Consider the following 57,671-nt stretch of genomic DNA (forward strand, 5'->3'; position numbering starts at 1 on the left):
TAGCAACTTGGTTTGTAAATCCAAGTCCATCTCACAAAGCTCATCTAGAAAAAGTGTGCCGCCATCCGCTAACTCAGCTGCCCCTTGACGATCATTCGCAGCGCCAGTAAAGGCCCCTTTTACGTGACCAAACAGTTCACTCTCAATCAAATCTTTTGGAATTGCAGCACAGTTAATTGCAATAAAAGGTTTGTCACCACGTTTACTTGCTGCGTGAATAGCCTCGGCACATACCTCTTTACCAGTTCCACTTTCACCTGTGATAAAAATACTCGCTTTACTGCTCGCCGCTGAATCTATCGTACGGTAAACCTGCTGCATGGTTTGGCTACTGCCGATAAACCCCTGATAGCTCTGATTACCTGGATTATCGGCTTCATTTTTTAGCTTGGTCGCTTTACGAATGGCATTGTTAACCGTGACACGTAAACGGTCTGCTTCACACGGTTTGATTAAAAAGTCTTGTGAGCCATGACGCATGGCCTCGACAGCGGTATCGATAGAACCGTGAGCGGTCATAAAGATTATAGGTACGTCGGGATGACTCTTTTTAACGGCATGTAAAACGTCCATCCCCGTCATATCTGGCAGACGGAGATCGAGTAAAATAAGATCTGGAATTCGATGATTTAGGCTCTCAATGGCATCCCTACCTGTGCCGACAATATTGATATCTATGCCAAGCGGTGTCAGGTATGAGCGGTACAGAGCCGCAACAGATGCGGTGTCCTCGACCATTAAAAGGTAACGAGACTTTGGGCCTTCGGGTTTTTGTTGCATAACCTAGCTATTATTTTGTTGTGTTTTAAACAATAATCGCATTACGCTTTGCATTTTGCAAATAACATTAACTAAATTATGGGCAAAGGAAAAAATTCAAAAATAATATCAATTATTTAAAAAATGGCACAAACCATGCTGTAACGATAATGACCCCTCGGGTCACCTAGCCAACTGACGTTGTTAGTGAACGATATGTTCACAAAACAAGCCAATAGACCCGACTGCCTATTGGCTTCTTTTTTTTACAAGCGACCTAAAATGCTTGGATAGCTAAATCGGTAAGTTTGTTCAACTATTTGCGATGAACTGCGCTCGTAGTTTTTCAATCTCGTCACGCTTTTGTGCCGCTAACTCAAATTCTAAATCTTGCGCATGCTGATACATAGCAGCCTCCAGTCGACTGATTTCTTTTTCTAGCTGCTGAGGGGACAGTGCCTCGTAAGTTTGCGAAGGCTCCGCCACTTTCGATAATGGTACCTGTTTAGTGTTACGCTGGCGTTTAGACTTAGTGATATCGCCAAGTTCCATGATGTCTTTGATATTTCGTTTGAGCGCTTGTGGCGAAATACCCATTTCTTCGTTGTACGCTTCCTGCTTCTCGCGACGACGGTTAGTTTCATCCATCGCCTTTTTCATTGAGTTGGTGATTCGGTCAGCGTATAAAATCGCCTTACCTTCGATGTTTCGTGCAGCACGACCAATGGTCTGAATGAGTGAGCGTTCAGACCGCAAGAAGCCCTCTTTATCCGCATCCAAAATTGCAACTAACGAGACCTCTGGCATATCCAGGCCCTCTCTCAATAAGTTGATTCCCACCAGCACGTCAAATTCTCCAAGGCGAAGGTCACGGATAATTTCCACACGCTCAACAGTATCAATGTCTGAGTGTAAATAACGTACCTTAACATCATGTTCGTGAAGGTATTCGGTGAGATCTTCAGCCATTCGTTTGGTCAGTGTTGTAACCAGAACTCGCTCATCTTTAGCAGCGCGAATACGGATCTCAGACAATAGGTCGTCGACTTGGGTCGCTACTGGGCGAACTTCCAACTCAGGGTCAAGCAAGCCTGTAGGACGAACGACTTGATCCGCTACATCACCCGCCGATTTTTCTAGTTCGTAATTTCCAGGCGTAGCAGAGACGAAAATCGTTTGTGGCGCTAGTGCTTCAAACTCCTCAAACTTCAGTGGACGATTATCCAAAGCTGAAGGTAACCGGAAACCAAACTCCACCAGCGTTTCTTTACGCGAACGGTCGCCTTTATACATGGCACCTATCTGCGGTACTGTCACGTGAGATTCATCGATGATCAACAAGCCATCATGAGGTAAGTAGTCAAACAGGGTTGGTGGCGGCTCACCTTCCGAGCGTCCACTGAGATAACGAGAATAGTTTTCGATACCGGAGCAAAAGCCCAACTCATTCATCATTTCGATATCGAATTGAGTGCGCTGGCTAATTCGCTGCTCTTCCAGTAGCTTGTTGTTATCTAGAAGCTGCTTTTTGCGCACTTCTAGTTCGACTTTAATATTTTCAATCGCTTCAAGAATGCGATCTCTTGGCGTCACATAGTGCGTCTTGGGATAGATGGTATAGCGCGGCAAGTCTCGTTGTTTGACCACGCCTGTCAATGGGTCGAACACACTGATGCAATCCACCTCATCGTCAAACATCTCAACGCGTACAGCGTCTTGGTCTGATTCAGCAGGGAATATATCAATCACCTCGCCACGGACACGGAACTGCCCTCGCTCAAAAGCAACATCATTGCGCGAGTATTGGAGCTCCGCTAGGCGACGAAGCATATCACGCTGATCAATCACATCTCCACGTCGCAAATGAAGCATCATTTGTAAGTAGGATTCCGGATCACCCAAACCATAGATAGCTGAAACCGAAGCAACGATAATAGCGTCTTTCCGTTCCAATAAAGCTTTAGTGGCAGACAGTCGCATTTGCTCAATGTGGGCGTTAACCGAAGCGTCCTTTTCAATGAAAGTATCTGTTGTGGGAACGTATGCTTCAGGTTGGTAGTAATCATAGTAAGAAACAAAATACTCAACCGCATTATTAGGAAAGAATGACTTCATCTCACCATATAACTGAGCAGCAAGCGTTTTGTTTGGCGCAAGTAATATTGCAGGTCGTTGGGCTTGAGCAATCACATTCGCTAGTGTGAAGGTTTTACCTGAGCCTGTGACCCCCAACAATGTTTGATGTGCTAGCCCAGCATCGAGCCCCTCAAGCAACTGATTGATCGCTCCTGGTTGATCGCCCGACGGCTGATAATCGGAGACCAATTCATAGACTTTACTCATACCCTTCCTCAATTTTACTGCGCTAAGGCTGTATATATATACACCTTAGCTAATGAAATCTACGTCTATCGAGAATTTAACCATCATTGTTAATAAATTTTCTTGTTTGTCTAGAATGCTATAGCCATACAAAAGTGACTCTGATATAGTACTTCGCCCTAGTTGAAGAGCCACACACATTCTTCACATTATAGTTTCCACAACTTTTCCCCAAAAATTAGCTTAAAACTTTCTTATCCCCAAAAGATTGATTTTTATCCACTTTGAATACCTTTTGATTAACATCGATAAATCTCTGTTTTATTTGCTTATTTTACGCATAACTCCGACTAAAAATTCATTAAATAAAAACTTAGTTGCATATCAATTTTCTTTACCCAGATCTCATCAACATACTTATCCACAAATTTAGTGGATAACTAACCTCGAGCCTTTACTAGCAAGCCATACAGAAAAGTAAAGCCCTTAAATCAATATTTTTTGCTAAAAATGTATTTTTTTACTGTTGACAGTAGTTTGAGTGCTCGGTAAGATTCTTCCCGCTTTCAAGCAAAGCAATTCCTCCTTAGCTCAGTTGGTAGAGCGACGGACTGTTAATCCGCAGGTCGCTGGTTCGAGCCCAGCAGGAGGAGCCAGATTATAGAAAAGCCGTGTCGCAAGACACGGCTTTTTTGTATCTTAATCACCATGAAATCTAAGCCAATCTAGGCGCCATAAAATCACACCGAAATAAGTTCAAATTACAGAACTCATAACATTGTCATAGATAGTGTTCTCACAGCACCACACATTTAATTCTGTCTCTTTTCTAGCAAAACACAATCGTAAATATTTGAATCTATTATTAATGCAATTTAATCATTAAAAAAATGAAAAGCATTCATTTTACTCATAATAAATAAATCCATACGATTAAAAGGGTTAAGAATGGTTCCGTCCTACTCGTCGCCTCCATTCTAATTATCAATAACTTAGGGATTTACTTATGACTATTCCGACAACTGACATGCTAGATGCATGGGCTGGATTTACTGCTGGTGAATGGCAAAACTCTGTCAACACTCGTGACTTCATCCAAAAAAACTATACACCCTATGAGGGAGACGAGACTTTCTTAGCTGAAGTTAGCGAATCCACTTCAGCATTATGGAACCAAGTGCTTGAAGGCATAAAACAAGAAAGCCGCACACACGCCCCTATTGATTTTGACACAGACTTGCCCTCAACAATCACTTCCCACGATGCAGGCTACATCAACAAAGATCTGGAAAAGATCGTTGGCTTACAAACTGATCAACCGCTAAAACGTGCAATCATCGCCAATGGCGGGATTCGCATGGTCAAAAACTCTTGCGAAATTTATGGCCGCGAGCTGGATCCAACGGTTGAAAAAATCTTCACTGAATACCGTAAAACTCACAACAAAGCGTGTTTCGACCTTTACACCAAAGAAATCCTAGCGTGTCGTAAATCCGGCATCATTACGGGTCTTCCTGATGCCTATGGCCGTGGTCGTATTATTGGTGACTATCGCCGTCTCGCCCTATACGGTATCGACTTCTTAAAAGCAGACAAAAAAGAACAATACAATTCAACACAAACGTTCTTAGAACAAGGCAACGATCTTGAGAAAACACTTCGTCTTCGCGAAGAAATAGCCGATCAAGTTCAAGCACTTGAAGACATTCGTCAAATGGGTCTGAAATACGGTATTGATATGTCGCTACCTGCAAAAACAGCACAAGAAGCGATCCAATTTACCTACTTTGGCTACCTAGCGGCGGTTAAATCGCAAAACGGCGCAGCAATGTCACTGGGCCGTACTTCGACTTTCCTAGACGTCTATCTAGAACGCGATATCGCAAACGGTTTGATTGATGAATCACAAGCGCAAGAAATGATTGACCACTTCATCATGAAGCTACGCATGGTTCGCTTCCTACGCACACCAGAATACGATTCATTGTTCTCTGGCGACCCAATCTGGGCAACCGAAGCCATGGCTGGTATGGGCGTTGATGGCCGTACGCTAGTATCTAAAACGACATTCCGGTACTTACATACACTACATACTATGGGCCCTGCTCCTGAGCCAAACATGACGATTCTTTGGTCAGAGCAATTACCTGAAGCGTTCAAACAATATGCTGCAAAAGTGTCGATTGATACCTCTTCGGTTCAATACGAAAACGACGATCTAATGCGTCCTGATTTCGACAATGACGACTACGCGATTGCCTGTTGTGTGAGCCCGCAGGTTGTTGGTCAGCACATGCAATTCTTTGGTGCACGTGCCAACCTTGCAAAAGCACTGCTTTACACCATCAATGGTGGTATCGATGAAAAATCGAAAGCGCAAGTGGGTCCGGTAGTGGACAAAGTTCAAGATGAAATTCTCGACTTTGACGCTTTGATGCCTCGTTTCGACAATATGTTGGAGTGGCTAGCAACGCAATACGTCACAGCGTTGAACATCATCCATTACTCACATGACCGTTACAGCTACGAAGCATCACTGATGGCATTGATGGATCGCGACGTGCACCGCACCATGGCGTGTGGTATTGCAGGTCTGTCTGTTGTCGCTGACTCTTTGGCGGCAATTAAATACGCGACCGTGAAGCCTGTTCGTGATGAAGATGGCATCGCCGTTGATTTTGAAATCGAAGGTGATTATCCAAAATTTGGTAACAACGATGCCCGTGTTGATGACATCGCTTGTGATCTAGTTGAGCGCTTCATGAAGAAAATTCAGAAGATGCACACCTACCGCGAAGCAGTGCCAACTCAATCGATTTTAACAATCACATCTAACGTGGTTTACGGTAAAAAAACGGGTAATACACCTGATGGCCGTCGCGCAGGTATGCCTTTTGGACCGGGTGCAAACCCAATGCACGGTCGTGATGAAAAAGGGGCGGTTGCGTCTCTGGCATCGGTTTCTAAATTACCGTTTGCTTACGCTAAAGATGGTATTTCTTACACTTTCTCAATTGTGCCGAGCGCATTGGGTAAAGATGACTTGAGTCAGAAGAAGAACCTAGCTGCGCTAATGGATGGTTACTTCCATCACGAAGCAAGCAACGAGGGCATTGCGATTGAAGGTGGTCAACACCTTAACGTCAACGTTCTGGACCGAGAGATGTTATTGGATGCGGTTGAACATCCAGAGAAATACCCTCAGTTGACGATTCGAGTGTCTGGTTATGCGGTACGTTTTAACTCTCTAACGACAGAGCAACAGCAAGACGTCATCACTCGTACCTTCACAAGTAAGATATAAACACAGTCCATCAAGCACTCAGAAAGTTTAAATAATTAGCTTGTAAATATGCGTTGCCCGCCTCTCTTTTCTACCTGGGAGAGGCGGGCTTTTTTTAAAATCACACATTAGATGAAAATTAATAGGTAGTATCCTCTCGCTAACAATACATTCAGCAAACGATTCAATTTCTTATTGATTCATCAAAATACATCAATTAGACGACTATTTTTCTATCGTGTATGTAAAACCACATCGTTCACTGGTTGTTATTGGTGTCACAAAACACGATAATATCAAGATCGGATTTTAAGAACGTAATAACTATGACCGAATATGTTTTGTTGTTGGTCGGCACTGTGCTGGTGAACAACTTTGTACTGGTGAAGTTTTTGGGCCTATGTCCTTTCATGGGCGTGTCCAAAAAACTGGAAACAGCAATAGGTATGGGCTTAGCGACAACTTTTGTGCTAACGCTCGCGTCAGTGTGTGCGTATTTAGTGGAAAGCTACATCCTTCGTCCACTGGGTATTGAGTACCTTCGAACCATGAGTTTTATTTTGGTGATAGCCGTTGTGGTGCAGTTCACCGAAATGGTTGTGCACAAAACCAGCCCGACGCTTTATCGCTTGCTTGGCATTTTCTTACCGCTGATCACAACAAACTGCGCAGTATTGGGCGTGGCACTTCTTAACATTAATGAAAACCATAACTTTATTGAATCGATCATCTACGGCTTCGGCGCCGCTGTTGGTTTCTCATTGGTGTTGATACTTTTTGCATCCATGCGAGAGCGCATAGCCGCCGCCGACGTTCCTGTACCTTTTAAAGGTGCATCAATAGCAATGATTACAGCAGGTTTAATGTCACTCGCCTTTATGGGCTTTACAGGTTTGGTGAAGTAAGCGATGAGTACGATTTTAATTGCGATTATCGCGTTAGCGGTTCTGGCTGCGATTTTCGGCGCGATACTTGGTTTTGCTTCTATTCGCTTTAAAGTTGAAGCGGACCCTATTGTGGATCAAATCGACGCCATTTTACCGCAAACTCAATGCGGTCAATGTGGCTACCCTGGTTGCCGCCCTTATGCTGAAGCAATTGCAAATGGCGACCACATCAACAAATGTCCACCTGGTGGTCAGGCAACAATCGAAAAGCTCGCCGACTTAATGGGTGTTGAGCCAGAAGAATCTGCGCACGATCTCGACAGCAAAATTCCAACCGTTGCGTTTATTCATGAAGACATGTGTATTGGCTGCACTAAGTGTATTCAGGCGTGTCCGGTGGATGCAATTGTAGGCGGAACAAAGGCGGTCCATACCGTAATCAAAGACGAATGTACGGGCTGTGACTTGTGTGTTGCCCCATGTCCGACTGATTGTATTGAAATGATTCCTGTGGCAACGACCACAGAAAGCTGGAAGTGGCAACTTCACTCCATTCCGGTACTTAACATTACGGATGCTGCCGACAATGCAGCGAACGTGAAAGATTCAATTAAGTAAGGTTTCACATGTTGTCTTTGATTGAACAAATTCGTACAGGCGCGCTTTGGGATTTCCCAGGTGGTGTGCATCCGGCAGAAAATAAAAAGCAGTCCAACAAAACTGAACTCGCTCATGCGGCTATCCCGTCAGAAATTGTATTGCCGCTAAAACAGCACATTGGTAAAGCGGGTAACCTACTGGTTGCCGAAGGTGACTACGTATTAAAAGGTCAGCCATTAACGCAATCGGAGACCGGCTTTACGGTTCCAGTGCATGCTCCAACATCAGGTACGCTCACCGCGATTGAGCCACGAACTGTCGCGCACCCTTCTGGGTTAAGTGAGTTGTGCGCAGTCATCACGCCTGATGGGAAAGATGCATGGTGTGAAAGAAACCCCGTCGCAGATTACCAACAAGAAACCCCTGACGCACTGATTGATATTATTCGTCTCGCTGGTATTTCTGGTATGGGTGGCGCAGGCTTCCCTACTGCAAAAAAAATCCAATCAGGTTTTGCTCGTACCGAGATTCTTATCGTTAATGCAGCAGAGTGCGAGCCATACATCACGTCTGATGACAAGCTCATGCAAGAACATGCCGAAGAGCTTATTCAAGGTATCGAAATTGTCGAACATATCCTGACACCAAAGCTCACGATTATTGGCATTGAAGACAACAAACCAGAAGCAATCAAAGCGCTAGAAGCTGCGGCTATAAACAAAGATATCGTTATTCGCGTTATCCCAACTAAATACCCTTCTGGCGGTGAAAAACAGCTGATCAAAATTTTAACCAATAAAGAGGTGCCAAGTGGCGCGATTCCAGCCGATATTGGTATTTTGGTTCAGAATGTTGGTTCTCTTTACGCTATAAAACGCGCAGTCATCGACGGTGAACCGATGATAAAGCGCATCGTGACTCTCACTGGTAAAACCTTCAAACAACCACGCAACGTTTGGGCATTGTTAGGGACACCAGTACAAGCACTGTTGGATGAGTTTGGCTATAAAGCAGATAAGAAGTTACAGCGTTTAATTATGGGTGGGCCAATGATGGGCTTTACCCTTCCTCACTCCCAAGTGCCGATTACCAAGACAGCAAACTGTATCCTTGCTCCGACTCGTCGTGAGATCTCTCCGCACCAGTATGAGATGGAATGTATTCGCTGTAGCCAATGTGCAGAAGCGTGCCCTGCTTCGCTGCTGCCTCAACAACTGCAATGGCATGCAAAAGCTGAAGAGTATGACAAACTCGAAGAATTAAACTTAAAGGATTGTATCGAGTGCGGCGCTTGTGCGTTTGTATGTCCAAGTGAAATTCCGCTCGTACAGTATTACCGCCAAGCAAAAGCGGAAATTCGCACCAGAACACAAGAAGCGGAAGCTGCTGAGCGAGCGAAGCTGCGTTTTGAAGAGAAGAAAGCGCGTATGGAACGCGAAAAAGCAGAACGTGAAAATCGCTTTAAGAAAGCAGCCGATCAGCGCCGTAAAGACATGAAATCTTCTGGTGGTGATGATGCGATTGCAGCAGCGATCGCACGAGTGAAAGCTCAGAAGACAGAAACAACAGAAAAAGCAGAGCCAGCCGTTAAACCTGCCGTAGCGGCAGCCATTGCCAAAGCGAAGGCAAAACAGGCCGCAGCCGCTAAAGCAGGCTCTAGTGAACCTGATAACTCAGAAATGGCAAAACTGCGCGAAGAACGCAAACGTCTAGCCCGCGAACGTAAAGCACAAAAAGAGCAAGGCGAAACGCCAGACAATAACGCTGATGATAAAAAATCGGCAGTTTCGGCCGCCATCGCCCGAGCTAAAGCGAAAAAAGCACAACAAGAAGATTCAACTGAATCCGTAGAATCGGAAACGTCTGCACAGCAAGACGGCGATCCGAAGAAAGCCGCGGTTGCTGCTGCCATTGCACGTGCCAAAGCACGCAAAGCGAAGCAAGCAGACTCAACTGAAGCGGAAGAAGCTGAAGCACCTGCTGAGCAAACCGACGATCCGAAAAAAGCCGCCGTGGCTGCTGCGATTGCACGTGCCAAAGCACGTAAAGCGAAGCAAGCAGACTCAATTGAAGCGGAAGAAGCTGAAGCACCTGCCGAGCAAACCGACGATCCGAAAAAAGCCGCAGTTGCCGCTGCAATTGCTCGAGCCAAAGCGCGCAAAGCTAAGCAAGCAGACTCAACCGAAGCGGAAGAAGCTAAAGCACCTGCCGAGCAAACCGAAGATCCGAAAAAAGCCGCAGTTGCCGCTGCAATTGCTCGAGCCAAAGCGCGCAAAGCGAAGCAAGCAGACTCAACCGAAGCGGAAGAAGCTAAAGCACCTGCCGAGCAAACCGAAGATCCGAAAAAAGCCGCCGTGGCTGCCGCGATTGCACGTGCCAAAGCACGTAAAGCGAAACAAGCAGACTCAACTGAAGCGGAAGAAGCTAAAGCACCTGCTGAGCAAACCGATGATCCGAAAAAAGCCGCCGTGGCTGCTGCGATTGTACGTGCTAAAGCGCGAAAAGCGAAGCAAGCAGACTCAACTGAAGCGGAAGAAGCTGACGCACCTGCCGAGCAAACCGACGATCCGAAAAAAGCCGCCGTGGCTGCTGCCATCGCTCGAGCCAAAGCGCGCAAAGCGAAGCAAGAAACGCAAACAGAGCCTGTTGAAGAAGCAACCTCCGAAGAACCAGAAGTGGATCCGAAGAAAGCCGCGGTTGCCGCAGCAATTGCGCGCGCGAAGGCACGCAAAGCGCAACAAGAAGCTAATAAAAATAATACTGAGGAGAACGAGTAGTGTCGTTTTTTATTGCCAGTTCACCGCATACCCACAGTCGTCGTAGTACGCCAGATTTAATGAAATGGGTGGCACTTTGCGCACTTCCAGGTTTAGTAGCTCAAACCTACTTCTTTGGCTGGGGTACGCTTATTCAGCTGATTTTTGCCATTGCAGTCGCTGTATCCCTTGAAGCCTTAGTCATGATCTGTCGTAAACGCTCACCAATGAGAGCGCTACGTGATAACAGTGCAATAGTTACCGCTTGGTTGTTAGCCGTTGCTATACCACCATGGTCTCCGTGGTGGATTATGGTGATCGGGCTTATTTTTGCGATAGTAATCGCTAAACACCTCTATGGTGGCCTTGGACAAAACTTATTCAACCCTGCAATGGTCGCTTATGTGGTCTTGTTGATCTCTTTCCCAGTACAAATGACGAGTTGGAGTGCACCGACATCACTCATACCTGATCATGTAAATTTTGCAGATACACTCTCTTTAATTTTTACGGGCTATGATTACGACGGCTTATCACTTCAGCAAGTTCGCTCAGGTGTTGACGGCGTGACAATGGCGACACCACTTGATGCATTTAAGACTGGCATTCTTACAGGTGCCACTCCAAGCGAAGTAATGTCGCAGCCAATATTTGATGGCTTAGGTGGTATTGGTTGGCAATGGGTAAACCTTGCTTACCTTCTTGGCGGCATAGTCATGATCAAAAAGCGTATCATCCAATGGTATATTCCAGCAGGTTTCCTTGCGAGTCTGACTCTGTTTAGCCTAGTGTTCACGTTGCTGACGCCAGGGGAAACTGCGTCGCCAGTTTTACACTTGTTATCTGGTGCAACCATGCTTGGCGCATTCTTTATTGCAACCGATCCCGTTTCGGCGTCTACCACCGTCAAAGGACGTTTAATCTTCGGTGCGCTTATTGGTGCTTTGGTTTTTATCATTCGCAGTTGGGGCGGTTTCCCAGATGGTGTTGCATTTGCAGTGTTGCTTGCAAATATGTGTGTGCCACTGATCGATTACTACACCAAACCTAGAACTTACGGTCACTGAGGTAAACATGTTAACCGCTATTAGAAAAAATGGTCTGACACTCGCGATATTTGCATGTGCAACAACCGGATTAGTCGCCCTTACTCAGTACCTAACAAAAGACCAAATCAAGGTACAAGAGCAAAAACAATTACTTTCTGTTTTGAATCAAGTCATTCCAGAAAACATGCATGACAACGCACTCGCGCAAGCTTGTACAATGGTCACGTCTCCAGATCTGGGGACATTACGTGCGATGCCAGCCTACCTCGCCACGAAGAATGGTGAACCAACAGCAATCGCAATAGAATCTATCGCGCCAGATGGCTACAATGGTGAGATAAAAGTAATTACTGGGATTGATAATCAGGGCAATATTTTGGGGACACGCGTCCTAAACCACCAAGAAACCCCTGGTCTGGGCGATAAAATCGATCTTCGTGTCACAGACTGGATCCTGAGCTTTACAGGAAAACAAGTCACGGAAAACAATTGGAATTCGTGGAAAGTTCGTAAAGATGGCGGAGATTTCGATCAATTTACTGGTGCAACGATCACGCCAAGAGCCGTCGTAAAAGTCGTGCGAAATACCGTTAACTACGTAAACCAATCTCGTGAAGACATTCTTAGCCAGCCGTTAGGCTGTGAAGGAGAGCAGTAATGAATGAGAATAAATTACTGATGAAAAACGGTATGTGGAGTAATAACCCCGCTCTCGTACAACTGCTGGGCTTATGTCCACTGCTAGCGGTTTCTTCCACGATAACCAATGCATTAGGTCTTGGTATTGCAACCTTACTCGTGCTAGTTGGATCCAACGTCACGGTTTCTCTTATTCGTAACTATGTGCCAAAAGAGATCCGTATACCTGTATTCGTGATGATCATTGCCTCACTCGTTACCTGCGTTCAGTTGTTAATGAATGCCTATGCGTACGGTTTGTACCTGTCTCTAGGTATCTTTATTCCTCTGATTGTAACGAACTGTATTATTATTGGCCGAGCAGAAGCTTACGCGTCAAAAAATGATGTTGCACCCGCTGCGCTAGATGGTTTGTGGATGGGCCTTGGTATGACGAGCGTCTTGGTTGTTTTAGGTGCCATGCGCGAATTAATTGGTAATGGCACACTATTCGACGGAGCAGACCTTCTCCTAGGAGACTGGGTTTCAGCTCTACGGATTCAAGTTTTCCAATTTGACAATAGCTTCCTGTTAGCGCTTCTCCCACCTGGTGCATTTATCGGTGTTGGGCTGTTGATAGCGCTCAAAAATGTCATAGATAATTCAATTCAGGCACGTCAACCAAAAGAAGAAAAACCAACCATAGAACGTGCTCGCGTCACTAACGCATAACAAGATAAGGCTCTGTCATAGGAGCCTTTTTCATAAACCGCAGAGACGGTATTGGAAGTCAGCAATGAACAAAATAAAAAGAATCGAAATTCTTGAGCGATTACGAGAAAACAATCCGAATCCTCAAACTGAGCTTAACTGGAGCTCCCCTTTTGAGCTGCTAATCGCTGTATTACTATCAGCTCAAGCAACCGATGTAAGCGTCAATAAAGCCACCGACAAGCTTTTCCCTGTAGCGAATACACCTCAAAGCATTCTTGATTTGGGAGTCGATGGCTTAAAAGAATACATAAAGACCATCGGTTTGTTTAACTCAAAGGCAGAAAACACAATCAAGACTTGTAAGATCTTGTTGGAAAAACACAATGGTGAAGTTCCTGAAGATCGTGCAGCGTTAGAAGCGCTGCCAGGCGTAGGTCGCAAGACCGCAAACGTCGTGCTCAACACCGCTTTTGGTTGGCCAACTATTGCCGTCGATACGCACATTTATCGCGTGTCGAATCGCACTAAATTTGCGATGGGAAAAACGGTTGATGATGTCGAGCAGAAGCTATTAAAAGTTGTGCCAAAAGAGTTCAAACTCGATGTGCACCACTGGCTCATTCTTCATGGTCGTTATACGTGCGTAGCAAGAAAGCCTCGCTGCGGTAGCTGCATTATCGAAGATTTGTGCGAATATAAAGAGAAAGTATACCCAGATAGCTAACGCTATTTGTAAATCAAAGCTAGGAGCAAAAAATGTCAAACGGTCGAATTCTCCACACTATGCTTCGCGTAGGTGATCTAGACAAATCCATCAAGTTTTACACTGAAGTTATGGGCATGCAGCTGCTTCGTACTAACGAAAATAAAGAGTACGAATACACGCTAGCGTTTCTTGGTTATGGTGACGAATCCCAAGGTGCAGTGATCGAACTGACTTACAACTGGGGTAAAACTGAGTATGACTTAGGTACCGCTTTTGGTCATATCGCCATTGGTGTTGATGATATCTACACAACTTGCGACGCTATCAAAGCGGCGGGCGGTAATGTGACGCGTGAGCCAGGTCCAGTAAAAGGCGGAAGCACGCACATTGCATTCGTAAAAGACCCAGATGGTTATATGATTGAGCTTATTCAAAACAAGCAAGCTTCAGCAGGTCTTGAAGGCTAAGCGGCACTTCTAATAATCACTTGTACTGCAAGTTGAACTCCGATTACAGGCAGGTCTGCGATCTGCCTGTCCTTTTATAAACAAAACTCTTTACTTGATAATAGTTATCGTTTAGATTTATCCGCAACTTCGATATGCGGGATTACGATAATGATCAGTGAATGGGAAAAACACACACTTCTAGCCGATACGGCACTTCAACTAGATGACCCTGTTCGCAGCATTCTTCATTACCAGCAAGCCCTAAGCCTGAGTGAAGATATCAGCGAATGTGTGGAAATTGAGGCGGACGAGCGATTATTAATTTCTGTGATTTCTTGTCATAACTTAGCTCAGTTCTGGCGTTGGGCCGGAGATACTGACTATGAACTCAAATACCTTCAACTGGCCTCTGAGAAAGTCTTAACACTTATCCCACAATGCCCAAATAAAGAGTGTGCAAGCTTTATCGACTCGATAGGATGCTGTACTAAGGCGTTGATAGACTTTATGAAGCGTCACCCTAATCCAGCTATTGCCAAACAGGTTGAAAAAATAGATACCGCAACCAATTGCGAAGTCATTGCCAAATTCCGCTTAAACTAACATTCAAATTATACAGCAGGAATCACCGAAAGGTGCTTGGCAAAATACCACTAAAATATTATTAACAACGTCAGTAAATCAAAAACGCCGAAGCTTTCAGCATCGGCGTTTTTATAAGCATCACACTTGGGTTCGCCCTAGAGATATCACGACTCGGCGGTTTTTGTCTTTTCCTATTGGCGAACCGTTATCTGCAATAGGACGACGCTTGCCGTACCCTTGCACTTGAATTCGATCTTCCGGTAGCCCTAGAGACTGAAAATAGTCACGAAGTGACTCTGCACGTCGCTCTGATAAACTTTGACTCGCACTTTTACCATCGGTTGAATCTGTGTACGTCGCCACCAGCACGAGATCGATATCTTGATTATGTCGGATATAATCTGCAATTTGTGATAAACGCTTTTTAGAAGCCTTGGTTAACTGATCACCTTGTCTTTCGTAGTGCAAAATCGTAAAAGCAATGTCCTCAAAACTATATTTCAATAAGTTGGAAATACAGTCGCTAAACGCGTTGTACTTGTTTTGAAATAGTACTGATGACAATGCGACTTCAATTCTCTGATCTCGGCTCTGCCAATCTTGGTAACTAAAAGTCGGATAACGGCCTTTTTCCAGCTCAGACAAAATGCCCCATGCTGTTTGCCCTCCGACATAACCATCAAACTGTTTAAAAAACTTTAGGTTTGTAATTCGATCGGCGTGTTCACCTGGTCGCCAAGGTGGCGGCATAGAAATGAGACTGACGTTACGTGTTTCTCCCATCGGACGACGCATTTTTAACTCAAAGTCTAAATTGATTTTTTTATTCGCACGAGATGAAAATACCGCATCTCCAAAGCTTGGAATGGGGTGTACAAGCTGACATTCTAATGGTGTATTGACCACCATTTCCCATTGAGATTGCTGTGGAGTTGCAGCATAACGTTTGCCCATCAAAGCGAAGCTGCTTGTGCTAAACAACGAAAATACAACACCACTGGTAATCAGCCATTTCTTCATCTAATACTGTCTCTTAAACGGCAGTCTGTTGCCGTCAAATTGCATCAATAAAACCACTTCAACGGGCATGCAAAAATCTCGCCAATATCGGAATATCTGTCACTCTGCCATTAATGTGAGCCATAGTGTTCCAATCACCTTAACCGCCACTTAGCGTTTTACTTCCTCATGTTTTATCGATTTACATGATGCAAAGTATGGCGAATAAACGTCTACATAATATGCAATACAAACTTATTGATTGGATGCAAAATAGAATTCCGGTTTTCTCTTAAATTGCGGTTTTTCTCATCGGTATAATCTGCAATAATGCAGCCTTCGTCACACAAAAATAAGCCAACATGACACTAGAAAATGAAGCTCTAACCTTGAAAAAACGCTTTCGTGGTTATTTCCCTGTGGTAGTAGACGTTGAGACCGCTGGTTTCAATGCTCAAACTGATGCACTTTTAGAAATCTGTGCCGTTACGTTGAAAATGGACGAACATGGCGTGTTGCATCCGGCCTCCACCATTCATTTTCATGTGGAACCATTTGAAGGCGCTAACTTAGAAAAAGAAGCGCTTGAATTCAATGGTATTCGTGACCCTTTCAGCCCTCTTCGAGGTGCTGTTTCTGAGCAAGAGGCGCTAAAGGAAATTTATAAGCTTATTCGCAAAGAACAAAAAGCCGCAGATTGCTCACGTGCAATTATGGTTGCTCATAACGCAGCATTCGACTTGGGTTTTGTAAATGCAGCAAATGAACGCTGTAAACTAAAAAGAGTCCCTTTTCATCCCTTTGCTACTTTTGATACGGCTACATTAAGTGGCCTTGCTTATGGCCAAACAGTTCTCGCTAAAGCATGCAAAACAGCCGGGATGGAATTTGATAACCGTGAAGCACACTCTGCGCTTTACGATACACAAAAAACAGCAGAATTATTCTGCGGTATTGTCAACAAATGGAAGGCCCTCGGCGGTTGGCCGCTTGTCGACGAAGAATAATAAGTAAACACAACATATTAGGAAAAGTATGAATCCTGTCGTTATATCAGTGTGCGTCATGCTCGTGTTAGCATTGATGCGCGTAAACGTGGTGGTTGCCCTCACGTTTAGTGCCATCGTAGGCGGCCTAGTCGCAGGCATGAGCCTTGGGGATACGGTTGCCGCATTTGAAAGTGGTCTAGGTGGCGGTGCAACTATCGCGCTAAGCTACGCCATGTTAGGTACTTTCGCTGTTGCCATCTCGAAATCAGGCATCACGGATCTACTGGCCAAAAGTGTTATCAAGCGCTTAAATGGCAAAGAAAACTCCGCTTCCACTACTGGCTTAAAGTACGCCGTGTTGGTGGCATTAGTGCTTGTTACGATGTCATCTCAGAACGTAATTCCGGTCCATATCGCCTTTATTCCAATTTTGATTCCACCTCTTTTGGGCGTATTTGCGAAACTTAAACTCGACCGACGTTTGGTCGCGTGTGTTCTTACCTTCGGTTTGATCACACCTTACATGATCTTACCTGTTGGTTTCGGCGGTATTTTCTTAAACAACATTCTATTAAAGAACCTACATGACAACGGTTTGGAAAACGTGGTTGCAAGCCAAGTCCCAACCGCCATGTTACTGCCAGGTGCAGGGATGCTGTTTGGTCTATTACTGGCTATCTTTGTTAGCTATCGTAAACCGCGTGTCTACAAAGAAACTGAGTTGACTGTCGTTGACGAAACCGATCATGTCATCAATAAAAAGCACATCTTAGTTGCGGCACTTGGTATTGTCGCTGCATTGGGTGTTCAGCTTTACACGGGTTCAATGATTATCGGTGCTCTAGCTGGCTTTATGGTGTTTACTTTCGGCGGCGTTATTGCATGGAAAGAGACGCACGACGTGTTCACTAAAGGTGTACACATGATGGCAATGATTGGCTTCATCATGATTGCAGCGGCAGGTTTTGCAGCAGTAATGAAGCAAACTGGCGGTGTTGAAACACTAGTACAATCGCTATCAACCAGCATCGGTGACAATAAGCCTCTAGCTGCACTACTGATGCTGATCGTTGGTCTATTAGTAACAATGGGCATTGGTTCATCGTTCTCTACGATTCCAATCCTTGCAACTATCTATGTGCCTCTTGCGCTAGCATTCGGCTTCTCGCCGATGGCAACGATTGCACTGGTAGGTACTGCAGCGGCGTTAGGTGATGCAGGCTCTCCAGCTTCTGACTCTACATTAGGCCCTACATCTGGTCTAAATGCCGACGGTCAACATGAGCACATTTGGGAAACAGTCGTTCCAACCTTTATCCATTATAATATCCCTCTAATCATCTTTGGTTGGATTGCAGCAATGGTGCTTTAATACTATTGTTTGGATGGATATACATTAGTTACGAAAAAGCCGCTCAATGAGCGGCTTTTTGTTATTCATAACTGTGGTTATTGCGCTGGCATATTGTCAATAATACGCTCACGAATCAGCTTCAAGGTTGGTTCTGTCGACAGGTAATCGATGGCAATCGGAAAATAAGCGTCGTTAATTTTAAGAACCAAGCTAGGGTAAGAGCTCACACCTAGGCTCTTTGCAAGGCTCAATTGATCTTCGAACACACCTTCTAAGAAAGAGCCATCCATGTCATTCTTGAATTGCTGAACATTCAAGCCAATTTCTCTCGCTAGTTGCAAGTGAGTGGCTTCTTCATGAGGAGGCAGCGCACGTAAGTAGTACGCATGCTGAATCGCTTCTAGCATCTGCTCATAAGAGTCTTGAAAGCCCGCTGCAATAACCGCACGACAAGATTGGTAAGTGCTTCTAACTGGCGTACAAAGCTTCCAGAAATCGTAGTTAAACTTAGTGCCTAACTGGCGCTCAATCTGCTTCCAAATACCTTCGAGTTTTTGTTGCATCTCGGGCGGCATCGGTAAATTAGTATCTGGCGCAAGACCACCAACCACATACTCAAACTGAATCACACCTGGCAGTTGCTGTTTTAGTTTATCCAGCGTTGGTTTGTAACCCCAACACCAACTGCACATTGGGTCATGCACGTAGTAAAGCTTTATGTTCATTCCACTAACCTAAAAAGAAAAAGGAGCCAGTACGGCTCCTTCGTATTCTATCGCTAAATGTGAGTATTTACGAATTACTCAGCTTGATCTTCAGCGCGCGCTGCTGCTTCTTTGATTAGAGGCTGCAGTTCACCTTTTTGGAACATTTCTAGAATAATGTCACAACCGCCGATAAGCTCACCTTCAACCCATAGTTGAGGGAAAGTTGGCCATTGCGCGTACTTTGGTAACTCAGCACGGATATCTGGGTTTTGCAGAATGTCTACGTAAGCGAACTTCTCACCACATGCCATTAGTGCCTGTGACGCTTGAGAAGAGAAACCACAGCTAGGTAGTTTCGGTGATCCTTTCATGTACAGCAGGATTGAGTTTTCAGAGATCTGCTGTTTGATTTTGTCGATAGTTTCCATCGCTTCCTCATTCATGGGTTTGAACTTTATTTATTTGCCACATTCTACTCAATAACGACAGAATAAAAACCATATAATTAATAAGGCTTAATTTTAGGTTGCTCATTGGCGAGCAATGCAGCACTTCACCACTGCTAACCTCTTAAAATATTTTCATATCGGGGTTTTAATAAAGTAAAAACTTGCTAAAATACTTAGCAAGTCAGCCTTAAAGGCGACATAGCTATAAAAAAATACTGGAAGCAATCGAAAGGTCATCCTTTCAAATCAATGGAGAATCGAGTAATGGCATTTGAACTACCAGCTCTTCCTTACGCGAAAGACGCACTAGAACCACACATCTCAGCAGAGACTCTAGACTACCACCACGGTAAGCACCACAACACTTACGTTGTTAAGCTTAACGGTCTTATCCCTGGTACTGAGTTCGAAGGCAAAACTCTAGAAGAGATCATCAAGACTTCTACTGGTGGCGTATTCAACAACGCAGCGCAAATCTGGAACCACACGTTCTACTGGCACTGTCTTGCTCCAAATGCGGGCGGCGAGCCAACTGGCGCAGTTGCAGACGCAATCAACGCAGCATTCGGTTCTTTTGAAGAATTCAAAGCGAAGTTTACTGATTCAGCAATCAACAACTTCGGTTCTTCATGGACTTGGCTTGTTAAGAAAGCTGATGGCTCTCTAGAGATCGTTAACACTTCTAACGCTGCTACTCCTCTAACAGAAGAAGGTACAACACCACTTCTAACTGTTGACCTATGGGAACACGCGTACTACATCGATTACCGTAACGTACGTCCTGATTACATGAACGGCTTCTGGGCTCTAGTAAACTGGGACTTCGTAGCTGAGAACCTAGCGAAGTAATATACTTCCCCCTAAGTTCAATTTAGTCTTATTCAAAAGCTCGCTATTTAGCGGGCTTTTTTGTTTCGCCTTCCCTAGCACCTTTAAATAATTCCCTCTTTTACTAAAGTTCTTCTTATCCACGCCGTTAAAAGAGCATCGAGCGAGGAACATCATGCAAATTCATACTTTAGACAAAGCTGCAATTATCAACGAACTTCAGTTCGGTAATGGTATTAACCATGCCGTACACGACGGTCGTCGTGCGGATTTCTCGCTGATTCTGTCTATGTTCTCTAATGATGTTCGCGATGTAGTCCCGGTTGAAGAGGTCCAGGAAGTCATCACCAGTGACAGTATTCTTCGCCAACAATTGGGTTTATCGCAACCTCAAGCTCTTCGTTCTGATAGCAGCAGCTATGAACTCGCAGCTGAACAAGCGAAACAGTTTCACGATGCAGGATTGCCTTCCGCAAAGCTGAGCCATTACCTAAAACCAGATGCGCTGACTTACCTGCCTGAAGACACATTCAACCTACCAGAGGAGGTTTATCACAACCTATCTGGTCATGAGCGACGCAGATTGGGCGAACGCAACAAACAACTGATCCCAGATGCTGGGCTATATAATCAGCTAGTGACGGCTCAACGTCAGCATCAAATTCAAGCTAAAGCATAGAGATCCGCTTTTTATCCAATAGCTTGCAATACCTACACGTCAGAAATGTGACATCTTACAAATTACCGCACAATAGTCCTCACTCGAAAGCGTTAGTTTGAAGCCTTTCACACTGAACCCAACGAATTTCAACCATGCTATTAGCACAAACCACTGGTGTATTGTTTTTCACATATGGATACAGTGAAGGTGCTATGGATATCAAAGAATCAATTATTCTCGTCACGTCTGCAGGTTCGGTTATAGGAAGAACCTGTGCAAATCACTTTGCTCACCTTGGAGCAACGTTGATTCTTTGTGACCAAAATTCTAGCGCTTTGAGAGCGAGCTATGAGCAAATCAGCGCTTTCACTGACAAAGTGTATGCGATGAATGTGTGTAGTGATAACACAACGTCCATTAACTTATTGTTTGACCAGATAGAATCACAGCTACGTGCGACACCAGATGTGATTGTTAATTGCTGGACCTGCTCCCCTATGCCTGGCTTAATGGCGCCAGAACCAATGAGTACTTACATTGATCACTTGTCGTCTGCGGCACGCTTCCTTTATACCTACGGCCAAGTAGGAGCAGAGCGCTTTCGAGCCAGAAACAAGAAAGGCGTCATTGTTAACGTCATTTCTCATGACAACCATGAAGACTTTACGGGAGTTGAAAGCATGGCGGCGTTGGTGTCAGGTTTTACTCACAGCTGGGCAAAAGAACTCACACCATTCAACATTCGAGTGGGCGGCGTTATTCCCTCGGTAAATCATACAAAAGAAGAGCTCAACGAGAGGCACTGGGCTGAGATCCAAGACGAACTAGTCCGCAACACAGCATACATCGTCGCGAATGAATACTTCAGTGGCCGAGTAGTTGCGACCGAAGTGTAAGCATACACAGCAACTCTGTTTTCCCAAGCCAGATGTAACTCCTGCACCAAAATAAAAAAAGCCCCAGTCATTTGACTGGGGCTTTAACCTTTTCCCGATTAAGGTTTCGTGCTAGCGAAAACCTTGCTCACTCGATTTTTTAATTACGCGTCAGCTTTTTCTTTCTTTGCTTTAGGTGCTGCTTTTGCTGCTTCTTGGTCTGCTTTCTTCTTGATAACAGTTGTACCTTCGAAAGTTTCGCCTTCAACAAATGCTTTACCGTAGTAAGAAGCCATCAACACATCTTTAAGTTCGCTGATTAGAGGGTAACGTGGGTTCGCACCAGTACATTGGTCATCGAACGCTTCTACCGCTAGCTCATCCAGTTTCGCTACGAAATCTGATTCAGCAACACCTGCCGCTTGGATAGACATTGGGATGTCTAGGTTAACTTTTAGTTCATCCAACCATGCTAGTAGACGTTCAATCTTCTGAGCAGTACGGTCACCTTCTTGGCTTAGGCCAAGGTGGTCAGCAACTTCAGCGTAACGACGACGTGCTTGTGGACGGTCGTATTGAGAGAACGCAGTTTGTTTAGTTGGATTGTCGTTCGCGTTGTAACGTACCACGTTAGAGATAAGTAGTGCGTTAGCTAGGCCATGTGGCAAGTGGAACTCAGCACCCAGTTTGTGAGCCATTGAGTGACAAACACCTAGGAATGCGTTCGCAAATGCAACACCAGCGATAGTAGCTGCGTTGTGTACCTTCTCACGAGCGATTGGGTCATTTGCACCGTTCGCATAGCTTGATGGTAGGTACTCTTTTAGCATCTTAAGTGCTTGAAGAGCTTGGCCATCTGAGTATTCGTTAGCAAGAACAGAAACGTAAGCTTCTAGAGCGTGAGTTACGGCATCGTAACCACCAAATGCTGTTAGAGACTTAGGCATGTTCATTACTAGGTTCGCATCAACGATTGCCATGTTTGGCGTGATTTCGTAGTCAGCTAGTGGGTATTTCGCACCAGTCTTGTCGTCAGTAACAACCGCGAATGGAGTAACTTCTGAACCAGTACCTGAAGTTGTAGTGATACATACAAGCTCAGCTTTTTTACCCATTTTAGGGAACTTGTAGATACGTTTACGGATGTCCATAAAGCGCATTGCTAGTTCTTCAAAGTGAGTTTCTGGGTGCTCGTACATTACCCACATGATTTTCGCTGCATCCATTGGTGAACCACCGCCTAGCGCTAGGATAACGTCAGGTTGGTAGCTAGCCATTTGAGCCGCACCTTTTTCTACTACAGACAGTGTTGGGTCAGCTTCAACATCGAAGAATGTTTGAACTTCCATGCCTTGAGCTTTTAGTAGGCTTACTACGTCATCTGCGTAACCGTTGTTGAATAGGAAACGGTCAGTTACTAGGAATGCACGTTTCTTACCTTCTAGGTCGCCCAGTGCGATTGGAAGGCTACCACGACGGAAGTAGATTGACTTAGGTAGTTTATGCCACAACATGTTTTCAGCTCGCTTCGCTACAGTTTTCTTGTTGATTAGGTGTTTAGGACCTACGTTCTCAGAGATAGAGTTACCACCCCAAGAACCACAACCTAGCGTTAGAGATGGCGCAACGTTGAAGTTGTACAAGTCACCGATACCGCCGTGAGTAGTCGGGATGTTGATTAGGATACGAGCTGTCTTCATCTTGTCACCGAAGTAACGGATACGGTCAGCGTTAGTATCTTGGTTAGTGTAAAGACCAGATGTGTGGCCGATACCACCAATCTCAACCATAGTTACCGCTTGAGCAACCGCGTCTTCGAAGTTGTCAGCACGGAATAGACCTAGAGTTGGAGATAGTTTCTCGTGAGCGAATGCGTCATCGTGAGATACTTTGCCCAGACCTTCACCAACAAGAACTTTAGTGTCTGCTGGAACTTTAACGCCTGCCATTTCAGCGATTGCTGCTGCTGGCTGACCTACGATTTTCGCGTTTAGCGCGCCATCGATAAGAAGCACTTTACGAACTTTATCAGCTTCTGCTTTGCTTAGGACATAAGCTTTGTGAGAAGCAAAACGCTCTTTCACTTCGTCGTATACTTCGTCAACTACGATTGCAGCCTGCTCAGAAGCACATACTACACCGTTGTCGAAAGTCTTAGACATAAGGATAGAAGCAACAGCACGTTTGATGTCTGCTGTTTCATCGATAACAACCGGAACGTTACCTGCACCTACACCGATTGCTGGCTTACCAGAAGAGTAAGCGGCTTTAACCATGCCTGGACCACCAGTTGCAAGGATAAGAGCGATGTCATCGTGTTTCATTAGAGCGTTTGAAAGCTCAACAGAAGGCTGGTCGATCCAACCGATGATGTCTTTTGGTGCGCCTGCTGCTACTGCTGCATCTAGAACGAGTTTAGCTGCATCGTTAGTTGAGTTTTTCGCACGTGGATGTGGTGAGAAGATGATACCGTTACGAGTCTTCAAAGAGATTAGAGATTTGAAGATCGCTGTAGAAGTTGGGTTAGTCGTTGGTACGATACCGCAGATGATGCCTACAGGCTCAGCGATAGTCATAGTACCTAGGTTGTCATCTTCTTCTAAGATGCCACACGTTTGTTCGTCTTTGTATTTGTTGTAGATAAACTCAGAAGCGAAGTGGTTCTTGATTACTTTATCTTCAACAATACCCATACCAGATTCTTCTACCGCTTGTTGAGCTAGCGGGATACGGGCCTGGTTAGCTGCAAGCGATGCTGCACGAAAGATTTTATCTACTTGCTCTTGAGAGTAAGTAGCGAACTCTTCTTGCGCTTTCTTAACGCGAGCAACCATTGCATCTAGTTCAGCCATATTAGTTACAGGCATAGGGAATCTCCTAAAATTAACAAATATTAAAAACTTTTTACTAAGGCTATTACTTATCGTTTTTACTGTTTATCAGTCACTTAGAAAACAAACGTCTTAGTAAATTGCTTTCAGGACTGAGTATAATATTTCAGAGTGTGAAAAAAATTGACTTGGATCAGTTCTCACCACCTAAATACTACCAAAGTGGTGCCTCATAACACCAAAATTACATAAATCATTGATAAACAAATAAATTAACTTTCATTTTTTATTGAGTAAAAAAGAAGCAAATGGACAAATAAATAAAAGAAACTACAACAACCTGTAAAAAAGTTTCATTTTTGACCAACAAAATTACATGTAGGACCAATTCTTTGTGCTACTGAGAGTATATCGAACCGAATACATCTCTCTACAAACCACCTTGGTTTTTATCAAAAATGTGCGAATGTTAACGTTTATGTAAAACAGTGCAATTTATCAGCAACTTTATACGTAACATTTCCTTTCCAGATTAGATACAGTTTATTAAAGAATTAGTTTTTCTCACTTAAATGGCAGGGAATGCGTTAGTTTTTTTCATTTCTTACAACCTAACTTTTGCCTTACATTACGCCCAAATTACCCCTTCTCCTTTTCACTAATGTGAACTTTGATGAGTAAGCAACATGCAAACTTTTGAACTTGCTATCTTCTTGCAGTTTTTTCTCGGTTTGGTCGCCGCAGTAAACCCTGTTGGTATCATGCCTGTGTTTGTGTCACTAACCGGGCATATGACACCAGACGAAAAGCGCAATACGGCAACAACAGCAAATGTGGCTGTTGCGATCATCCTGATCATTTCGCTTTTTGCTGGTCAGTTACTGTTAGACATGTTCAGTATTTCTCTGGATTCGTTTCGTGTCGCTGGCGGGTTGCTATTACTTAGCATCGCATTCTCGATGATGAGCGGTAAACTGGGGGAAGATAAGCAGAACAAACAAGAGAAAACGGAATACGTCAGTCGTGAACAGATTGGTGTGGTCCCTCTTGCAATGCCTTTAATGGCAGGGCCTGGTGCAATCAGTTCGACTATTGTTTATGGTGCACGCTACCCAAGCATGTTCGATACCGTGGGCATTAGTATTACGATTGGTTTGTTCTGCCTTTGTTCATGGCTATTGTTCCGCTCTGCCCCATTGATCGTACGATTTTTAGGTCAAACTGGAATCAACGTCATTACTCGTATCATGGGTTTGATATTGGGCGCGCTTGGCATAGAGTTCATTGCGAATGGCTTACGCAACTTATTTCCAGGATTAGCCTGAGTTTCTATAAAATTGTATGATAGAGCGATTCAACAATGGATCGCTTTGTCATGACGACTGACTCTCTTAAACATACTCTATATGTCACCATTTTTGGTACTCATACCAAAGCTGGTAAAACGTTCGATATTGCTCTCATTATCGCGATCATCAGCTCGTTAATCGTACTGGTGTTAGATTCGATACCCTCCGTTCGTGCCGAGTGGGAAAAAGAGCTGAAGTTTATTGAATACACATTTACTGGCCTATTCACGATTGAATACCTTCTAAGGCTTTATTGCTCCCCCAAACCTGCCGCCTACGCAAAGAGTTTTTATGGTGTCGTCGATTTACTTGCGATTTTGCCCACTTATTTAGCACTCTTCTTCCCATCCGCTTCGTTTATGGGTGTGATCAGGGCGCTGCGAGTGATGCGAATATTCCGCATACTCAAGTTAGTCCGATACCTCCAAGAGTCCAATATCCTCTTACGTTCACTGCTTATGGCGCGCAGAAAGATTTTTATCTTCTTTAGTTCCGTCGCCATTATGGTAACGATTTTCGGCTCGTTGATTTTTATCATTGAAGGACCTGAAAACGGATTTACTAGCATTCCTAAAAGTATTTATTGGGCGATCGTGACCATCACAACGGTTGGGTATGGTGACTTGGTCCCCCAAACAGACCTAGGTAAAGGGCTTGCATCACTCACCATGTTACTGGGTTATTCCATTTTGGCGGTACCTACAGGTATTTTCACTGCCGAACTGCACCAAGAGATGCAATCGCACAAAGTATTGGTGAAATGCCCAAACTGCTCCCACGCAGGGCACGACTCTGACGCAATTTACTGTAAACATTGTGGTAGTGAACTGGCCGATCCAGACAAAAGAGTCGTTCGAACGGAAGACGACGCATGAAAAAAGAGCTCCCTAAGGAGCTCTTTTATTTTGTCATCAAATAAAGGATTGATGTGATTATGCTTTCTCAGACAGAATAATTCGCAGAGTACGACGCAATGGCTCCGCAGCACCCCAAAGCAGTTGGTCACCAACAGTGAAAGCATTTAGGAAATCATCACCCATTGCCATCTTACGTAGACGACCCACTGGTACAGACATTGTGCCCGTAACTTTTGCCGGCGTTAGCTCTTGAGCAGTGATGTCACGGTCGTTAGGAATCACTTTCACCCAATCGTTATGAGTGGCGATGATTTCTTCGATTTCGTCCATTGGTACATTTTGTTTAAGCTTGATAGTAAGTGCTTGAGAGTGACAACGCATCGCGCCAATACGCACACAGGTACCGTCAATTGGGACAGGTGAACTTTGAGAGCCCAAAATTTTATTCGCCTCGGCGCCCGCTTTCCACTCTTCTTTACTCTGACCATTATCGCGCTTCACATCGATCCATGGGATCAACGAACCAGCTAGTGGCACACCGAATTTATCGGTAGGGAAAGAGCCGCTGCGCATTGTATCCGCGACTTTCTTATCGATATCTAGGATAGAGCTTGATGGGTTTGCAAGTTCAGAGCTAACAGAGTCATTGATAACGCCCATTTGCGAGATCAATTCACGCATATTTTGCGCACCAGCACCAGATGCGGCTTGGTAAGTCATTGCGCTTGTCCACTCAACAAGGCCTTTCTCAAATAGACCACCTAGCCCCATTAGCATTAAACTAACCGTACAGTTACCACCGACAAATGTGTTCGTGCCACCGTGGATGCCTTGTTGGATTTGCTTTAAGTTCACTGGATCAAGTGTGATGATCGAATCTTCAGCCATACGTAGCGTAGAGGCCGCGTCAATCCAGTAGCCTTTCCAACCAGCCTGACGAAGTGCAGGGAAAACTTTTTCTGTGTAGCTACCACCTTGACAGGTGATTACCGCATCAAGCTGTTTTAAGCTTTCAATATCATATGCGTCTTGCAGTAAGCCTGCGTCTTTTCCTAAGTTAGGAGCAGGAATACCAACTTGAGAAGTACTGTAGAATACTGGTTCGATTAGGTCGAAGTCTTTCTCTTCAACCATACGCTGCATAAGGACTGAACCAACCATACCGCGCCAACCAACTAAACCAACTCTCATCGTATTAACTCTCCATGTATTAAAAAACCTACCCCATAGTTAATTTTTCACAGCAAAATCTCAACCCCTATTTTGTAAATAAGCGCGTTTTTTAACCTTTTCCTCTGAAAAACCGGGTTACACGAGATTTTTTAGTGTTTGGTTTGCGGTTTTAACCATTTTTCAAGTAGGGAAAGCACTTTAGCCCCCTAATTGGTCTTACCACTCAATGAGAAAATAACACATGAAGCACAATAATTTCACATTACACAACATTTAAAACCAAAAAAGTTAAAACAAACCAACAGTTAATTTCACAAGCAAACGTTTTTACCGACGAACATCAAGATAAAACACCAAATGTTCGAAATATAATTTTTGTTAATGTATGTTATGCGCGATTACAACAAGGAGCGCCTTCCTCTATTGCTCCAAGATTGACAGAGGCACATATGAAGCAAGTTACACCACGCCTACCAAGCTTGATACAGGTATTTATCTCGCTCGGTTTATTTCTCCTGCTGGCATTTTCGTTCACAGCCAAGCTAGACCTACCGATTCAGCTAGCGCTATACATCGGTTGGTTCATTGTCATGATATTGGGCATAAAGCTTGGCCATCAGTATAAAGATCTGGAAAAAGCAGCACTAAATGGCATTTCCAATGGACTTGGAGCCGTTTTAATCCTTTTGGCCGTTGGCGCGCTTGTAGGTACTTGGATCTCTGGTGGTATTGTTCCAACCATTATTTACTACGGCCTTAAAGCAATCCACCCTTCCATCTTTTTGCTCGCGACCATGATCATCTGTTCATTGACTGCGCTAGCGACTGGCACATCTTGGGGTGCGGCTGGCACGGCAGGTATTGCAATGATGGGCATCGGTCAAGGTCTTGGTGTTCCTGCGCCAATCACTGCAGGTGCCGTACTTTCAGGCTGTTACTTTGGTGACAAAATGTCGCCTCTATCGGATTCAGTAATCCTTGCTTCATCTATGTCTAACGTTGAAGTGATGGAACATATTAAAGGCATGTTGCCGATAGCACTCATTAGCTACATTATTACAGGCATTATGTTTACTGCATTTGGCTTCCACTACGCAGGTCAAGTTGACATGAGCCAGGTAGACTCTGTCATTAAGGCGATGGAACAGCAGTTCTACATCACCCCTTACTCATTTGTTCCTGTGGTCATCGTATTGTCACTTCTAGCGATGCGTATGCCTTCATTCCCAGTGATCAGTTTTGGTTCTCTGCTAGGTATTATTTGGGCAGTGATGATCCAAGATGTCGATTTCCTAACCGCGTTCAACACGGCTTGGGCTCCGTTTGCAATCTCATCTGGCGTAGATTTCATTGACTCAATCCTTAACCGTGGCGGCATGTCTTCAATGCTTGGGTCGGTAGCGGTTATCGTATTCGGCCTTGGTTTTGGCGGTCTACTAGATAAAGTAGGCGTGCTAGAGACTATCGCGAAGCTGTTTGAAAAACGCGTTCAAAGTGCAGGTTCATTGGCAACAAGCACAATTGGTACGGCCTTTATGGGCAACGTATTTGGTTCAGCGATGTACGTTTCACTTATCCTGACCCCAAAAATCTGTGCGAAGAACTATGACCGTCTAGGCTACAAACGTAAGAATTTGTCTCGTAACGCAGAATTTGGCGGCACGCTAACCTCAGGTATGGTCCCTTGGAGTGACAACGGTATCTACATGGCCAGTATTTTGGGTGTTGCTACACTGTCTTATGCCCCGTTCATGTGGCTGAGTTTTGTATGTATCATCGTAACGATCTTCACTTCTTACATGGGTTGGTTTGTTGATAAGTGCGAACCAACAGCAGAAGCAGTTGAAGAAGCTGAAGGCGAATTAAAGCAGCAAACCGCTTAACTTCGCAGAGATAGGAAGAACCTCCCTTCCGAATTCAATACTAAAAAAGAGCGCTTTAAAGCGCTCTTTTTTTATTTCCAAAACAAATCGTTAGCTTTGTTTGACTGGCGTTTTCACGGCTGAACGCTTCCCAAACCAATAGCCCAAGCCAAGCGGTGCAAAGAATATAACGGCAATGAACAGAATAAAGTAGATGATGGTACTTTTGACAAGTTCAATCAGCTTAGTCATTGCGAGATTCACAACCTCTTGCGACACTCGATCCATATCTTGAGCAAACTTCTCGCGCTCATGGGTAATGATCTGTGCGATTTCTTGGCGCTCTCTGGCAACCATCAGCTCTATAGCTTGGCGTTCTTCACCCAACTGAGATAAACGCGCCTCCGTCCTTTGATCGATATCGTCAACCAAAGGTTGTAACTCCAGCGCCATTTGCTCTGCCAAATAACGCATGTACTCTGGGTTGTTATCGATAAAATCCCTCACCGAATCAGCGGTAACTTGCAAACTATTGAGCGCCGCATTGACTTTTTCGATACTGGCAGAGCTATTCAAGGCCAACAACTGCGCTTTCCACGTCATAATTTTTGGTGTCTGTTCTGATACCAGACTTAGACGATCAGAGACATCCCCGAGTGCTTCTGGCATCGTGCCTAGCGTTGTAACGGCTTCCTCTTCGCTAATTTGGTTTGCATCTAACCACCTACGGTAAGCTGGAGTCCTAATCATGCTTAAATCAGCGAAGGGATGCTGCTTGGCGAACTCTGCAACAAACGTTTGTGTCTTGATGTATGCTTCTTTCTTCAATAAAGATTGAGCCAGTTTATCTACCTCTTTCGCTAAATAAACGGAAACTAACTTGGCCTCATCGGACGCAAAGAGCTCATTACCAGAAGCGGTAGTAAAAAACTGTTCCATTTGTAGCGTGAAAGTCCATGTATCAATCAGTGCAGCCATTGGGGACACTTGGTATGCAGAAGCTTGGATGCCTTCTTCAGCATTTATCTTCCAAAGTAAAATATAAGATTGATGAACTTCATCATGAGGCTCATATTGTTCGTGTAGTGCGTCTGCTGCTTGCTCAACCTGAGCAAAAAACTGCTGCGCATACTCACGAGTCAAAAGACGCATATTGAGCTCTTGTTTGGTAAGAGGGACGGTTTGACTCTCGATCTTGACTTCGAGCAGGGAGCACCCTGAAAGCATCATAACCAGCCCTATCAACATCATTGAAGACATTCGGCGAACGGACATGAAAACACCTTTAACAAATTGTATAGAACAGGAATAAAGCGAACTAAGTCATATAGTTCGAGCCTTTATTACCTCAACTCTTATGACATTAAGTCAGAGCAATATCAATCTGTTAGCGCTTCTGTTATCTTTTCACTATTGAGAACATTATTAGCAAAAAGTATGGTTTGTTTTAGGACATCATCTAAACATGCCAACTTCTCTTCCGGCACTTTTTGCCCTTGTTTAATCAACAGTTCAATATCACCCGAAATACAGTGCAATGGCATTGCACCTAAACTCCCTGAGACCCCTTTAAGACTGTGTGCGGCTCTTTGCGCTTGCTCTTTATCCTCTTCTAACAGCTGATACATTTTAGTGCCATCGCCAGAGTGGTCCTGAATAAAGACCTCCAGTAACATCCGCACAGCGCCCTCGTCACCAGACAGAGAATCTAACATTTTATTGATATCTATGTACGGCTCACGTTCCACTACTTCCACTTGTGATGAATTCACCTCATTACAACTTTTTTCGTTCATTTGGACGTTTTGAAAATTTTCTGACTGAGCTGAGGGAACAGTGTTAGCTCCATTTTCATCATCGCCAACTTGCTCTGACTTTTTATCATCGGTTCTGGGTAGTGGTATCGGTTGAATCGTTTTTGGGGAGAAGGCTCCCCATGAAATGAGGAAAAGGAGCAAACCACTGATTACAGACAGCCAAACAATAAAAGTCATTAGCTTCTGTTCCAACTGCTCATTTATCGAAGTTAACTGGTTCGGGAAATCTGGATTAAGCAGTTGATTAGATAAATAACTGCCCTGTGCCTGAGCAGATAGTGCGCTTGAGGTTTGAGCAAGCTGGCGCTGAAGAGCGCTTCGCTCTTCGGGAGAGAGCGTCTCTGATTCAATAAAAAGTCGGTCTAAGTCACGGTAAGTATCGCTATTCGTTGCAGAGTCACTAAAGACAGACTCAAAAACAAGCGCACCTAAGCGATAGTACATTGCCTGAATTTGCTCAGAGTTTTCTGTTCGAGCACGGCTGCTTCGTAACTGTTCTGCTAACGAAACCAATTCACTGTCACTTCTTACAAAAGCTCGAGCACTTTCTAAAAATCGGTCGGTCGTATAAAGTAATTGAGTGATGTCTGGTGTGATTTTCCCTTCAGAAAACTCACTTTCAAGCTGTAAGCGAACTGCATAAGCCAACTGAAGTTTCAGTGAAATTTGGTCGACGTGTTTAACACGGTAAGGCAGATCGAAGTTAAAAAAGTGCCTGACTTCTTCAACTTTACTTCCTAACTCATTTACAGTCGAAATCGTTTGAATCGTTTGTTTGGCTTGCAGCCAAATGCCAAGTGCTAAAACACACCACAAAACGAACCAGAACCAAACAAACCGCCGTATTCCTTCTTTTAGCTTCAGCAACACTTGCCCCTCGCATATCTCCATTAATTACAAGCATATACTATGGATGTTTCTTATTCACATAAAAAAAGAGAGCCGTTTGCTCTCTTTATTTAACGATATGATTTTAATTGCGACTTAACTGATCTTTTAGATTTGGAGGCGTCCCTTTAATCGTTAAGGTATCCGTCTCTGGATCATAAAAAATACGCTCGCCAAGTAAGAGACTATCGAAGCTAATATTCAAACCACCACCAGCTCCAACAAATTTAGTCAGTTTGCGAACCGTCGCACGATCACCTGGGAAAGACTCTTCAAGCTCGTACCCTTGCTCTTTGGTGAAATCCATAAAGCTCGTGCCATCTTGGCTTTGAGGAAGCTCTCCGGAAAGCTCTGAGATTTGAACCTCATCACCGGATTTAATTTGCTCATTGCAGTAGTCGTAAACTTGTTTCTTGTACTCGTTCACTTCTTGCTTTTCTAGCTTCGAGTCAGCACAAAAATCATCCACCGCCTGCATCAACACTAAGTTTTGTTGTTTAGTATCTAAGCCAATATCCGCTTGCAGAAAATCTAGGAAGAAGTCCGCCACTTTACGGCCAACGCGTCCTTTAATGTATTGCAGATAACGATTGGATTCCTTGTCGGTCTCGTAGCTCGACAGATCGATGCGTGCGGCAATATCCATTTTGGTGATATCAAGGTAATCTGTCGCACTGATGTCCAAACCTTCGGTCACTTTTAAACTCTGATTCATTGGTAAGATACCGATGAACAAGTAGTCCGTTGCTAAACTCTGATACTCAGCGAAAACCAAGATACCTTCATCCGCAAATGGGTACTTAATCAACTCTTCTTTCAAGCGATTTGCACTAATTTGTGAGAAGTCGTAAAAATCTCGCTCTCCTTTGCGCATTTCTTGAAGCCAAAATTGAAATTCGCTGTCTGACTGGAAAGCGCCAAAACCTTTACCAGCTTTAGAATGGAATACTCGGTGAAGCTCAGCGACTAAGTTTTCTGTAGATGCATCGTTCTCTAATGATGCTGGACGAAAGTTTACAACCAGCTCGTCCTGATCGTTTTTGCACAGTTGATGCAGAATAACGTTTGAAAGATGAAGACTCATAGTGATTTTATCTTGCTACAAGGTTTTAGTTGATGGGCATTGTAGGTTATCATAAGCCGCTTTTACTATCATTATTAGAGTCTTTATGCCGATTACATCTAAATATACTGACGAGCAAGTAGAAAAAATTCTTGCTGAAGTAGCAACAGTTCTTGAAAAACACGCTGCTTCTCCTGAGTTGACGCTAATGATTGCCGGAAATATCGCAACCAATGTCTTAAATCAACGTGTTGCTGCTTCACAACGCAAAGCGATTGCTGAAAAATTTGCTCAGGCGCTGATGTCTTCTTTAGAAACACCAAAAACACACTAATCACGGACAATAGAACACATACATGGTAGACAGCGGAAACTCATACGGCGAACGTGTATCTCGACTAGTTGGTTGGGGTCACTGGTTTGCATTCTTCAATATCGTTGCGTCGATGTTGATAGGCACACGCTACATTGTTCAGTCTCCTTGGCCCGAGACGTTACTTGGTCAGTTTTATCTGGCGGTTTCTTGGGTTGGTCACTTTGGCTTTCTAGTTTTCGCACTTTACTTGCTTGTTCTATTCCCGTTGACGTTTATCCTGCCATCGCGGAAATTGTTCCGTTTGGTGGCAGTGATTTTCGCAACCGTTGGGCAAACCATATTATTAATTGATACCCAAGCGTATCAGTCGATCAATTTGCACTTAACTCCCGTTGTCTGGGAGTTACTATTCAGCGAAGACAAAAGTGCACTCAGCACTGACCTACAACATTTATTTGTTGTGATGCCGCTGATCTTCCTTATTCAACTCGCACTATCCGAATGGGTATGGCGAAAACAGCGCAAACTATCTCATAAGCACGTAGGACGCCCTCTCGCGGCCGTCTTTTTCCTCAGCTTTATGACCAGCCATTTGGTTTACATTTGGGCAGATGCGTATTTTTACAACCCAATTACTAGCCAGCGTTCAAACTTCCCGTTGTCTTACCCGATGACAGCGAAGAGTTTTATGGAAAAACATGGTCTACTTGACCGTGAGGAATACCTAAAACGTTTAGCAGAAAACGAAGGCAACGTAGAGTTAGTCAACTACCCTCTTGAAAAGCTTGAGTTTAACCGCCGAGTTAATAAGCTCAATGTGTTGATGATCAGCATAAACAATTTACGAGCGGATGCGCTGAACCAAGAAGAGATGCCTAACCTCTATGAGTTTGCTGAAAACAATCAGAACTTCCGTAATCATTACAGCTCAAGTAATGATACATACGGGGCCTTTGGTTTGTTCTATGGCTTACCGACCAGTTATGCATCAAGCATCAAGGCGCAAGGTGCTTCCCCAGTATTGCTCGATGTACTGAAAGATCAGGGCTACAACTTTGGTTTATTCAGTGGCAGTGGGTTTGAAGATGATCTCTACTCAGAAATTATTTTCCGCGACTTGAACTTAGCGGAAGACCTAGATGGCACGCAAGCTCATACCGATAAACAATCTATCGCAAACTGGAATACATGGTTAGCAGAGAAAGCAAGTCAGCCATGGTTTAGTTACATCGAAGTCACCACCGTTGATAATTTTGAATCGATTCCTTCAAATAATGACGAAGAAATGCCCGCAAGTGAGCGATTCAAAAAAGCTTATGAATATGCAGTGAAGTCGGCGGATAGAACTATCGCCGGTATTATTGATGAACTAGAAACGACGGGACAACTGACAAACACCATCGTAATCATCACTTCTAATCACGGTAGTGAATTTAACGAAACCAATACGAACAGCTGGGGAGCAAACAGCAACTACAGCCGTTATCAATTACAAGTTCCGATGGTGATCCATTGGCCTGGAATGCTGGCTGGCGAATTTAATCACAGCACAAGTCACTTGGACCTTTCGGTCACGTTGTTGCAAGATATGCTCGGCGTATCTTCCAACCCATATGATTACAGTAGTGGTCGCAACCTATTCGATGAAAGTCGTCGTCGCTGGATCTTGGCGGGCGATACTCGCGAGCTTGCCTTAATTACTAGCTCACAAACCACAGTGATCGATAAGTTTGGCAACTACAAGCTGTATGACAAAAACTACAAACGACTTCGAGATGATGCACCGAAGTTGCCAGTTTTGATGCAAGGTTTAACTGAGTTACAGCGTTTTTATTCTAAAAACGATTAATACCTAGCAATCCATATACTATTCAAACTCCCCTTTTTGGGGGAGTTTTTGTTTATTTAAACAACACAAACCACAAATTTGCGCAGTAAACATCCAATCAGTTCAACTAGGGGTTTACAACATTTTCAAAGCCTTATATTATGCGCCTCAACAACGGAGAGATGGCTGAGTGGTTGAAAGCACCGGTCTTGAAAACCGGCATACGTTAATAGCGTATCTAGGGTTCAAATCCCTATCTCTCCGCCACTTTTAGAAAAAGCCCGCTAAGAAATTAGCGGGCTTTTTCGCATCTCCAGACTTAAAAGATTTGTACAAATCACTTATCACTTCTTGAACGCAACTAAGCACTCCGCCACACTCCGAAAGAACCCACAAAAAATTAATGCCCTTTTCGTTCGTTCCAGTGTTGAATCAATTTGATATTTACATCTAGTTGTATCTACTCATCAATAAAGACTTCTTTAGCGGCATTGATAAGCTGCAAATGGATTGGGACGAGGTCAGCATGATTCGTTCGATATCCACCTCCAACGACAGCTGCGACAGGGATACCTCGAGATTTCACTGTTTGCATTAAAAATCTATCACGTTCTAAAATCCCTTGAGTCGACACATCAAAATATCCAAGCTCATCGTCTTGATGTATATCGACACCAGCATCGTAGATAACTAAATCAGGGCGATGAAGATTAAGTGCCATATCGACCACTTCTTTAAACGCCATTAAAAAATCCTCATCACCTGTCCCTCGCACCAAAGGTACATCGAGGTCAGACTGAGGCTTCCTCGCTGGGAAGTTTTTATCACAGTGGAAAGAAAGCGTGATGATATATGGCTCATCGTCACATAAAGTTGCTGTTCCATCCCCATGATGAACATCACTGTCAATGATCAATACTTTATCGACATGCTCAACTTCGAGTGCTTGCCTAGCCGCGATCACTAAGTCATTAAATAAACAAAAACCACTACCAAACTCTTTGTGTGCGTGATGATACCCACCACTCAAATGAATGGCCACTCCGTACTCAAGTGCCTTTTTTGCGGTCAGAGCCGTGCCCGCAGCTGAAGTTAGCGTTCTGGTAATGAGAGACTCACTCCAAGGAAAACCTATTCGGCGCATCTTCGCAGCTGGCATGTTTCCACTAACAAGTAACTCGACGTATTCCTCGTCATGAACACGTTTTACTTCCCCAACAGTTAATGCTTCGGGCTGGAAAAACTGCGTGTGCTCTTTCCAGTTATCTTTCTCCATATGCACCAATACCGATTCATAGAGGTACTGGTATTTCATAATTGGGTAACGATGCCCCTCTGGCAACTCAAGTTGAGAATAAATCGGGTGGTAGATAAGTGGCAGCATGAGAAATTCTTAATAACAATGGTAACGAAATAGTATCAACTTCAAGGGTTGAATAAAACGCAATTTAATTGATAATGATTTTCAATATCAATTAAATTTAATATACATATGAATTCTACTTTCTTTGCTATTCTCGGCGCACTGTTTGGCTCTCTTTGTGCTCTGTCCCTATTTTCATCTCTTGTTGTTGGTGCGTGGTGGTTGGTTGATTTTATTGTGCTTAGCTAACACAATGACTTTCAACTGAAATCAAAAAAACATAGGTGTTTGTATGAGTCAAACCGTCTTTATTACCGGAGCAAATCGCGGCATTGGCCTTAGCTTAACTGAGCTGTACCTGAAGCAAGGCCACCAAGTACATGCTACTAGCCGTTCCTTAGAGAACAGTTCAGAACTACAAACTCTAGCCTCACAATTCAGCAATCTAGTTTTGCACGAACTGGATGTCACGCACTACGAACAAGTCGCTAAGCTTGCCGATAAACTCCCTGCCATCGACTTACTCATCAATAATGCAGGATATTACGGGCCCAAGGGATATGGCTTTGGAAATACTGACGTAGAAGCATGGCGTAAAGTCTTCGAAGTAAACACCATTGCTCCATTAAAACTGGTTGAGTACTGTTACCCTCGCTTACAACAAGGCAAGATGAAAAAGATTGCTTGTATCTCATCAAAAGTCGGCAGTATGACCGAAAATACGTCCGGCGGCGGCTATATTTATCGCTCATCGAAAGCGGCGCTTAACTCGGTTGTGAAAAGCTTAAGTAATGATTTAACACCTGAAGGATTTACCGTTTTAGCGCTTCACCCTGGTTGGGTAAAAACGGCGATGGGCGGGCCAAATGCTTTGATAGATACGCAAACCTCCGCGCTAGGCCTAGCGAACGTGATAGAACTGAGCACACCGCAGCTTTCAGGTCGATTTATTAACTACGATGGTACTGAGTTACCTTGGTAGCAGCATTAAGACACAACCATCACTAAACCAAATACCATCAAAGCCAGGCTTCATAATCGTGACTTGGTTGGCAAACATAATGTTCATAAGTGATCCACCAGCATAATTCGCGCAATCTAACTTGAATTTATCTACATCCAATCCAGACTTAGGAAAAAGTAGAACAAATAAGGAGAAAGCACGATGGCAGCAGATAGGGATTTGGTTAATTTTAGCGAAGAGCACGAACTAAATTACTGCTTGAGAAGTGCTGGTAAACGCCAAACTCAAGCGAATCGAGATACATTAGTTGACTTGGGCAACCAGGTGAAAGAGGTACTGGACAAACGCGTGTTAACTCAAGGTGAAGTAAGAGGCGCGATCCAAAACCACGGTGATCTGTTCGAGTAATCTATTTTCAAGCATGCGCGGAGTTTAATTACGCCGCGCTTGTCCTATGCCTGCTTACCTTTGGTTGCACGAGATTTAGTCGCGCCACCATTCTTTGAATAACTGCGCTTTTTACGTTTAAACGCAGGACGTTCCACCTTGGGTAGATGACGTAATGAATCAGGGATAGGCCCTGCTTTTACTTGTGCCATCAAGCTATCAATGCGTTGTTCCAGTGCTTGCATGAACGGCTGATATGCTTGATTTCTCTCTGCCATACCTTGTAACTGGTGCTCCCAATGAGCCGTCATATCAGGGTATGTTGAATCTTCTGGCAAGGCATGAATGAGACCTCTTCCAGCAGGAGAACTGAGAATTGACTTACCTTGACGCGTAAGCAGTTGGCGTTTGAACAGCGTGTCCAAAATACCAGCGCGAGTCGCTTCCGTGCCTAGCCCATCAGTGTCACGAAGGATTTTTTTCAGTTCTTTATCCGCAACGTAACGGGCGATCCCGGTCATCGCTTGCAACAACGATGCCTCGTTAAAATGCTTTGGTGGCTCGGTTTTTCGGTCTTTTATTTCCCCTTCACGACAAGTTAACACGGTGCCTTCGGGTAGCGGTGGCACGGCATCAATACCTTCATCTTCCTTGTCAGTTTTGCCCATTAGCGCTTTCCAACCCGGCGAAACTAACTGACGACCTTTCGCGACAAACGTACCACCAGCGATATCGAAAACCAATTTCGCTTCTGCGTAAACCGCCGCCGGATAGAACTGCATGAGGTACTGGCGTGCAATCAATTGATACACTTTCATCTCATTGCCGGAAAGCGCATTCACATTAGCTTGCTTCGGTGTAGGGATAATCGCATGGTGCGCATCCACTTTTTTATCGTTCCAGGCTTTGGACTTTAATGTTAAGTCTGCTCCCTGAACGGCAACTTGCAACTCTTTTGCGTTATTCGCAATAGCAGTTGTCACCGTCCCTGCTTGTGAGTAGTGTTCCATCGGTAAATAGCGACAATCTGAACGCGGGTAAGTGATCAGCTTGTGCTTTTCATACAATGCCTGACAAGTATCTAGTACTTGTTGCGCACTCATACCATAGCGCTTCGCGGCATCGATCTGTAAGGCAGATAACGAATAAGGTAATGGTGCTGATTGCTTGGTTTGCTTTTGTTCCGACTCCGTCACTTTTGCAGGTTGATTTGCGATGCGGTTTGCAACATTTTCCACCAACTTACGGTTTAACACTCGACCTTCTTCGTCCTGCCAAGGCTTGCATGCCTCACTTGGCTTCCAACGAGCACGAATATCAAAAGTACCATTGGCATCTTGATATGGGATCAGAGCATGTAGGGTAAAATAGTCCTTCGGGACAAAGTTTTCGATTTCTTCATCACGACGCACCACTAAGCCAAGAACTGGCGTTTGCACTCGCCCTACCGAGAGAACACCTTGATACCCTGCTTTTTGACCAAGCAAGGTATAAGCACGAGACATGTTCATACCATACAGCCAATCAGCCCGAGAGCGGGCCAATGCAGAAACTGAAAGTGGGATAAACTCGCGATTACTGCGCATAGAACTGAGTGCGCGTTTAACCGCAGGTAAGTTCAAGTCGGAAATCAGCAAACGCTGTGTGGATTCCTTCTTGGTTTTAGATAACTTGCAATAGTCCAGAACTTCATCAACTAACAGCTGACCCTCTCGATCTGGGTCTCCTGCATGAATGACTTCGTTAGCTTCTTTGAGCAATTTACGAATCACTGTTAATTGCTTACTTGCGCTTTTCCTCGGTCTGAGCTGCCATTGCTGCGGAACAATTGGTAAATCTGCCATATTCCACTTTTTATAACGCTCATCGTAAGCGTCAGGTTCGACTTGTTCGAGCAAATGGCCGATACACCAAGTAACGATATCCCCGTTCCCACAGCGGATGAATCCTTGATCTTTCTTTTGAGGGTTTGGCAGTGCAGCGGCAATCGCACGGCCTAAGCTTGGTTTTTCAGCAATAAACAGACGAGACATAACGTTTTGGAAATAAATATAATTAGGGCCACATTAACGAATGTAGCCCTAATAAATCAAGAAAAACTGTATAAATAAACAGTCAGTTTATTTAAGTTTTCAGTTATAGAAATTCAACAAACTGAGAAAGGTCACGCTCAGGAACTTTCATCGGTGTACAACCAGGCGTGCCTAAGTACAAGAAACCAACAATCTCATCGTCACCTTCTAAACCAAATGCTTGATGAACTTCTGGATGGAACATCCACTTACCTGAGCGCCAAAACCCTTGAAAGCCTTGCGCTACGGCTGCCATTTGCATCGCTTGTACAGCGCATCCCGCAGATAAGTGTTGCTCTAGTGCTGGTACTTTCTCATGTTCTGTTACTTTAGCAATCACCGTGATCACCATTGGTGCGCGAAATGGGGCATTCTTTACCTTTTCGACCACCGCTTCATCACTATTTTCAGCTTCTGCCGCTTTTACCAAGATATCTGACAGTTTTTTCAAACCATCGCCCTGTGCGATAACGAAACGCCAAGGGGTTAATCCCGCATGGTCAGGCGCACGAAGGCCAGCACGAATGATGTTCTCAAGAGCTTTACCTTCTGGTGCAGGCGCGGATAACTTCGCGATAGATCGGCGATTGAGCAAAAGATCGAGAGCGTCCATGAAAGAATCCTTATTGAATATCGTTGTTATTTTGTTTACGCCACTTTAGCACAATCTGCTCCTGCGAATAACAACCGGTTTTCTGTGGGCTTGATAACGTGCTTCACTTAACATCAATCTGGGTTTAATGTTAATTTATTCGCGAAATGAATAAGTTGAACATAGGCAGGTTGATGAACAAGGACAAACAAAACAGCATTTACGAAAAGATCGTTAATGACGAAGATGCCCGTGCCTGTAAGGCGATTCCTGAATCAGCTTGTCATCAAGTTCCCGGCAACTTTCTTAAAATCATTCTCGCTCAGTTTTTAACGAAAGTCGGCGATGCGTTAATCAATCCTAAAGTCACGTTGCCGTGGATACTACAAAGTCTCGGGGCTCCGGTTTACTTAATTGGTTGGCTGGTTCCTATTCGTGAGTCAGGATCCCTTATCCCACAACTTAGCATCGCGCACTACATCCGACGCATTCCAGTAAGAAAATGGGTCTGGGTAATTGGCAGTATCTTGCAGGCTCTTTCCATATTTGCAATCGGATTGGTCGCATTAACTCTAACAGGAGCAGCTGCGGGTTATGGTGTGATTGCATGCCTTGTGATCTTCAGCCTCTCACGCGGTTTAAATTCCGTCGCATCAAAAGATGTATTGGGCAAAACCATCCCTAAAAACCAACGAGGTCAAGTCAACGGCTGGTCTTCAAGCGCTGCTGGCCTGGTTACGCTGCTTTTCGCGAGCCTTCTGGCACTAGCCTGGTTATGGGACGTAGAGCCGACAGAGCGCTTTTACGGTCTGAGTTTAGGCTTAGCGGGCGTCATATGGCTCATCGCGGCATTCGTCTATGCGCGAATTAATGAGTATGCCGGTGAGGTAGACGGTGGTCGAAATGGCGTCCTCGAAGCATTTAAACAACTCGCGTTACTTAAGACAGACGTGACCTTTCGTCGATTCGTTATCACGCGGACACTATTTTTATGTTCTGCGCTGAGTGCACCGTACTACGTTGTGCTGGCACAGCAATCTCTGGGTGGACAGCTCTGGGTGCTAGCTCTCTTTATGTTTGCGAGTGGCTTAGCCTCCTTTGTGTCAGGTCCTTTCTGGGGAAGAATGTCCGATCGCTCCAGCCGCAGTGTGATGGTCATAGGCGCAATGATGAGCGCGCTACTTGGTGTTGTGTTATTTATTTACGATACATGGGTCACCGCTAGCCAAAGCTTCCTATTCGTGATTCCTCTGCTTTACTTTTGTGTTTGTATTGCCCACGACGGAATACGAGTCGGACGAAAAACCTATTTAGTTGATATCGCAGAAGGTGACAAACGGACGAGCTATGTAGCCGTGAGTAACACAGTGGTTGGGATAATGCTGCTTCTAATGAGCTCTCTTGGTGTTATGTCGAACTTCTTGAGCCTTTCAGCTGTGGTGTTAGTGTTCTCTTTTATTACTTTTGCTGGCGTGGTAATGGCCAAACAACTGCCAGATATCAGTGACTAGTTCTATACAAAAAAGCTGCGCTCAAAGCGCAGCTTTTATGGTAAACACACATTAAAAGGCTAGAGTTTTGCCGCCAATTTAACACCTTGACGAATCGCACGCACAGCATCAAGTTCACCCGCATGGTCAGCTCCGCCAATGATATGAATCTTCTCTCCGAGTTCAGACCATTTATCTTCAAATGGACGAACAGACTCTTGCCCCGCACAAATGACGACTTTGTCCGCGTTCAATAATTGTTCTTTTCCATCTACATGAATGTGCAAACCTTGATCATCAATTTTATCGTAAGACACACCACCGACTAAATGTACGCCCCGTTTTTCAAGGGTACGTTTATGGATCCAACCTGTCGTTTTACCCGGACCTTTACCTACACGACCTTTACGACGCTGAAGTACCCAGACTTCTTTATCGCTAACCGCATCAGGGTAAGGGTATAAACCACCCGGCTGAGACATCTCCTTGTCGATTCCCCATTCATGCAACCAGTCATCCAACGTTTGTCCAACTGGCTCTGTGAGCATGGTCGCGACATCTACGCCAATGCCACCAGCACCAACGATAGCCACTTTCTCACCGACTGGCGTTTTGTCTCGAATGAGAGTTTGATAGTCGACGACTTTCTCTGGGTTATCAATTCCATCAATATTGACTTTACGTGGCTCAACACCCGATGCCATCACTATCTCATCGTACTCTGTGAGTAAGTCATAGTTCGCTTCCGTCGATAAGTGCAGATTCACGCCTGTTTCATCAATACGGTTAGCGAAATATCGTATCGTCTCTCGAAACTCTTCCTTACCAGGGATCTGCATCGCAAGACGGAACTGACCACCGATGCGGTCGTTCTTTTCGAACAAATCAACCTTATGGCCACGTTCAGCCAGTGTGGTCGCACAAGCCAAGCCCGCAGGTCCAGCACCAACAACTGCAATGTTTTTCTTTTTAAAGGCTGGTTCAACAACAATTTCGGTTTCATAGCACGCTAGAGGGTTCACTAAGCAACTGGCGCGCTTACCTTTAAACACGTTATCTAGACACGCCTGATTACAACCAATACACGTATTAATAAGCTGCGCTTTTTCCTGTTCGGCTTTAGCAACAAAGTAAGGATCGGCCAAGAATGGGCGCGCCATCGAAACCATGTCGGCATGACCTGAAGATAAAATACGTTCTGCTTCATCTGGCGTATTTATACGGTTGCAAGTGATAATAGGAACCGAAACGTGAGGTTTAACTTTTTCCGTAACCCATGTAAACGCACCGCGTGGTACTTGAGTCGCAATTGTCGGAATTCGAGCCTCATGCCAACCGATACCCGTATTAATAATCGTGACGCCAGCCTCTTCAAGTGCTTTCGCCAATTCGATAACGTCTTCAAAAGTGCTGCCCTGCTCGACAAGATCCAGCATAGAAAGACGGAAGATGATGATGAACTTGTCACCTACCGTCTTGCGTACCGCTTTAACAATTTCTAGCGGAAAACGCATACGTTTTTTATAGCTGCCACCCCATTCGTCGTAACGCATATTAGTACGTTTACATAAGAATTGGTTTATCAAGTAACCTTCCGAGCCCATTAACTCGACGCCATCATAACCAGCAAGCTGTGCTAACTCCGCACTATTAGCAAACGCGTCGATGGTTTTCTTTATCTGGCGGTCGCTCATTTCACTCGGAGCAAACTTTGCAATTGGCGCTTTAATGCCAGATGCACTTTGCGAGAATGGATGCATTGCATAACGCCCAGCATGGAGAATTTGCAACGCAATTTTACCACCGTGCTTGTGCACCGCTTCTGTCACAACTTTATGGGCTTTAGCATGTTTTGGCTTGCTGAATTCAGCACTCAACGGGTGTAAACGACCGCGTAAGTTAGGAGAAAAACCTCCGGTTACAATCAGTCCGACACCGCCTTTCGCGCGTTCTTCATAAAAAGCCGCGAGCTTCTGTAATCCTTCTTTGTGCTCTTCTAAGCCAGTGTGCATTGATCCCATCAGAACTCGGTTTCGTAATTGTGTGAAACCGAGGTCCAGTGGCTTTAATAGGTTTGGGTACATGGCAGACATCACTTAACATCCATTGTTATTATCATGGTCTGACCAGATTAAGCCTGCTCAACCAAAAAATCAAACAAGCGTTTACATTTTTGTAACACCGATCAATCTCGTGTGAAAATATGCCAATTGTTGAGTGGTCGTGATAAGCTAAAAAAATGTTATCTTTTGAGATCTTAGAGATAAGAACCCATACTTTGTTAGACTCGGCGTAACTATCTCGTTATGGAGACAAGATGAAAAAACTCTTCAAATTTATTGGTTTGATATTTAAAGGGATATGGAAAAGTATCACTTTCATCAGACTCGCACTGGCAAACCTAATTTTCTTGCTGATGATTGCCGTTTTCTACTTTGCCTTTACTTATACCGGAGACGGTCAACCTGTCGTCGAAAAAGAATCGGCATTGGTGATGAACCTTTCAGGCCCAATTGTCGAACAAAGACGTTATGTAAACCCAATGGACTCTTTTGCTGGTTCCCTTTTGGGTAATGAGCTACCGAAAGAAAACGTCCTTTTCGATATCGTTGATACTATTCGCTACGCGAAAGACGATCCTAAAGTGTCTGGATTAGTGCTAGCACTGCGAGACATGCCAGAAACAAATCTCACGAAACTACGTTACATCGCGAAAGCGTTGAACGAATTTAAAGCATCAGGCAAACCCGTTTACGCCGTAGGTGATTTCTACAACCAAAGCCAATATTACTTGGCAAGTTACGCCGATAAAGTTTATCTGGCACCTGATGGTGGTGTATTGATTAAAGGTTACAGCGCTTACTCAATGTACTACAAAACGTTACTTGAAAAGCTTGACGTTTCTACTCATGTTTTTCGCGTAGGTACTTATAAATCCGCTATCGAACCTTTTATTCGTGATGACATGTCCGATGCGGCGAAAGAGTCAGCAACACGTTGGGTTACTCAATTATGGAGTGCTTTTGTTGATGACGTAACAACAAACCGAAACATTGATGCGAAAGTGCTTAATCCAACCATGGATGAGCTGATTAACGAGATGAAGTCTGTAAATGGCGATATTGCTCAGCTCGCAGTCAAATTGGGGCTAGTGGATGAACTCGCGACACGCCAAGACATTCGCACTCTATTTGCAAAACAGTTTGGTAGCGACGGCAAAGACAGCTACAACGCGATTGGTTACTACGACTACCTTGCAACGATTCGTCCTGATTACACACTACCTCAACACGACATCGCCGTTGTTCTAGCCAGTGGCGCGATTATGGACGGTCAACAACCTCGCGGAACTGTTGGTGGTGACACGGTCGCAAGCTTGCTGCGTCAAGCACGCAATGATGAAAAAGTGAAAGCGGTCGTGTTACGAGTAGATAGTCCAGGAGGCAGTGCCTTTGCTTCTGAAGTGATTCGTAACGAAGTAGAAGCTCTGAAGCAAGCAGGTAAGCCGGTTGTTGTATCCATGTCGAGTTTGGCCGCTTCTGGTGGTTATTGGATTTCAATGAGCGCAGACAAAATCGTTGCTCAGCCAACAACCCTGACGGGCTCCATTGGTATATTTAGTGTCATCACCACGTTTGAAAAAGGCTTTAGCAAGTTAGGTATTAATACTGATGGCGTTGGCACATCGCCGTTCTCAGGTGACGGTATTACCACTGGCCTTTCTGAGGGCGCGTCTCAAGTGTTCCAGTTAGGTATCGAGCACGGTTACAAGCGCTTTATTTCTCTAGTTGGCGAGAATCGCGATATGTCTCTAGAGGAAGTTGACAAAGTTGCTCAAGGTCGAGTTTGGACTGGCCAAGATGCACTATCCTTTGGTCTTGTCGATCAAATGGGTGACTTTGATGATGCTGTAGAGCTAGCGGCGAAACTAGCGAACGTGACCGATTATGGCATTTACTGGGTAGAAGAGCCTCTTTCACCTACTGAACTATTTCTACAAGAGTTTATGAAACAGGTGAAAGTCTCTCTAGGTATTGATGCAACAAGCTTGCTACCAAAAAGTCTTCAACCCGTAGCTCAACAATTCGAACAAGACGCAAGCTTGCTCCAAAGCTTCAACGATCCTAAAGGTCAATACGCATTTTGTTTGAACTGCCAAGTGCAGTAGTTTTTCCATCAATATTACAAAGGGCACTTCTACTTGAAGTGCCCTTTTTATTAGGCTTTGCATCTCCTCAGATGACTTTCTGATGCTGTGCGTATAGCCTCGCATCTCAAGGTTATTTAGGTATATAATCCCCGCCTCTGTTCCCCTACACGAAAGAAAAAACGATGACTAGAAAACACATCTACATCGCTTACACCGGTGGTACCATCGGAATGCAAAAATCCGACCACGGCTATGTGCCTGTTGCTGGCTTTATGGAAAAGCAATTAGCAAGCATGCCCGAATTCCATCGTCCTGAAATGCCGGATTACACCATCCACGAATACGACCCTCTGATTGACTCATCAGATATGACACCTGCTGACTGGCAGCAGATTGCGAATGATATTCGTGACAACTATGACAAATACGATGGTTTCGTTATCCTACATGGTACTGACACCATGGCGTACACAGCGTCCGCATTGTCTTTCATGCTTGAAAACCTTGGTAAGCCAGTGATTGTAACGGGTTCACAAATCCCTCTCGCAGAGCTGCGTTCTGACGGCCAAGCAAACCTATTAAACGCGCTACATATTGCGGCAAACTACCCGATCAACGAAGTAACTTTGTTCTTCAATAATCAATTGATGCGTGGTAACCGCAGTACAAAATCTCATGCAGACGGTTTTAATGCCTTTACTTCACCAAACCTTCCTCCACTATTGGAAGCTGGGATCAATATTCAAGTTAGCAACAGCGTAACCGTTGGTGCACAACCAGAAGGTGAGTTTAAGGTTCACAACATCACGCCACAACCAATCGGTGTGATCACCATGTACCCTGGTATTTCACACGAAGTTATCCGCAACACGCTTCGTCAGCCCGTGAATGCGATGATTCTTCTGACTTTTGGTGTCGGTAATGCTCCTCAGAACCCTGAGCTGCTTGGTCACCTGAAAGAAGCCTCTGAGCGCGGCGTTATTGTCGTAAACCTAACTCAGTGTTTGGCAGGTAAAGTGAATATGGGCGGATATGCCACAGGTTGTGCTCTCGCAGACTCTGGTGTTATCAGTGGCTTTGACATGACGCCCGAAGCGGCGCTGGCAAAACTACACTACCTTCTAAGCCAAAACCTTTCTTACGAAGAAGTAAAAGAGAGAATGCAACAAGTACTGCGTGGTGAAATGAGCCTGTAAGTTCAAGCTTTCTACGATCTAAAAAGCCCAATACAATTTGGGCTTTTTTCTTTCAAAATCAAAATAATAAAATTTTGAGAAATAAGGCGTAAGGATTAATCAATGTTCGGATTGACACGAACAATATCGCTCTCTTCTCCGCTGAATTGTTTTTTAAGCTCTTGTTTTGATTTAAAACTGATTTCACCACCGGCTGCAACCGTCATATGCTGCGCATCAGTATTATGTTTTGATTGATACAACATCACAGCTTGCATACACGAATCTCGCTGCTCTTTAGAAAGTGTTGTACCCTCAGGCCATCTTCCCGTTTCTACTGCATAGACTAAGCGATCATAAACTTCTGGAGTCATCGCTTGTAATAGTTGTTCTGCGTCCATAGTGTACCTTCTTATTACATTCTATTTACAGAACATAACGGGTTAAGAAACTGAGTCAAGAATACGAAAATGAATTGGTGTAACGGATCACAAGCAAAGCCATGAAAAGAACAAACTGGTTACTTCTCAGCCTCGCATGTTTTGCGCTATCGGGCTGTTTTGAAGGTAACGTGACAACCGAAGAGTTGTGCCAAAAAACACCAGAGCTGCGTTGCGAGCAGCTCAATATGGATGACGGCCAATGTCGAATTCCAAGAACAAATTTGGTTTGGCATCGGTTTGAGCAATTGAAAAACCCATCAGAGGCCAACCAAATCATCGAATACGGTCTGGTCGCTGAATATAGGAAATGCTTAGAACTCGCCTCCCAGATCACCCCTATTGATCAAAGTGCTCTCAAAAGACAACGCTTTAATGCATTGGTACACAGTATTGATGAGCTAGAGCGCATCGTAAACGAGTTAAAAGGCTCAGAAGACCCGGCTACTTTGTATTTCTTATGGTCTCAAACGGGAGATACTCAAGCTCGGCGCGCATTTTTACAAATGGAAGGGTCTCCCCAATTAAATAATGCTGAGATGCAATATGCATTAGCCACTTTTTATACCAACCGAGATACCAAGAAAACCCTGGAGCTTCTTAACAACGCGTTGTCTTTATCTGATGAAGACAACATCAATCCGGTCATTCTCAAGTCAATGGCAAGTATTCATCAGGGGCTTGGAGACAAAGAGCAAGCGTATCTATGGGCAATGGTCGCGAAGAGATTCGACGTACCGCTTGCTGATGAAAAGCAGCTCCAACGTATGTTCAATTTCAGTCATCCAGAGCGATATAAGCAGTTGGATGAATTAGCCGAATCGGTGGCGAAAGCCATAGAGAAAGGTATCTATTCCCCAGCAATGATACCCAGTGAGATATAAACGAAAAACTCCCGCAATGAGCGGGAGTTTTTATTTAAGTCGAGCGACACTCAGATCACTGTTGAGCATGAATCATCCTGAAAGGATAAAACAATCTCGAGCACAATTTTGTCGTTATTATTCTGATTTGTTGAAAATTAACGACACAGAATTAACACAAAAACGCTCTCCTGTGGTCTGTGGACCATCTTCAAAAACGTGCCCTAGATGGCTATCACACGTTGCACAACGAATCTCTGTACGTACCATTCCGTGACTTAGATCTTCTAAATAGCGCACCGCTTGATCGTTGATAGGCGCATCAAAACTTGGCCATCCGCAGCCAGAGTCATACTTGTTATCAGAGACAAAGAGAGGGGCATTACAACAAGTACAAGCATAAACACCAGTTTCCTTATTATGCAGTAGCTTACCGCTGAAAGGAGGCTCTGTACCTTGCTCTCGGCAAACACGGAACTCTTCATCAGACAGTTGCTCACGCCACTGTTCATCTGACTTCGTCACTTTTTTCCCGCTTTGTTCCACGACTTTCGGCTCCTTATTTACTGTTCTTGGTATTGACTTTTTTAGCAAAAAACTTGCTTCTCTTAACAGTTGTAGCACATACTTTCTCACCAGGACACCATGCGTAATTAATTTGATAAGAGCACTTATCTCACCAGTTATATTACGCCAACTGGGCTACAGAAGAATCAGTTAAAAGTTTAAAAAACGTACATTTGCAAAGAATTGTTAAAAAAAGCGTCGCTTTTTTTTGACTTTAAACAAGTTAAGTCCGATTATCACTTGCAGATGTTTACTGGATTCTGTAATTTTACTACCAGTTATCTTTAATCAGAAATTAAGTTGTGGAGCAACTATAATGACTATCAAAGTAGGTATTAACGGTTTTGGCCGTATCGGTCGTTTCGTATTCCGTGCAGCGCAAGAGCGCAACGACATCGAAGTAGTAGGTATTAACGACCTTATCGATGTAGATTACATGGCATACATGCTTAAGTATGACTCAACTCACGGCCGTTTCAACGGTACTGTTGAAGTTGAAGGCGGTAACCTAATCGTTAACGGTAAAACTGTACGTGTTACTGCAGAGCGCAACCCTGAAGACCTAAAATGGGACGAAATCGGTGTTGACGTTGTAGCTGAAGCAACTGGTCTTTTCCTAACTGACGAGACTGCACGTAAGCACATCACTGCTGGCGCGAAAAAAGTTGTACTAACTGGTCCTTCTAAAGACGCTACTCCAATGTTCGTTAACGGCGTAAACTTCGACACTTACGCTGGTCAAGACATCGTTTCTAACGCTTCTTGTACTACTAACTGTCTAGCGCCTATCGCTAAAGTTCTTAACGACAAGTTCGGTATCGAATCTGGTCTTATGACTACAGTTCACGCAACTACAGCAACTCAAAAAACTGTAGATGGTCCTTCTGCTAAAGACTGGCGCGGTGGTCGTGGTGCTTCTCAAAACATCATCCCATCTTCAACTGGTGCTGCTAAAGCTGTAGGCGTTGTACTTCCAGAAGTAAACGGCAAACTAACTGGTATGGCTTTCCGCGTACCAACTGCTAACGTTTCTGTAGTTGACCTAACTGTTAACCTAGTTAACGGTGCTTCTTACGAAGACATCTGTAAAGCGATGAAAGAAGCTTCTGAAGGCGAACTAAAAGGCGTTCTAGGCTACACTGAAGATGCAGTTGTATCTCAAGACTTCATCGGCGAAGTTTGCACTTCAGTATTCGATGCTAAAGCTGGTATCGCGCTAACTGACAAATTCGTTAAGGTTGTATCTTGGTACGACAACGAAATCGGTTACTCAAACAAAGTTCTAGACCTAATCGCTCACATCTCTAAGTAATTAGAAAGTTAGCAATTAGCGAATAACTTCGTTAAAGAAAAGGCGGCTCTAGAGTCGCCTTTTTTGTATCTGGAATTTGAGAGAATGCAGGCTCGATGTTGCATTTAATGTGCGAAGCGCGTCTAAAAGCTCTCCCCCAGCGATAGGAAACTACACATGGATTTAAAAACTCTCCCAGCCCTAACGGTGCTATCTGATAACGTCACTATCGTTGAAGTTGATCAGATAAAAATCGTCCGCGTGATTCATGACAAAGCGACGGCAGGCATCTCGCTACACGGTGGTCATGTCGTGTCGTTCACGCCTGAAGGTCAAGAAGATCTGATCTGGATGAGCGAAAAAGCTGTCTTCGATGGTAAAGCTGCTCTTCGCGGTGGTATTCCGGTTTGTTGGCCTTGGTTTGGGCGTATCGCTGCTCCAGCTCACGGCTTTGCCCGCACCGCAGAATGGGAGTTGGTTGAACATCGTGAGAACCATAACGGTGTGATTGTTGAACTTGCTCTGTTCCCAACAGAAGAAATCCACGATATTTGGCCCCATATGTTTGACGCTCGTTTGGTGATTGAAGTGGGCGATGAGCTAAAAGTGACGCTCAAAATCATGAACATCGATGACGAGGCTTGGACCTTCTCTGGCGCATTACATACTTACCTAAACGTTGGAGACATTAAGCAAGCACAAACGACAGGCATGGGAGCCGAGTACATTGATAGCTTGAAAGCTGATGCGGTATGCCAAGGTGGTAATGTTCTACAACTAACTGACACCATTGATCGCGTTTACACGCAACCAGAAGCGAAAATTTTGGTAAAAGACCCGGTATTGGATCGTACGCTAAGCGTACACAACCAAGGCCACAACTCAGCAGTATTATGGAACCCTTGGGCAGAAGGTGCGCAAAGCATGGGTGACATGGCTGACGATGGTTATCAAACCATGTTGTGTGTGGAGTCTGCTGTTCATGCACCAAGTATTGAGCAAGGTCAAACGCTCCAACCAGGTGAGACACATGAACTTGTCACTGTCATTTCAGCGCAGTAAGAATCACCATATAAAGGCCGGGGATACCCGGCTTTTTTTGTAATAAAAGCTCTGCTTAGATGGTCCTATCTTTACTAACTTATTGGTTACTGGTCACTTTTGACGGTTTCATTAATAAATATCAAAAAAATTGATCATATAAACCGATAGCATACCGATACAAAACTCATAAATAATAAAAATATCAGGAATTAGTCTATGTTAGAGAGATACCGAAATCAAAGTGTCGGATTCCAGTTGAAACTGGTGATCACTTTGTGTCTATTCATTGCTTTCAGCAGTATTGCAGCGCTTGTTTACCGCAACGCTTCCGATGTTCTATTGGAAAGCACACTGAAAGAACACCAATCTAAAGTAGAATCAATGGCAAAAACCATTGCTGGCCAATTCGATGCTTACCTGCACACCGCTAAAGTCCTCGAATCTACTTTTCGCAATGGCTACCTTGCCGGTGTCTATGTCGAAAATTACACGGTTGACTTCATGGGACATGAAGTACCAAACATCACTCAATACAGTGAAAGCTTAATTAATGACACCAAGTTGGTCGACAGTTTCACACGTGATACCGGCGCTATAGCAACGCTATTCGCACCATTGGGTGACGACTTTATTCGGGTGTCCACCTCCCTAAAAGATCCACAAGGTCAGCGAGCGGTCGGAACCACGCTAGGCATCAACCATCCTGGTTATCAGCAACTTAAAGCAGGACAACCGTATTACGCTCAAATTAAATTGTATGGCGAGCGCTACATTACCTACTATGCCCCAATCAAAGATGCGACAGGAAAGGTAGCAGGCCTATCGTTTATTGGCTTACCAGTAGACCAAGCGACACAAACCTTATTCGATGCACTCGAAGAGATAAAATGGGGCGACACTGGTTACACCATTATCGTTGATAACGACGACAACAATCTTGGTAAATACCTACTTCATCCAGCAAAAAGCGGCTCAGATTCGTCAATACTAGAAGTCGCCGACTACAATGGTCACAAGCCTTTTGGTCAGATTTTCGAACAATCTAGTGGATTAATTCGCTACCCTTTCGAGTACCAAGGTAACGTAGGCGAAAAGTATCTTGTCTACACAGAGGTTCCAGGTTGGAATTGGAAACTGCTAGGCGGTACGTTTATCAAAGAAGTTACAAAAGGTAGCGACACGCTTCTCACACTCATTGCCATCATTTCTTCGGTAGCGGCAATCATTACTTTTGTTGTACTGACGCTTTTCTTGAATCGCAGCTTACAACCTCTCACGACTCTAAACTCATACATGACTCGCTTAGCGGGCGGCGAAGTCAGCTTGAACATTCCAGCGTCTCGTAAAGCATCAAAGAATGAAATTACGAACCTGAGTTCGGGTGTCGCCAGTATGGCAAGTCAGCTCAATGAACTCGTTGGTAAGATCCGTTCAACAAGCGACTTAGTGGAGAGCAACTCCACCAGCGTTGCCAACGATGCACATAGCAATTTGACCCAAGCCGACCGACAACAACAAGAAGTCGAGCAAGTTGTGACAGCGATTGAAGAAATGGCCTCTTCCGCTCAATCTGTCGCACAACAAGTCGAAAGCATTGCGGAAAACGTACGCTCAGCAAATACTGATAGTCAATCTGGTCTCGCGATTGTTGAAGGCGTATGTATCGACGTTGCTCAACTTAACGATCAATTGGATCAATCAGCAACGGCTATCGAGCAAGTAAATCGCGATAGCGAGAGTATTCAAACCGTCACTAAAATGATTGATGAAATTGCTGAGCAAACCAATTTACTTGCCTTGAATGCCGCCATTGAAGCAGCACGAGCAGGTGAGCAAGGCCGTGGCTTCGCAGTTGTAGCAGATGAAGTGCGCACACTTGCGCACCGAACCCAAAGCTCAGTTCAGGATGTCGTGGAAATTATCGAGAAACTAAAAGGGTCGACTCATAATGCAGTTAATATGATGACAGACAGCCAACGCAGTGCAAACCAGGTCTTGGACAAAGCACAAGACGCGGGCACAGCATTAGAAGCCATCGCAGTACAAGTGCAGTCGATAGCCTCTCAAGCCGACGCCATTGCAGCGACTTCAGAAGAACAAGCTCAAGTTTCACAAGAAATTGCAGCAAATGCCCATTCTATCAGTGAACTTAACCGAGAAAGCCGCAACACGGGCGCAAAAACCTCGCAAAGTGCCATTGAACTTCAACAACAAGCACGAAACTTGAAAGAGCAAGTCGACTTCTTCCACTAATACTTTATAAGAGCCGACCCAGTCGGCTCTTTTTGTTTCACTTGATACCACGCTTTTTGATAGAATTTGCCGCCCTACTTTCTGTTCGAGATCGTCATGAACTATCAATGCCCTCTATGCCACCAAGCTCTAGCGTTAAATGAAAAAACGTTTAAGTGCGAAAACAATCATCAGTTTGACTTAGCAAAAGAAGGCTACGTTAACTTGATGCCAGCGCACCACAAACGTTCTAAAGATCCTGGTGACAACAAAGAGATGATGCAAGCTCGTCGTCGATTCCTTGAAGGAGATTACTACAACCCAATGCGCCAAGAAGTGGCGCAGCTGTGTGCAACATACACAGAGGGGAGCACCCATCAATTATTAGATATTGGTTGTGGTGAAGGTTACTACACAGATCAAGTACAAAAGACGATAGAAACACAAGCGAACCATGCCACGATTTATGGCTTAGACATTTCCAAAGTTGCCATTCGTTACGCGGCGAAGCGTTACACGCACTGCAACTTTAGTGTGGCTTCTAGTCACCGACTTCCCTTCGCAAATGAATCCTTAGATGCCATTTTGCGCATTTATGCCCCGTGTAAAGCTGAGGAGCTGCAGCGCGTTGTAAAAAACGACGGCGTTGTTGTCACGGTTACTCCTGCTAGCCGCCACTTATACCAACTGCGTGAGCGCATTTATCAAGAAGTTCGTCTTCACAATGAAGAACCAGAACATATTGAAGGGTTTGAATTAGAGCACCAGCAGCATCTTAACTATGTTATGGACTTGAAAAACGGAGCCGCAATCGATTTATTGCAAATGACGCCATTCGCATGGAAAGCAACCGATGCTCTTCGTGAAGAGTTGAAATCCGCTACACTTTTCCAATGTGAGGCTGATTTTATGTTGCGTGTATATCGCAAAAAAACACTCAATTAATAAGTCAAAAAAACAACAAACGCAAATAGTTATCATTTATATTGATTCATTGCTCAGCCTCCATTAATATCATCCGGACATTTTTGGAGGCTTTTCAATGCGCTTTTCTACTTTGAGCTTGCTCTTTGCAGGCTTACTTACTGGTTGCTCTTCATATACGCACACCAACTCTCACGCAACCTCAGCGGAAGTCACTAGTTTTTACGACTATCAACTATACACCCCTTCTGGCGAGCACATCGCTCTAAGCAAACTGCCAATTGAGCTGCAACAAGCAGATGTCATTCTTATTGGTGAATGGCACACACACGCCGGCGTTCATCGCTTTCAAACCGATATGCTCAAACAACTTACGTCCTACGACCGCTCACTCGCGTTATCTATGGAACAATTTACCCGCGACAAACAACCTGTTGTTGACGCTTACCTACGTGGGGAGATCGGCGAACAGTACTTAATGAAACAAGCCAACGCTTGGCCCAATTATGAAAGCGACTATCGCCCTCTCGTGGAGTTTGCTAAGCAGAAAAATCTCCCGGTCATTGCAGCAAATGCACCAAAGAGCATTGTTCGATGCATTGGTCGACAAGGGCTAGATTACATTAACAAGCTCGATGATGATCAGCGGATGTTCATTGCACAAGCCATCAACACTGGTAGTAGTCCGTACAAAGAAAAGTTCATGGCATCCATGCATCACGGTAAGCCAGAGCAGACGGAAAAACAGTTTGCAGCTCAAGTTACTTGGGATGAAACTATGGCGGAATCTATCGTTAGCTATCTAGACGACAACCCAGGCGCTCAGATTGTCCATGTTGCGGGCAAGTTTCACACCGAGCAAGGGTTGGGTACGGCAGCATCAATCTTAAGCCGCAACCCGAGCTTAAAAGTGGTTGTAATTAGCCCAACAGATAACGTGCTTTCTGATAATACAGACTATCAGTTAGAGGTTCTCGCACCACCAGTACGGTATGTACAAGATGCTCACCGCATGGCGGCATATCAACATCTAACTAAACGCAATAACGATCTTCAATGTAAGTAGCTGGTCTTCAATTTAAGTTACTACCTTGCGTTGCGTTGCATCATCACACCGCTCCGAGTTCATAGAGTGACAACGGTCTGCTTCCTGCTGGTCTATTTTTTGCTAATGATCACCAATAGAAACTAGAAGCGGCAAAAGCAGACCTGTTTTTATCCAAATAGCTTCAGGAATAAACTTTGCCGCCGATAAAAATATAACTGCTTTTTGCCCGCACTCAGTGACCGAGTGTCGATGTTCCAAGGAGTATTCGATGAATCCAGTAGGAAACACTTCTGTTAATAGCTATGCCAAACAATCTGTCGCCTCTAAACAAGCAAGTATTGCACAAGAAGAAACTAGTGCTTCGCCGCTGAAAGTCGAACACAACAAGGTGACGCTTTCGACCGAGGGCAAAGCGCTACTTGCCGCTCTGCAACAAATCGAGCACGACAGCAAGAAAATAGAAGCAGAAGATAAATCTGTTGGTGAAAAGGTCGAATCTTTCACGCATGGTGCACTTGGCATGGATCACCCTGATAAAATCGAGAAAGAAGAGGATGGCTCATATTCTGCGGGTCAATACCTGTCTGCGGCACTTACCGTTGGTGGCATCATATTGGCATTAGTCTGATAACCAGTCTGATAATCGTCACGACAACAAATCCTATTTGAACCAAACACTTACTGCAGCCCATAGTTTAATAAGCCAAAGAACGATATGATGCAAACGTAAGTGAATTCGACCGCTCTTGTGGCCCGATAATACATGCTCGTTTATTGCTCCCTAAACTAGGTTTCTTGTGAAGGCACTGAATGGATAACTTTAGTCCATGCTTTCAACTCCTAAGCGTAATCCAAGCCCACGTTTGTGGGCTTTCTTCTTTCCAAACTAACGAACGTTAGAGAGCGACTCATTTTTTCTGCAAAACCAAACAAAAACGACAATTTGGTTAAACTTTTATTACCGACACAAAACTTTCATAAATCATTGCTTTAATGCCTGCGCTTTCAATAAACAAGGAAAATATAATGAAGCGCTTAGTATCTCCAATCGTTACGGCAGTGGCTGCATCTACCCTCTCTTTCAACGCACTCTCAGCTGAAATCAAAAACGTCATTTTGATGATCGGCGACGGCATGGGTCCTCAACAAGTTGGTTTACTCGAGACCTACGCAAAACACGCACCTAACTCGGTTTACAAAGGCGAAAGCACAGCGTTATACAAACTCGCTCAAGAAGGTGTGATTGGATCATCACTAACCAATCCAGAAGACGCAATTGTCGTCGACTCTGCGTGCTCAGCTACGATGCTAGCGACAGGAATCCCTACCGCTTCTGAAGTCATTGGCATTGATAGCCAAGGCAACCATGTCGAAACTATTTTGGAAAAAGCCAAAAGTAAAGGTAAAGCAACAGGGCTCGTCTCTGATACGCGTATGACCCACGCAACGCCAGCAGCATTTGCCGCTCATCAACCACATCGCTCCCTAGAAAACA

The 57,671-nt window shown here is 44.4% G+C and carries 49 protein-coding genes and 2 tRNA genes (2 of these 51 running past the window's edge); 35 read left to right on the forward strand and 16 right to left on the reverse strand.

Going from position 1 to position 57,671, the window contains the following annotated elements; all coding sequences use genetic code 11:
- Both luxO and uvrB read right to left on the reverse strand, forming a co-directional pair.
- Positions 1 to 780: the 5' portion of a quorum-sensing sigma-54 dependent transcriptional regulator LuxO gene (luxO, locus tag R7F64_RS12075; protein WP_005380768.1), read on the reverse strand. 627 nt of this gene lie to the left of the window's left edge; 780 of the gene's 1,407 nt are visible here — the first part of the coding sequence; it begins with the start codon at positions 778 to 780; its stop codon lies off the left edge, out of view.
- Positions 781 to 1,071: 291 nt separating this feature from the next.
- Positions 1,072 to 3,102 carry an excinuclease ABC subunit UvrB gene (gene uvrB / locus R7F64_RS12080; protein WP_017636056.1) on the reverse strand — a complete coding sequence of 677 codons (2,031 nt, stop codon included), beginning with the start codon at positions 3,100 to 3,102 and terminating at the stop codon, positions 1,072 to 1,074.
- A 559-nt stretch (positions 3,103 to 3,661) separates the two neighbouring features.
- On the opposite strand from uvrB, the gene R7F64_RS12085 reads away from it, so the two are divergent.
- The 11 genes from R7F64_RS12085 (at position 3,662) to R7F64_RS12135 (ending at position 14,746) form a co-directional block, all read left to right on the forward strand.
- Positions 3,662 to 3,737 (forward strand) — tRNA-Asn (locus R7F64_RS12085).
- 350 nt (positions 3,738 to 4,087) lie between these two features.
- The gene (pflB, locus tag R7F64_RS12090; protein WP_318071721.1) at positions 4,088 to 6,385 is read left to right on the forward strand and encodes a formate C-acetyltransferase; all 2,298 of its coding nucleotides are present in this window, start codon (positions 4,088 to 4,090) and stop codon (positions 6,383 to 6,385) included.
- Positions 6,386 to 6,690: 305 nt separating this feature from the next.
- Entirely contained in the window at positions 6,691 to 7,269 is a 579-nt protein-coding gene (gene rsxA, locus R7F64_RS12095; protein WP_005380762.1) for an electron transport complex subunit RsxA, read from the forward strand.
- 3 nt (positions 7,270 to 7,272) lie between these two features.
- Positions 7,273 to 7,869, forward strand: a complete 597-nt coding sequence (gene rsxB, locus R7F64_RS12100) for an electron transport complex subunit RsxB (protein ID WP_005380760.1) — start codon at positions 7,273 to 7,275, stop codon at positions 7,867 to 7,869.
- Between the two features lie 8 nt (positions 7,870 to 7,877).
- Positions 7,878 to 10,628, forward strand: a complete 2,751-nt coding sequence (gene rsxC, locus R7F64_RS12105; RefSeq protein WP_318071722.1) for an electron transport complex subunit RsxC — start codon at positions 7,878 to 7,880, stop codon at positions 10,626 to 10,628.
- The gene (rsxD, locus tag R7F64_RS12110) at positions 10,628 to 11,674 is read left to right on the forward strand and encodes an electron transport complex subunit RsxD (RefSeq protein WP_005390256.1); all 1,047 of its coding nucleotides are present in this window, start codon (positions 10,628 to 10,630) and stop codon (positions 11,672 to 11,674) included. Before rsxC ends, rsxD begins: the two co-directional genes overlap by 1 nt.
- 7 nt (positions 11,675 to 11,681) lie before the next feature.
- Entirely contained in the window at positions 11,682 to 12,314 is a 633-nt protein-coding gene (rsxG, locus tag R7F64_RS12115; RefSeq protein ID WP_193837606.1) for an electron transport complex subunit RsxG, read from the forward strand.
- Positions 12,314 to 13,006 (forward strand): electron transport complex subunit E, encoded by a 693-nt coding sequence (locus R7F64_RS12120; RefSeq protein ID WP_318071723.1) that lies wholly within the window; start codon positions 12,314 to 12,316, stop codon positions 13,004 to 13,006. The genes rsxG and R7F64_RS12120 overlap by 1 nt, the downstream gene beginning before the upstream one ends.
- A 64-nt stretch (positions 13,007 to 13,070) precedes the next feature.
- Positions 13,071 to 13,712: an endonuclease III gene (gene nth, locus R7F64_RS12125; RefSeq protein WP_005380743.1), complete on the forward strand. Its 642-nt coding sequence runs from the start codon at positions 13,071 to 13,073 to the stop codon at positions 13,710 to 13,712.
- A 32-nt stretch (positions 13,713 to 13,744) separates the two neighbouring features.
- On the forward strand, positions 13,745 to 14,161 hold the full coding sequence (gloA, locus tag R7F64_RS12130; protein ID WP_005380739.1) for a lactoylglutathione lyase: 417 nt from the start codon (positions 13,745 to 13,747) through the stop codon (positions 14,159 to 14,161).
- Positions 14,162 to 14,311: 150 nt separating this feature from the next.
- Entirely contained in the window at positions 14,312 to 14,746 is a 435-nt protein-coding gene (locus R7F64_RS12135; protein WP_005384886.1) for a DUF2753 domain-containing protein, read from the forward strand.
- A gap of 120 nt (positions 14,747 to 14,866) precedes the next feature.
- Here the strand turns inward: R7F64_RS12135 and motY are convergent, their stop codons facing one another.
- Entirely contained in the window at positions 14,867 to 15,748 is an 882-nt protein-coding gene (motY, locus tag R7F64_RS12140; protein ID WP_005384887.1) for a flagellar protein MotY, read from the reverse strand.
- Between the two features lie 341 nt (positions 15,749 to 16,089).
- Here motY and rnt point away from each other — a divergent pair, with 341 nt between their 5' ends.
- Positions 16,090 to 16,734 (forward strand): ribonuclease T, encoded by a 645-nt coding sequence (gene rnt, locus R7F64_RS12145; protein WP_005384888.1) that lies wholly within the window; start codon positions 16,090 to 16,092, stop codon positions 16,732 to 16,734.
- A gap of 28 nt (positions 16,735 to 16,762) precedes the next feature.
- Positions 16,763 to 18,088, forward strand: a complete 1,326-nt coding sequence (locus R7F64_RS12150; RefSeq protein WP_017821192.1) for a Na+/H+ antiporter family protein — start codon at positions 16,763 to 16,765, stop codon at positions 18,086 to 18,088.
- A 77-nt stretch (positions 18,089 to 18,165) separates the two neighbouring features.
- Here the strand turns inward: R7F64_RS12150 and R7F64_RS12155 are convergent, their stop codons facing one another.
- Positions 18,166 to 18,795, reverse strand: coding sequence for a DsbA family protein (locus tag R7F64_RS12155; protein ID WP_258488113.1), 630 nt, complete (start codon positions 18,793 to 18,795; stop codon positions 18,166 to 18,168).
- A 74-nt stretch (positions 18,796 to 18,869) separates the two neighbouring features.
- Positions 18,870 to 19,205 carry a Grx4 family monothiol glutaredoxin gene (locus R7F64_RS12160; RefSeq protein ID WP_017635833.1) on the reverse strand — a complete coding sequence of 112 codons (336 nt, stop codon included), beginning with the start codon at positions 19,203 to 19,205 and terminating at the stop codon, positions 18,870 to 18,872.
- A 285-nt stretch (positions 19,206 to 19,490) separates the two neighbouring features.
- Here R7F64_RS12160 and sodB point away from each other — a divergent pair, with 285 nt between their 5' ends.
- From sodB to R7F64_RS12175, 3 genes are all read left to right on the forward strand, one after another.
- Positions 19,491 to 20,075, forward strand: coding sequence for a superoxide dismutase [Fe] (sodB, locus tag R7F64_RS12165; protein WP_005396533.1), 585 nt, complete (start codon positions 19,491 to 19,493; stop codon positions 20,073 to 20,075).
- A gap of 154 nt (positions 20,076 to 20,229) precedes the next feature.
- A complete protein-coding gene (locus tag R7F64_RS12170; RefSeq protein WP_005380733.1) occupies positions 20,230 to 20,733 on the forward strand; it encodes a VC2046/SO_2500 family protein in 504 nt (167 codons plus the stop codon).
- Between the two features lie 134 nt (positions 20,734 to 20,867).
- Positions 20,868 to 21,611 (forward strand): SDR family oxidoreductase, encoded by a 744-nt coding sequence (locus tag R7F64_RS12175; protein WP_318071724.1) that lies wholly within the window; start codon positions 20,868 to 20,870, stop codon positions 21,609 to 21,611.
- Between the two features lie 143 nt (positions 21,612 to 21,754).
- On the opposite strand, the gene adhE is transcribed toward R7F64_RS12175, so the two are convergent.
- Entirely contained in the window at positions 21,755 to 24,457 is a 2,703-nt protein-coding gene (gene adhE / locus R7F64_RS12180) for a bifunctional acetaldehyde-CoA/alcohol dehydrogenase (RefSeq protein ID WP_005380731.1), read from the reverse strand.
- 650 nt (positions 24,458 to 25,107) lie between these two features.
- On the opposite strand from adhE, the gene R7F64_RS12185 reads away from it, so the two are divergent.
- Positions 25,108 to 25,746: a YchE family NAAT transporter gene (locus tag R7F64_RS12185; protein ID WP_005380729.1), complete on the forward strand. Its 639-nt coding sequence runs from the start codon at positions 25,108 to 25,110 to the stop codon at positions 25,744 to 25,746.
- A gap of 35 nt (positions 25,747 to 25,781) precedes the next feature.
- On the forward strand, positions 25,782 to 26,645 hold the full coding sequence (locus R7F64_RS12190) for an ion transporter (protein ID WP_005380728.1): 864 nt from the start codon (positions 25,782 to 25,784) through the stop codon (positions 26,643 to 26,645).
- A 57-nt stretch (positions 26,646 to 26,702) separates the two neighbouring features.
- Here the strand turns inward: R7F64_RS12190 and asd are convergent, their stop codons facing one another.
- The gene (gene asd / locus R7F64_RS12195; protein ID WP_005380727.1) at positions 26,703 to 27,818 is read right to left on the reverse strand and encodes an aspartate-semialdehyde dehydrogenase; all 1,116 of its coding nucleotides are present in this window, start codon (positions 27,816 to 27,818) and stop codon (positions 26,703 to 26,705) included.
- Between the two features lie 431 nt (positions 27,819 to 28,249).
- Between asd and nhaC the strand changes: the two genes are divergently transcribed.
- Positions 28,250 to 29,683, forward strand: a complete 1,434-nt coding sequence (gene nhaC / locus R7F64_RS12200; RefSeq protein ID WP_206954792.1) for a Na+/H+ antiporter NhaC — start codon at positions 28,250 to 28,252, stop codon at positions 29,681 to 29,683.
- Between the two features lie 90 nt (positions 29,684 to 29,773).
- Here the strand turns inward: nhaC and R7F64_RS12205 are convergent, their stop codons facing one another.
- The 3 genes from R7F64_RS12205 to yejK form a co-directional block, all read right to left on the reverse strand.
- Entirely contained in the window at positions 29,774 to 30,937 is a 1,164-nt protein-coding gene (locus R7F64_RS12205; protein ID WP_206954223.1) for a chemotaxis protein, read from the reverse strand.
- Positions 30,938 to 31,041: 104 nt separating this feature from the next.
- A complete protein-coding gene (locus R7F64_RS12210) occupies positions 31,042 to 32,370 on the reverse strand; it encodes an Hpt domain-containing protein (protein ID WP_031812878.1) in 1,329 nt (442 codons plus the stop codon).
- Between the two features lie 82 nt (positions 32,371 to 32,452).
- Positions 32,453 to 33,451 (reverse strand): nucleoid-associated protein YejK, encoded by a 999-nt coding sequence (yejK, locus tag R7F64_RS12215; RefSeq protein ID WP_005380723.1) that lies wholly within the window; start codon positions 33,449 to 33,451, stop codon positions 32,453 to 32,455.
- An 85-nt stretch (positions 33,452 to 33,536) separates the two neighbouring features.
- Between yejK and R7F64_RS12220 the strand changes: the two genes are divergently transcribed.
- The 3 genes from R7F64_RS12220 to R7F64_RS12230 all read left to right on the forward strand — a co-directional run bounded on the left by R7F64_RS12220 (position 33,537) and on the right by R7F64_RS12230 (position 35,841).
- Positions 33,537 to 33,764 (forward strand): YejL family protein, encoded by a 228-nt coding sequence (locus R7F64_RS12220; RefSeq protein WP_005380722.1) that lies wholly within the window; start codon positions 33,537 to 33,539, stop codon positions 33,762 to 33,764.
- Positions 33,765 to 33,786: 22 nt separating this feature from the next.
- A complete protein-coding gene (locus tag R7F64_RS12225; RefSeq protein ID WP_005380721.1) occupies positions 33,787 to 35,595 on the forward strand; it encodes a DUF3413 domain-containing protein in 1,809 nt (602 codons plus the stop codon).
- Between the two features lie 155 nt (positions 35,596 to 35,750).
- A tRNA-Ser gene (locus R7F64_RS12230) sits at positions 35,751 to 35,841 on the forward strand.
- 193 nt (positions 35,842 to 36,034) lie between these two features.
- Here R7F64_RS12230 and R7F64_RS12235 read toward each other — a convergent pair.
- Positions 36,035 to 36,958 carry a histone deacetylase gene (locus R7F64_RS12235; RefSeq protein WP_017821145.1) on the reverse strand — a complete coding sequence of 308 codons (924 nt, stop codon included), beginning with the start codon at positions 36,956 to 36,958 and terminating at the stop codon, positions 36,035 to 36,037.
- 271 nt (positions 36,959 to 37,229) lie between these two features.
- On the opposite strand from R7F64_RS12235, the gene R7F64_RS12240 reads away from it, so the two are divergent.
- Together R7F64_RS12240 and R7F64_RS12245 are read left to right on the forward strand one after the other, a co-directional pair.
- Positions 37,230 to 37,919, forward strand: coding sequence for an SDR family oxidoreductase (locus tag R7F64_RS12240; RefSeq protein WP_054575561.1), 690 nt, complete (start codon positions 37,230 to 37,232; stop codon positions 37,917 to 37,919).
- A 183-nt stretch (positions 37,920 to 38,102) separates the two neighbouring features.
- The gene (locus R7F64_RS12245) at positions 38,103 to 38,309 is read left to right on the forward strand and encodes a hypothetical protein (protein ID WP_005380717.1); all 207 of its coding nucleotides are present in this window, start codon (positions 38,103 to 38,105) and stop codon (positions 38,307 to 38,309) included.
- A 44-nt stretch (positions 38,310 to 38,353) separates the two neighbouring features.
- Here the strand turns inward: R7F64_RS12245 and R7F64_RS12250 are convergent, their stop codons facing one another.
- Entirely contained in the window at positions 38,354 to 40,321 is a 1,968-nt protein-coding gene (locus R7F64_RS12250; RefSeq protein WP_053306672.1) for a DNA topoisomerase III, read from the reverse strand.
- A 103-nt stretch (positions 40,322 to 40,424) separates the two neighbouring features.
- On the reverse strand, positions 40,425 to 40,973 hold the full coding sequence (locus R7F64_RS12255; protein WP_005380711.1) for an NAD(P)H nitroreductase: 549 nt from the start codon (positions 40,971 to 40,973) through the stop codon (positions 40,425 to 40,427).
- 173 nt (positions 40,974 to 41,146) lie between these two features.
- Here R7F64_RS12255 and R7F64_RS12260 point away from each other — a divergent pair, with 173 nt between their 5' ends.
- Complete coding sequence (locus R7F64_RS12260) at positions 41,147 to 42,463, forward strand: MFS transporter (protein ID WP_053306673.1); 1,317 nt, start codon at positions 41,147 to 41,149, stop codon at positions 42,461 to 42,463.
- Positions 42,464 to 42,522: 59 nt separating this feature from the next.
- Here the strand turns inward: R7F64_RS12260 and R7F64_RS12265 are convergent, their stop codons facing one another.
- A complete protein-coding gene (locus tag R7F64_RS12265) occupies positions 42,523 to 44,535 on the reverse strand; it encodes an NADPH-dependent 2,4-dienoyl-CoA reductase (RefSeq protein ID WP_318071725.1) in 2,013 nt (670 codons plus the stop codon).
- A 224-nt stretch (positions 44,536 to 44,759) separates the two neighbouring features.
- Between R7F64_RS12265 and sppA the strand changes: the two genes are divergently transcribed.
- Positions 44,760 to 46,610 carry a signal peptide peptidase SppA gene (sppA, locus tag R7F64_RS12270; RefSeq protein WP_005380705.1) on the forward strand — a complete coding sequence of 617 codons (1,851 nt, stop codon included), beginning with the start codon at positions 44,760 to 44,762 and terminating at the stop codon, positions 46,608 to 46,610.
- Positions 46,611 to 46,774: 164 nt separating this feature from the next.
- Positions 46,775 to 47,788, forward strand: coding sequence for an asparaginase (ansA, locus tag R7F64_RS12275; RefSeq protein ID WP_017635822.1), 1,014 nt, complete (start codon positions 46,775 to 46,777; stop codon positions 47,786 to 47,788).
- 95 nt (positions 47,789 to 47,883) lie between these two features.
- On the opposite strand, the gene R7F64_RS12280 is transcribed toward ansA, so the two are convergent.
- Positions 47,884 to 48,168, reverse strand: coding sequence for a YeaC family protein (locus tag R7F64_RS12280; protein ID WP_005380700.1), 285 nt, complete (start codon positions 48,166 to 48,168; stop codon positions 47,884 to 47,886).
- A gap of 101 nt (positions 48,169 to 48,269) precedes the next feature.
- Here R7F64_RS12280 and R7F64_RS12285 point away from each other — a divergent pair, with 101 nt between their 5' ends.
- Entirely contained in the window at positions 48,270 to 49,091 is an 822-nt protein-coding gene (locus R7F64_RS12285; protein WP_017821139.1) for a DUF2989 domain-containing protein, read from the forward strand.
- A 117-nt stretch (positions 49,092 to 49,208) separates the two neighbouring features.
- On the opposite strand, the gene msrB is transcribed toward R7F64_RS12285, so the two are convergent.
- The gene (msrB, locus tag R7F64_RS12290) at positions 49,209 to 49,616 is read right to left on the reverse strand and encodes a peptide-methionine (R)-S-oxide reductase MsrB (RefSeq protein ID WP_005380698.1); all 408 of its coding nucleotides are present in this window, start codon (positions 49,614 to 49,616) and stop codon (positions 49,209 to 49,211) included.
- 337 nt (positions 49,617 to 49,953) lie between these two features.
- Here msrB and gap point away from each other — a divergent pair, with 337 nt between their 5' ends.
- The 7 genes from gap to R7F64_RS12325 form a co-directional block, all read left to right on the forward strand.
- On the forward strand, positions 49,954 to 50,949 hold the full coding sequence (gene gap, locus R7F64_RS12295; RefSeq protein ID WP_005380697.1) for a type I glyceraldehyde-3-phosphate dehydrogenase: 996 nt from the start codon (positions 49,954 to 49,956) through the stop codon (positions 50,947 to 50,949).
- Between the two features lie 156 nt (positions 50,950 to 51,105).
- Positions 51,106 to 51,990, forward strand: coding sequence for a D-hexose-6-phosphate mutarotase (locus R7F64_RS12300; RefSeq protein WP_238844210.1), 885 nt, complete (start codon positions 51,106 to 51,108; stop codon positions 51,988 to 51,990).
- 198 nt (positions 51,991 to 52,188) lie between these two features.
- Complete coding sequence (locus R7F64_RS12305) at positions 52,189 to 54,225, forward strand: methyl-accepting chemotaxis protein (RefSeq protein ID WP_042522505.1); 2,037 nt, start codon at positions 52,189 to 52,191, stop codon at positions 54,223 to 54,225.
- Between the two features lie 96 nt (positions 54,226 to 54,321).
- Positions 54,322 to 55,149 (forward strand): 23S rRNA (guanine(745)-N(1))-methyltransferase, encoded by an 828-nt coding sequence (gene rlmA / locus R7F64_RS12310; RefSeq protein ID WP_005380691.1) that lies wholly within the window; start codon positions 54,322 to 54,324, stop codon positions 55,147 to 55,149.
- A 97-nt stretch (positions 55,150 to 55,246) separates the two neighbouring features.
- Positions 55,247 to 56,194 carry a ChaN family lipoprotein gene (locus R7F64_RS12315; protein ID WP_054701560.1) on the forward strand — a complete coding sequence of 316 codons (948 nt, stop codon included), beginning with the start codon at positions 55,247 to 55,249 and terminating at the stop codon, positions 56,192 to 56,194.
- Positions 56,195 to 56,444: 250 nt separating this feature from the next.
- Positions 56,445 to 56,804 carry a hypothetical protein gene (locus tag R7F64_RS12320; RefSeq protein WP_054701556.1) on the forward strand — a complete coding sequence of 120 codons (360 nt, stop codon included), beginning with the start codon at positions 56,445 to 56,447 and terminating at the stop codon, positions 56,802 to 56,804.
- Between the two features lie 398 nt (positions 56,805 to 57,202).
- Positions 57,203 to 57,671, forward strand: the beginning of a protein-coding gene (locus tag R7F64_RS12325) for an alkaline phosphatase (RefSeq protein ID WP_318071726.1). The gene runs 1,109 nt beyond the window's last position; only the first 469 of its 1,578 coding nucleotides appear in the window; the start codon lies at positions 57,203 to 57,205; its stop codon lies beyond the right edge, outside the window.

The sequence above is a fragment of the Vibrio sp. Vb1980 genome (assembly GCF_033338615.1).
Taxonomy (GTDB): Bacteria; Pseudomonadota; Gammaproteobacteria; order Enterobacterales; family Vibrionaceae; genus Vibrio; species Vibrio alginolyticus.

Excerpts from the sequence above, each read along its gene's own strand:
- uvrB (WP_017636056.1), bottom strand. The coding sequence starts at position 3,102 with ATGAGTAAAGTCTATGAATTGGTCTCCGATTATCAGCCGTCGGGCGAT.
- pflB (WP_318071721.1), top strand. The coding sequence starts at position 4,088 with ATGACTATTCCGACAACTGACATGCTAGATGCATGGGCTGGATTTACT.
- rsxA (WP_005380762.1), top strand. The coding sequence starts at position 6,691 with ATGACCGAATATGTTTTGTTGTTGGTCGGCACTGTGCTGGTGAACAAC.
- rsxB (WP_005380760.1), top strand. The coding sequence starts at position 7,273 with ATGAGTACGATTTTAATTGCGATTATCGCGTTAGCGGTTCTGGCTGCG.
- rsxC (WP_318071722.1), top strand. The coding sequence starts at position 7,878 with ATGTTGTCTTTGATTGAACAAATTCGTACAGGCGCGCTTTGGGATTTC.
- rsxG (WP_193837606.1), top strand. The coding sequence starts at position 11,682 with ATGTTAACCGCTATTAGAAAAAATGGTCTGACACTCGCGATATTTGCA.
- R7F64_RS12120 (WP_318071723.1), top strand. The coding sequence starts at position 12,314 with ATGAATGAGAATAAATTACTGATGAAAAACGGTATGTGGAGTAATAAC.
- nth (WP_005380743.1), top strand. The coding sequence starts at position 13,071 with ATGAACAAAATAAAAAGAATCGAAATTCTTGAGCGATTACGAGAAAAC.
- gloA (WP_005380739.1), top strand. The coding sequence starts at position 13,745 with ATGTCAAACGGTCGAATTCTCCACACTATGCTTCGCGTAGGTGATCTA.
- R7F64_RS12135 (WP_005384886.1), top strand. The coding sequence starts at position 14,312 with ATGATCAGTGAATGGGAAAAACACACACTTCTAGCCGATACGGCACTT.
- motY (WP_005384887.1), bottom strand. The coding sequence starts at position 15,748 with ATGAAGAAATGGCTGATTACCAGTGGTGTTGTATTTTCGTTGTTTAGC.
- rnt (WP_005384888.1), top strand. The coding sequence starts at position 16,090 with ATGACACTAGAAAATGAAGCTCTAACCTTGAAAAAACGCTTTCGTGGT.
- R7F64_RS12150 (WP_017821192.1), top strand. The coding sequence starts at position 16,763 with ATGAATCCTGTCGTTATATCAGTGTGCGTCATGCTCGTGTTAGCATTG.
- R7F64_RS12155 (WP_258488113.1), bottom strand. The coding sequence starts at position 18,795 with ATGAACATAAAGCTTTACTACGTGCATGACCCAATGTGCAGTTGGTGT.
- R7F64_RS12160 (WP_017635833.1), bottom strand. The coding sequence starts at position 19,205 with ATGGAAACTATCGACAAAATCAAACAGCAGATCTCTGAAAACTCAATC.
- sodB (WP_005396533.1), top strand. The coding sequence starts at position 19,491 with ATGGCATTTGAACTACCAGCTCTTCCTTACGCGAAAGACGCACTAGAA.
- R7F64_RS12170 (WP_005380733.1), top strand. The coding sequence starts at position 20,230 with ATGCAAATTCATACTTTAGACAAAGCTGCAATTATCAACGAACTTCAG.
- R7F64_RS12175 (WP_318071724.1), top strand. The coding sequence starts at position 20,868 with ATGCTATTAGCACAAACCACTGGTGTATTGTTTTTCACATATGGATAC.
- adhE (WP_005380731.1), bottom strand. The coding sequence starts at position 24,457 with ATGCCTGTAACTAATATGGCTGAACTAGATGCAATGGTTGCTCGCGTT.
- R7F64_RS12185 (WP_005380729.1), top strand. The coding sequence starts at position 25,108 with ATGCAAACTTTTGAACTTGCTATCTTCTTGCAGTTTTTTCTCGGTTTG.
- R7F64_RS12190 (WP_005380728.1), top strand. The coding sequence starts at position 25,782 with ATGGATCGCTTTGTCATGACGACTGACTCTCTTAAACATACTCTATAT.
- asd (WP_005380727.1), bottom strand. The coding sequence starts at position 27,818 with ATGAGAGTTGGTTTAGTTGGTTGGCGCGGTATGGTTGGTTCAGTCCTT.
- nhaC (WP_206954792.1), top strand. The coding sequence starts at position 28,250 with ATGAAGCAAGTTACACCACGCCTACCAAGCTTGATACAGGTATTTATC.
- R7F64_RS12205 (WP_206954223.1), bottom strand. The coding sequence starts at position 30,937 with ATGTCCGTTCGCCGAATGTCTTCAATGATGTTGATAGGGCTGGTTATG.
- R7F64_RS12210 (WP_031812878.1), bottom strand. The coding sequence starts at position 32,370 with ATGGAGATATGCGAGGGGCAAGTGTTGCTGAAGCTAAAAGAAGGAATA.
- yejK (WP_005380723.1), bottom strand. The coding sequence starts at position 33,451 with ATGAGTCTTCATCTTTCAAACGTTATTCTGCATCAACTGTGCAAAAAC.
- R7F64_RS12220 (WP_005380722.1), top strand. The coding sequence starts at position 33,537 with ATGCCGATTACATCTAAATATACTGACGAGCAAGTAGAAAAAATTCTT.
- R7F64_RS12225 (WP_005380721.1), top strand. The coding sequence starts at position 33,787 with ATGGTAGACAGCGGAAACTCATACGGCGAACGTGTATCTCGACTAGTT.
- R7F64_RS12235 (WP_017821145.1), bottom strand. The coding sequence starts at position 36,958 with ATGCTGCCACTTATCTACCACCCGATTTATTCTCAACTTGAGTTGCCA.
- R7F64_RS12240 (WP_054575561.1), top strand. The coding sequence starts at position 37,230 with ATGAGTCAAACCGTCTTTATTACCGGAGCAAATCGCGGCATTGGCCTT.
- R7F64_RS12245 (WP_005380717.1), top strand. The coding sequence starts at position 38,103 with ATGGCAGCAGATAGGGATTTGGTTAATTTTAGCGAAGAGCACGAACTA.
- R7F64_RS12250 (WP_053306672.1), bottom strand. The coding sequence starts at position 40,321 with ATGTCTCGTCTGTTTATTGCTGAAAAACCAAGCTTAGGCCGTGCGATT.
- R7F64_RS12255 (WP_005380711.1), bottom strand. The coding sequence starts at position 40,973 with ATGGACGCTCTCGATCTTTTGCTCAATCGCCGATCTATCGCGAAGTTA.
- R7F64_RS12260 (WP_053306673.1), top strand. The coding sequence starts at position 41,147 with ATGAACAAGGACAAACAAAACAGCATTTACGAAAAGATCGTTAATGAC.
- R7F64_RS12265 (WP_318071725.1), bottom strand. The coding sequence starts at position 44,535 with ATGTCTGCCATGTACCCAAACCTATTAAAGCCACTGGACCTCGGTTTC.
- sppA (WP_005380705.1), top strand. The coding sequence starts at position 44,760 with ATGAAAAAACTCTTCAAATTTATTGGTTTGATATTTAAAGGGATATGG.
- ansA (WP_017635822.1), top strand. The coding sequence starts at position 46,775 with ATGACTAGAAAACACATCTACATCGCTTACACCGGTGGTACCATCGGA.
- R7F64_RS12280 (WP_005380700.1), bottom strand. The coding sequence starts at position 48,168 with ATGGACGCAGAACAACTATTACAAGCGATGACTCCAGAAGTTTATGAT.
- R7F64_RS12285 (WP_017821139.1), top strand. The coding sequence starts at position 48,270 with ATGAAAAGAACAAACTGGTTACTTCTCAGCCTCGCATGTTTTGCGCTA.
- gap (WP_005380697.1), top strand. The coding sequence starts at position 49,954 with ATGACTATCAAAGTAGGTATTAACGGTTTTGGCCGTATCGGTCGTTTC.
- R7F64_RS12300 (WP_238844210.1), top strand. The coding sequence starts at position 51,106 with ATGGATTTAAAAACTCTCCCAGCCCTAACGGTGCTATCTGATAACGTC.
- R7F64_RS12305 (WP_042522505.1), top strand. The coding sequence starts at position 52,189 with ATGTTAGAGAGATACCGAAATCAAAGTGTCGGATTCCAGTTGAAACTG.
- rlmA (WP_005380691.1), top strand. The coding sequence starts at position 54,322 with ATGAACTATCAATGCCCTCTATGCCACCAAGCTCTAGCGTTAAATGAA.
- R7F64_RS12315 (WP_054701560.1), top strand. The coding sequence starts at position 55,247 with ATGCGCTTTTCTACTTTGAGCTTGCTCTTTGCAGGCTTACTTACTGGT.
- R7F64_RS12320 (WP_054701556.1), top strand. The coding sequence starts at position 56,445 with ATGAATCCAGTAGGAAACACTTCTGTTAATAGCTATGCCAAACAATCT.